52 protein-coding genes (2 of these 52 only partly in view) are annotated in these 57,384 nt (G+C 61.8%); 23 read left to right on the top strand and 29 right to left on the bottom strand.

The window, feature by feature from the left end:
• From LIY36_RS12890 to LIY36_RS12905, 4 genes are all read left to right on the top strand, one after another.
• Positions 1–1,661, top strand: partial view of a glycosyltransferase gene (locus LIY36_RS12890; RefSeq protein ID WP_192299361.1) — the 3' portion only. Its footprint begins 931 nt before the window's first position; the window shows 1,661 of its 2,592 coding nt (coding positions 932–2,592); the start codon falls outside the window, past its left edge; the stop codon is at positions 1,659–1,661.
• Between the two features lie 266 nt (positions 1,662–1,927).
• The gene (gene dapE / locus LIY36_RS12895) at positions 1,928–3,079 is read left to right on the top strand and encodes a succinyl-diaminopimelate desuccinylase (protein WP_058425298.1); all 1,152 of its coding nucleotides are present in this window, start codon (positions 1,928–1,930) and stop codon (positions 3,077–3,079) included.
• The gene (locus tag LIY36_RS12900; protein ID WP_226455883.1) at positions 3,079–3,888 is read left to right on the top strand and encodes a putative RNA methyltransferase; all 810 of its coding nucleotides are present in this window, start codon (positions 3,079–3,081) and stop codon (positions 3,886–3,888) included. Before dapE ends, LIY36_RS12900 begins: the two co-directional genes overlap by 1 nt.
• Before the next feature lie 49 nt (positions 3,889–3,937).
• Entirely contained in the window at positions 3,938–4,315 is a 378-nt protein-coding gene (locus tag LIY36_RS12905; protein ID WP_078731861.1) for a hypothetical protein, read from the top strand.
• Between the two features lie 144 nt (positions 4,316–4,459).
• Here the strand turns inward: LIY36_RS12905 and LIY36_RS12910 are convergent, their stop codons facing one another.
• Positions 4,460–4,669 carry a cold-shock protein gene (locus LIY36_RS12910; RefSeq protein ID WP_226455884.1) on the bottom strand — a complete coding sequence of 70 codons (210 nt, stop codon included), beginning with the start codon at positions 4,667–4,669 and terminating at the stop codon, positions 4,460–4,462.
• 181 nt (positions 4,670–4,850) lie between these two features.
• Between LIY36_RS12910 and plsB the strand changes: the two genes are divergently transcribed.
• From plsB to LIY36_RS12925, 3 genes are read left to right on the top strand one after another with little or no spacing between them, the layout of a single operon-like run.
• Positions 4,851–7,370 (top strand): glycerol-3-phosphate 1-O-acyltransferase PlsB, encoded by a 2,520-nt coding sequence (plsB, locus tag LIY36_RS12915; protein WP_226455885.1) that lies wholly within the window; start codon positions 4,851–4,853, stop codon positions 7,368–7,370.
• Positions 7,371–7,421: 51 nt separating this feature from the next.
• Positions 7,422–7,823: a YbaY family lipoprotein gene (locus tag LIY36_RS12920; RefSeq protein WP_192299365.1), complete on the top strand. Its 402-nt coding sequence runs from the start codon at positions 7,422–7,424 to the stop codon at positions 7,821–7,823.
• A 39-nt stretch (positions 7,824–7,862) separates the two neighbouring features.
• Entirely contained in the window at positions 7,863–8,552 is a 690-nt protein-coding gene (locus LIY36_RS12925) for a DUF4197 domain-containing protein (protein ID WP_226455886.1), read from the top strand.
• Positions 8,553–8,588: 36 nt separating this feature from the next.
• Here the strand turns inward: LIY36_RS12925 and LIY36_RS12930 are convergent, their stop codons facing one another.
• The 3 genes from LIY36_RS12930 to LIY36_RS12940 are packed head-to-tail and all read right to left on the bottom strand — an operon-like array spanning position 8,589 to position 13,357.
• Positions 8,589–9,182: a LysE family translocator gene (locus LIY36_RS12930; protein ID WP_192299367.1), complete on the bottom strand. Its 594-nt coding sequence runs from the start codon at positions 9,180–9,182 to the stop codon at positions 8,589–8,591.
• Between the two features lie 2 nt (positions 9,183–9,184).
• On the bottom strand, positions 9,185–12,250 hold the full coding sequence (locus LIY36_RS12935) for an efflux RND transporter permease subunit (protein WP_226455887.1): 3,066 nt from the start codon (positions 12,248–12,250) through the stop codon (positions 9,185–9,187).
• 6 nt (positions 12,251–12,256) lie between these two features.
• Positions 12,257–13,357: an efflux RND transporter periplasmic adaptor subunit gene (locus LIY36_RS12940; RefSeq protein WP_192299369.1), complete on the bottom strand. Its 1,101-nt coding sequence runs from the start codon at positions 13,355–13,357 to the stop codon at positions 12,257–12,259.
• Between the two features lie 93 nt (positions 13,358–13,450).
• Here LIY36_RS12940 and LIY36_RS12945 point away from each other — a divergent pair, with 93 nt between their 5' ends.
• On the top strand, positions 13,451–14,086 hold the full coding sequence (locus LIY36_RS12945) for a TetR/AcrR family transcriptional regulator (protein WP_192299370.1): 636 nt from the start codon (positions 13,451–13,453) through the stop codon (positions 14,084–14,086).
• A gap of 132 nt (positions 14,087–14,218) precedes the next feature.
• Here the strand turns inward: LIY36_RS12945 and LIY36_RS12950 are convergent, their stop codons facing one another.
• Positions 14,219–15,001, bottom strand: coding sequence for a class I SAM-dependent methyltransferase (locus LIY36_RS12950; protein ID WP_192299371.1), 783 nt, complete (start codon positions 14,999–15,001; stop codon positions 14,219–14,221).
• Positions 15,002–15,097: 96 nt separating this feature from the next.
• On the opposite strand from LIY36_RS12950, the gene LIY36_RS12955 reads away from it, so the two are divergent.
• Positions 15,098–15,718 carry an energy transducer TonB gene (locus LIY36_RS12955; protein WP_226455888.1) on the top strand — a complete coding sequence of 207 codons (621 nt, stop codon included), beginning with the start codon at positions 15,098–15,100 and terminating at the stop codon, positions 15,716–15,718.
• A 1-nt stretch (position 15,719) separates the two neighbouring features.
• On the opposite strand, the gene LIY36_RS12960 is transcribed toward LIY36_RS12955, so the two are convergent.
• From LIY36_RS12960 to ppc, 6 genes are all read right to left on the bottom strand, one after another.
• Positions 15,720–16,547: an isocitrate lyase/PEP mutase family protein gene (locus LIY36_RS12960; protein ID WP_226455889.1), complete on the bottom strand. Its 828-nt coding sequence runs from the start codon at positions 16,545–16,547 to the stop codon at positions 15,720–15,722.
• A gap of 27 nt (positions 16,548–16,574) precedes the next feature.
• Positions 16,575–17,435: a DUF72 domain-containing protein gene (locus LIY36_RS12965; RefSeq protein WP_226455890.1), complete on the bottom strand. Its 861-nt coding sequence runs from the start codon at positions 17,433–17,435 to the stop codon at positions 16,575–16,577.
• Entirely contained in the window at positions 17,435–17,725 is a 291-nt protein-coding gene (locus LIY36_RS12970; protein WP_226455891.1) for a hypothetical protein, read from the bottom strand. Before LIY36_RS12970 ends, LIY36_RS12965 begins: the two co-directional genes overlap by 1 nt.
• Before the next feature lie 250 nt (positions 17,726–17,975).
• The gene (gene tsaB / locus LIY36_RS12975; protein ID WP_192299376.1) at positions 17,976–18,659 is read right to left on the bottom strand and encodes a tRNA (adenosine(37)-N6)-threonylcarbamoyltransferase complex dimerization subunit type 1 TsaB; all 684 of its coding nucleotides are present in this window, start codon (positions 18,657–18,659) and stop codon (positions 17,976–17,978) included.
• Positions 18,660–18,749: 90 nt separating this feature from the next.
• Positions 18,750–19,397: an adenylate kinase gene (gene adk / locus LIY36_RS12980; protein WP_192299377.1), complete on the bottom strand. Its 648-nt coding sequence runs from the start codon at positions 19,395–19,397 to the stop codon at positions 18,750–18,752.
• A gap of 279 nt (positions 19,398–19,676) precedes the next feature.
• Complete coding sequence (gene ppc / locus LIY36_RS12985) at positions 19,677–22,304, bottom strand: phosphoenolpyruvate carboxylase (RefSeq protein WP_192299378.1); 2,628 nt, start codon at positions 22,302–22,304, stop codon at positions 19,677–19,679.
• 185 nt (positions 22,305–22,489) lie between these two features.
• Here ppc and LIY36_RS12990 point away from each other — a divergent pair, with 185 nt between their 5' ends.
• The 3 genes from LIY36_RS12990 (at position 22,490) to LIY36_RS13000 (ending at position 24,371) form a co-directional block, all read left to right on the top strand.
• Positions 22,490–22,834 (top strand): pilin assembly protein, encoded by a 345-nt coding sequence (locus tag LIY36_RS12990; RefSeq protein WP_192299379.1) that lies wholly within the window; start codon positions 22,490–22,492, stop codon positions 22,832–22,834.
• 270 nt (positions 22,835–23,104) lie between these two features.
• Complete coding sequence (locus LIY36_RS12995) at positions 23,105–23,530, top strand: DUF4398 domain-containing protein (protein WP_192299380.1); 426 nt, start codon at positions 23,105–23,107, stop codon at positions 23,528–23,530.
• Positions 23,531–23,585: 55 nt separating this feature from the next.
• Positions 23,586–24,371: an OmpA family protein gene (locus tag LIY36_RS13000; protein ID WP_226455892.1), complete on the top strand. Its 786-nt coding sequence runs from the start codon at positions 23,586–23,588 to the stop codon at positions 24,369–24,371.
• 48 nt (positions 24,372–24,419) lie between these two features.
• Here the strand turns inward: LIY36_RS13000 and LIY36_RS13005 are convergent, their stop codons facing one another.
• The 15 genes from LIY36_RS13005 to LIY36_RS13075 form a co-directional block, all read right to left on the bottom strand.
• Positions 24,420–24,566 carry a hypothetical protein gene (locus LIY36_RS13005; RefSeq protein WP_226455893.1) on the bottom strand — a complete coding sequence of 49 codons (147 nt, stop codon included), beginning with the start codon at positions 24,564–24,566 and terminating at the stop codon, positions 24,420–24,422.
• A gap of 120 nt (positions 24,567–24,686) precedes the next feature.
• Positions 24,687–25,013 (bottom strand): hypothetical protein, encoded by a 327-nt coding sequence (locus LIY36_RS13010; RefSeq protein WP_104995690.1) that lies wholly within the window; start codon positions 25,011–25,013, stop codon positions 24,687–24,689.
• On the bottom strand, positions 25,010–25,915 hold the full coding sequence (locus LIY36_RS13015) for an alpha/beta hydrolase (protein ID WP_226455894.1): 906 nt from the start codon (positions 25,913–25,915) through the stop codon (positions 25,010–25,012). The genes LIY36_RS13010 and LIY36_RS13015 overlap by 4 nt, the downstream gene beginning before the upstream one ends.
• A 186-nt stretch (positions 25,916–26,101) precedes the next feature.
• A complete protein-coding gene (locus LIY36_RS13020; protein ID WP_192297249.1) occupies positions 26,102–27,379 on the bottom strand; it encodes a flavohemoglobin expression-modulating QEGLA motif protein in 1,278 nt (425 codons plus the stop codon).
• A gap of 60 nt (positions 27,380–27,439) precedes the next feature.
• Positions 27,440–28,156: a TetR/AcrR family transcriptional regulator gene (locus LIY36_RS13025; protein ID WP_192297250.1), complete on the bottom strand. Its 717-nt coding sequence runs from the start codon at positions 28,154–28,156 to the stop codon at positions 27,440–27,442.
• A 107-nt stretch (positions 28,157–28,263) separates the two neighbouring features.
• The gene (gene lysS, locus LIY36_RS13030; protein WP_192297251.1) at positions 28,264–29,766 is read right to left on the bottom strand and encodes a lysine--tRNA ligase; all 1,503 of its coding nucleotides are present in this window, start codon (positions 29,764–29,766) and stop codon (positions 28,264–28,266) included.
• Positions 29,767–29,875: 109 nt separating this feature from the next.
• Positions 29,876–30,971 (bottom strand): peptide chain release factor 2 gene (prfB, locus tag LIY36_RS13035; protein WP_192297252.1). Its coding sequence is split into 2 segments (ribosomal slippage): positions 29,876–30,898 and positions 30,900–30,971, totalling 1,095 coding nucleotides; the frame shifts between segments, so codons are not numbered across the junction.
• A 676-nt stretch (positions 30,972–31,647) separates the two neighbouring features.
• Positions 31,648–32,649, bottom strand: a complete 1,002-nt coding sequence (locus tag LIY36_RS13040; protein WP_192297253.1) for a diguanylate cyclase — start codon at positions 32,647–32,649, stop codon at positions 31,648–31,650.
• A gap of 51 nt (positions 32,650–32,700) precedes the next feature.
• Positions 32,701–33,711: a chemotaxis response regulator protein-glutamate methylesterase gene (locus LIY36_RS13045; protein ID WP_226455895.1), complete on the bottom strand. Its 1,011-nt coding sequence runs from the start codon at positions 33,709–33,711 to the stop codon at positions 32,701–32,703.
• Positions 33,708–35,996, bottom strand: a complete 2,289-nt coding sequence (locus LIY36_RS13050; protein ID WP_226455896.1) for a hybrid sensor histidine kinase/response regulator — start codon at positions 35,994–35,996, stop codon at positions 33,708–33,710. Before LIY36_RS13050 ends, LIY36_RS13045 begins: the two co-directional genes overlap by 4 nt.
• Positions 35,993–36,694, bottom strand: coding sequence for a chemotaxis protein CheW (locus tag LIY36_RS13055; protein WP_226455897.1), 702 nt, complete (start codon positions 36,692–36,694; stop codon positions 35,993–35,995). Before LIY36_RS13055 ends, LIY36_RS13050 begins: the two co-directional genes overlap by 4 nt.
• Positions 36,691–37,950 (bottom strand): CheR family methyltransferase, encoded by a 1,260-nt coding sequence (locus LIY36_RS13060; RefSeq protein WP_226455898.1) that lies wholly within the window; start codon positions 37,948–37,950, stop codon positions 36,691–36,693. The genes LIY36_RS13055 and LIY36_RS13060 overlap by 4 nt, the downstream gene beginning before the upstream one ends.
• A complete protein-coding gene (locus LIY36_RS13065; protein ID WP_226455899.1) occupies positions 37,947–38,459 on the bottom strand; it encodes a chemotaxis protein CheW in 513 nt (170 codons plus the stop codon). Before LIY36_RS13065 ends, LIY36_RS13060 begins: the two co-directional genes overlap by 4 nt.
• On the bottom strand, positions 38,459–40,081 hold the full coding sequence (locus tag LIY36_RS13070) for a methyl-accepting chemotaxis protein (RefSeq protein WP_226455900.1): 1,623 nt from the start codon (positions 40,079–40,081) through the stop codon (positions 38,459–38,461). Before LIY36_RS13070 ends, LIY36_RS13065 begins: the two co-directional genes overlap by 1 nt.
• A 280-nt stretch (positions 40,082–40,361) precedes the next feature.
• Positions 40,362–41,069, bottom strand: coding sequence for a tellurite resistance TerB family protein (locus LIY36_RS13075; protein ID WP_226455901.1), 708 nt, complete (start codon positions 41,067–41,069; stop codon positions 40,362–40,364).
• 167 nt (positions 41,070–41,236) lie between these two features.
• On the opposite strand from LIY36_RS13075, the gene LIY36_RS13080 reads away from it, so the two are divergent.
• The 9 genes from LIY36_RS13080 (at position 41,237) to LIY36_RS13120 (ending at position 53,467) form a co-directional block, all read left to right on the top strand.
• Positions 41,237–42,148 carry a LysR family transcriptional regulator gene (locus tag LIY36_RS13080; protein ID WP_071488759.1) on the top strand — a complete coding sequence of 304 codons (912 nt, stop codon included), beginning with the start codon at positions 41,237–41,239 and terminating at the stop codon, positions 42,146–42,148.
• 132 nt (positions 42,149–42,280) lie between these two features.
• Positions 42,281–43,738 carry a gamma-aminobutyraldehyde dehydrogenase gene (locus tag LIY36_RS13085; RefSeq protein ID WP_226455902.1) on the top strand — a complete coding sequence of 486 codons (1,458 nt, stop codon included), beginning with the start codon at positions 42,281–42,283 and terminating at the stop codon, positions 43,736–43,738.
• Between the two features lie 73 nt (positions 43,739–43,811).
• On the top strand, positions 43,812–44,963 hold the full coding sequence (ydcS, locus tag LIY36_RS13090) for a putative ABC transporter substrate-binding protein YdcS (protein ID WP_226455903.1): 1,152 nt from the start codon (positions 43,812–43,814) through the stop codon (positions 44,961–44,963).
• Between the two features lie 220 nt (positions 44,964–45,183).
• The gene (locus tag LIY36_RS13095) at positions 45,184–46,218 is read left to right on the top strand and encodes an ABC transporter ATP-binding protein (protein WP_226455904.1); all 1,035 of its coding nucleotides are present in this window, start codon (positions 45,184–45,186) and stop codon (positions 46,216–46,218) included.
• Position 46,219: 1 nt separating this feature from the next.
• Positions 46,220–47,149, top strand: coding sequence for an ABC transporter permease (locus LIY36_RS13100; RefSeq protein ID WP_192297264.1), 930 nt, complete (start codon positions 46,220–46,222; stop codon positions 47,147–47,149).
• On the top strand, positions 47,139–47,948 hold the full coding sequence (locus tag LIY36_RS13105) for an ABC transporter permease (protein ID WP_016977919.1): 810 nt from the start codon (positions 47,139–47,141) through the stop codon (positions 47,946–47,948). Before LIY36_RS13100 ends, LIY36_RS13105 begins: the two co-directional genes overlap by 11 nt.
• A 77-nt stretch (positions 47,949–48,025) precedes the next feature.
• Positions 48,026–49,450, top strand: a complete 1,425-nt coding sequence (locus LIY36_RS13110; protein WP_226455905.1) for a gamma-aminobutyraldehyde dehydrogenase — start codon at positions 48,026–48,028, stop codon at positions 49,448–49,450.
• Positions 49,451–49,623: 173 nt separating this feature from the next.
• On the top strand, positions 49,624–51,486 hold the full coding sequence (locus LIY36_RS13115; protein WP_226455906.1) for an NAD(P)-binding protein: 1,863 nt from the start codon (positions 49,624–49,626) through the stop codon (positions 51,484–51,486).
• Positions 51,487–51,841: 355 nt separating this feature from the next.
• The gene (locus LIY36_RS13120; RefSeq protein ID WP_192297267.1) at positions 51,842–53,467 is read left to right on the top strand and encodes a glucan biosynthesis protein D; all 1,626 of its coding nucleotides are present in this window, start codon (positions 51,842–51,844) and stop codon (positions 53,465–53,467) included.
• 48 nt (positions 53,468–53,515) lie between these two features.
• On the opposite strand, the gene LIY36_RS13125 is transcribed toward LIY36_RS13120, so the two are convergent.
• Positions 53,516–53,701 carry a hypothetical protein gene (locus LIY36_RS13125; protein ID WP_105520645.1) on the bottom strand — a complete coding sequence of 62 codons (186 nt, stop codon included), beginning with the start codon at positions 53,699–53,701 and terminating at the stop codon, positions 53,516–53,518.
• 257 nt (positions 53,702–53,958) lie between these two features.
• Here LIY36_RS13125 and LIY36_RS13130 point away from each other — a divergent pair, with 257 nt between their 5' ends.
• Both LIY36_RS13130 and LIY36_RS13135 read left to right on the top strand, forming a co-directional pair.
• On the top strand, positions 53,959–54,555 hold the full coding sequence (locus LIY36_RS13130) for a TetR/AcrR family transcriptional regulator (RefSeq protein WP_226455907.1): 597 nt from the start codon (positions 53,959–53,961) through the stop codon (positions 54,553–54,555).
• A gap of 2 nt (positions 54,556–54,557) precedes the next feature.
• Complete coding sequence (locus tag LIY36_RS13135; protein WP_226455908.1) at positions 54,558–55,727, top strand: DUF418 domain-containing protein; 1,170 nt, start codon at positions 54,558–54,560, stop codon at positions 55,725–55,727.
• 42 nt (positions 55,728–55,769) lie between these two features.
• Here LIY36_RS13135 and LIY36_RS13140 read toward each other — a convergent pair whose 3' ends face one another.
• Positions 55,770–56,876, bottom strand: a complete 1,107-nt coding sequence (locus tag LIY36_RS13140) for an NADH:flavin oxidoreductase/NADH oxidase (protein ID WP_226455909.1) — start codon at positions 56,874–56,876, stop codon at positions 55,770–55,772.
• 126 nt (positions 56,877–57,002) lie between these two features.
• Positions 57,003–57,384, bottom strand: partial view of a potassium transporter Kup gene (locus LIY36_RS13145; protein ID WP_192297271.1) — the end only. Its footprint extends 1,520 nt past the window's final position; only the last 382 of its 1,902 coding nucleotides appear in the window; its start codon lies off the right edge, out of view; the stop codon is at positions 57,003–57,005.

The following is a 57,384-nucleotide window of genomic DNA, read 5'->3' on the forward strand; positions in this document are numbered from 1 at the left end:
AGTGGCGCGTACTCGCCATCGGTTCGGTGGTGCTCGCGCTGCTGTCCCTGACCCTGCTGATGATCGACGGCTCGGCGCTGCGCCAGCGGGGTCGGACCTTCCTGACCTTTATCGCGTTCCTGTGCGGTTCGGTGCTGGTGTGGATCGGTTACGACTACAGCCAGCAATACAGCACCTGGTTCAGTGTCACCGTTGGCATTCTCCTGGCCCTTGGCGCGCTGGGCGTGTTTATCGTGTTGCTGACCGAGGCCCACGAACTGGCGGAAGCGGTGTGGACCCACAAGCGCCGGCGTGAATTCCTGCCGGTTGAAGGGGATTCGGACTACCGCCCGAAAGTGTCGATCCACGTGCCCTGCTACAACGAGCCGCCGGAGATGGTCAAACAGACCCTCGACGCCCTGGCCGCCCTCGATTACCCGGACTACGAAGTCCTGATCATCGACAACAACACCAAGGACCCGGCCGTCTGGGAGCCGGTACGCGACTACTGCGAAACCCTCGGCCCGCGCTTCAAGTTCTTCCACGTCGCGCCCCTGGCCGGTTTCAAGGGTGGCGCGTTGAACTACTTGATCCCGCACACCGCCAAGGATGCCGAAGTGATCGCGGTGATCGACTCCGATTACTGCGTATCGCCGAACTGGCTCAAGCACATGGTGCCGCACTTCGCCGACCCGAAAATCGCGGTGGTGCAGTCGCCGCAGGATTACCGCGACCAGAACGAAAGCACCTTCAAGAAGCTCTGCTACGCGGAATACAAGGGCTTCTTCCATATCGGCATGGTCACCCGCAACGACCGTGACGCGATCATCCAGCACGGCACCATGACCATGACCCGTCGCTCGGTGCTCGAAGAACTCGGCTGGGCCGACTGGTGCATTTGTGAAGATGCCGAACTCGGCCTACGGGTGTTCGAGAAAGGCCTGTCGGCAGCGTATTACCACGACAGCTACGGCAAGGGCTTGATGCCGGATACCTTTATCGACTTCAAGAAACAGCGTTTCCGCTGGGCCTATGGTGCAATCCAGATCATCAAGCGCCACACCGCAAGCCTCTTGCGTGGCAAGGGCACCGAGCTGACCCGTGGCCAGCGTTACCACTTCCTCGCGGGCTGGTTGCCGTGGGTGGCGGACGGCATGAACATCTTCTTCACCGTCGGCGCGCTGTTGTGGTCGGCGGCGATGATCATCGTGCCGACGCGGGTCGACCCGCCGCTGCTGATTTTCGCGATTCCGCCGTTGGCGCTGTTCGTGTTCAAGGTGGGCAAGATCATCTTCCTGTACCGCCGTGCCGTAGGCGTGAACCTCAAGGACGCGTTCTGCGCAGCATTGGCCGGCCTGGCGTTGTCCCACACCATCGCCAAGGCGGTGCTGTATGGCTTCTTCACCAGCAGTATTCCGTTCTTTCGTACACCGAAAAACGCGGATAACCACGGCTTCTGGGTAGCGATTTCCGAAGCCCGCGAAGAAATGTTCATCATGCTGCTGTTGTGGGGTGCCGCACTGGGGATCTATCTGGTGCAAGGCCTGCCGAGCAATGACATGCGCTTCTGGGTGGTGATGCTGCTGGTACAGTCGCTGCCGTACGTGGCGGCGCTGATCATGGCGTTCCTGTCGTCGTTGCCGAAACCTTCGGCAGCCGTGGAGCCCGCGCCAGCTGCGTAAAAACTTGCGCAATGCACTAAACGGCGGCCTCTGGCCGCCGTTTTGCTATAAGATAACGGCCGTTTTGCAAGACTTGGCCTGCACCAGTGCTTCATGTGAAAGCAGGTCTATGTGGGAGCGGGCTTGCTCGCGAATGCGGTGTGTCAGCCACACATGAATTGACTGACCCACCGCATTCGCGAGCAAGCCCGCTCCCACATTGGATCTGCGCCAGTTTAAGGTCCTCATACGTCCTGCGCCCATTACACGCTTCCCGGAGTTTTCCCATGACGGCCCATGCCGACCTTTCGCCGACCCTTCAACTTGCCATCGACCTGATCCGTCGCCCCTCTGTGACGCCGATCGACGCCGATTGCCAGAAGCTGATGATGCAGCGCCTGGGCGACGCCGGTTTTGCGCTTGAGCCGATGCGTATTGAAGACGTGGACAACTTCTGGGCCACCCATGGCAAGCACGATGGCCCGGTGCTGTGCTTTGCCGGTCACACCGACGTGGTGCCGACCGGCCCGGTGCAGGCCTGGCAGAACGACCCGTTCGACGCGCTGATCGATGACAACGGCATGCTCTGCGGCCGTGGCGCAGCGGACATGAAAGGCAGCCTGGCCGCGATGCTCGTCGCGTCCGAGCGTTTTGTCGCCGACTACCCGGACCACAAGGGCTCGGTCGCCTTCCTGATCACCAGCGATGAAGAAGGCCCGGCGCACCACGGCACCAAGGCCGTGATCGAACGCCTGGCCGCACGCAAGGAACGCCTGGACTGGTGCATCGTCGGCGAACCGTCGAGCACAACGCTGGTGGGTGACGTGGTCAAGAACGGCCGTCGCGGCTCCCTCGGCGCCACCCTGACCGTGCGCGGCGTACAAGGCCACGTGGCCTACCCACACCTGGCGAAGAACCCGATCCACCTGGCCGCTCCGGCCCTGGCTGAACTGGCCGCCGAGCATTGGGACGACGGCAACACCTTCTTCCCGCCGACCAGCTTCCAGATTTCCAACCTGAATTCCGGCACCGGCGCGACCAACGTGATCCCGGGCGACCTGACGGCGGTGTTCAACTTCCGCTTCTCCACCGAATCCACCGTCGAAGGTCTGCAGCAGCGGGTCGCGCAGATTCTCGACAAGCATGGCCTGGACTGGCACGTGGAGTGGGCGCTGTCGGGCCTGCCGTTCCTCACCGAGCCGGGCGCGCTGCTGGATGCGGTATCCGCGAGCATCAAGGCGATCACCGGGCGTGAGACCCAGGCGTCCACCAGCGGTGGCACCTCCGATGGGCGTTTCATCGCCACCCTCGGTACCCAGGTGGTCGAACTGGGCCCGGTCAACGCGACGATCCACCAGGTCAACGAGCGCATTCTGGCCAGCGACCTCGACGTGCTGACCGAAATCTACTACCAGACCCTGATCAAGTTGCTCGCCTGATGCTGGCCTGCCCCATTTGCAGTGCGCCGCTCAACGCGGTCGACAATGGCGTCGCATGCCCCGCCGGGCACCGTTTCGACCGCGCACGCCAGGGTTACCTGAACCTGTTGCCGGTGCAGCACAAAAACAGCCGCGACCCGGGCGATAACCTCGCCATGGTCGAGGCGCGCCGCGACTTCCTCAACGCCGGCCATTACGCGCCGGTCGCCAGGCGCCTGGCCGAACTGGCCGCTGAGCGCGCCCCGGCGCGCTGGGTGGACATCGGCTGCGGCGAGGGTTACTACACCGCGCAAATCGCCGACGCCCTGCCCCGCGCCGACGGCTATGCGCTGGACATATCCAAGGAAGCGGTCAAGCGTGCGTGCAAACGCAACCCGGCGCTGACCTGGTTGATCGCCAGCATGGCCCGCGTGCCCTTGGCGTCAGGCAGTTGCCAATTCCTCGCCAGCGTATTCAGCCCGCTGGACTGGGAAGAGGCCAAGCGCCTGCTGAGCCCCGGCGGCGGCTTGATGAAAGTCGGCCCGACCAGCGGTCACCTGATGGAACTGCGCGAGCGTCTTTACGACGAGGTGCGTGAGTACACCGACGACAAACACCTGGCCCTGGTGCCGGAAGGCATGAGCCTGGCGCACAGCGAAACCCTCGAGTTCACGCTGAGCCTGGCGCAACCCCAGGACCGCGCCAACCTGCTGGCCATGACACCCCATGGCTGGCGCGCCAGTGCCGAACGCCGCAGCGACGTGATCGAGGCCGCCGAGCCGCTGATCGTCACCGTGTCGATGCGCTACGACTATTTCGTGCTTCAATAACCGACTTTTCCGCGAATGGATTTTTTAAATCCCGCAACGAGGAACATCCATGCGCCAACCCGATATCGAGATTTACCTGAAGGACGCCGACGTCGACTACAAGGCTATCGCCGCCTGGCTGGGCGCCGCCCTGGGCCCGTGCACCGACTGGGTCCAGAAAGGCCAGACCTACAAGTGCAAGGCCGGTAACGTGCCTGTCACCTGGCTGCCGAAGGCTGTAGGCAAATGGAACAGCCTGTACCTGGAAAGCGACCAGACCCCGTGGGACGACGACATCGCCTGCGCCCGCGCTGCATTTGCTGCGCTGAACGTCGAAGTGCGTTGCGCACCGGGTACGTGGGTTGAGGAAGAAGGCGAAGAAAGCGCCGACACCTGGATTCGTATCAGCGCGGACGGTGAAGAACAGATCACCTGGAAAACTGCATAGAAAGCCGAATTGTGAACCCAATCAAATGTGGGAGCGGGCTTGCTCGCGAAAGCGGTGGATCAGTCAACATCTCTTGTGACTGACACACCGCTTTCGCGAGCAAGCCCGCTCCCACATGGGTTCAGCGATGTAACAAAAATCAGGTTACAGGCCCACCACATCCTCCGCCTGCAAGCCCTTCTCGCCGGTCACCACGGCGTATTCCACCTGCTGGCCCTCGGCCAACGAACGATGGCCTTCACCGCGAATGGCGCGGTAGTGCACAAACACATCCTTGCCATCATCCCGCTGAATAAACCCGTAACCCTTTGCATCGTTGAACCACTTCACATTGCCGGTTTCGCGCGTTGTCATCTGTCTTCCTCCCATATGCTTTTTATTGTTGAGTCGGTCGCATTGAACTGCCGAGTATAAGACAGGTTCAAAAACCATCAACTCAAGTTTACTTCGCGGCTTTTTTGCCGATTTTCGGCGAATACGGCACACTACCCGCCCGAGCACCTGCTCGGTTTTTCCCACTTGAAGCAGCACGCCTATGACCCGCTCCCCGTTCCGCCGTCTGGTGTTTGGCACCTTGCGCCGACTGTTGTACCTCTGGGTTCGCTCGGAGACGATCAACCAGTCGTCCCTTACCCTTAACCTCGACCGCAGTCGGCCGGTGTTCTACGTCCTGCAATCGCCCTCCCTCACCGAATTGGCCGTGGTCGATGCCGAGTGCACCAAGGCCGGCCTGCCGCGCCCGGTGCTGCCGGTATCGGTGGGCCCGTTGATGGAGCCGGCGGCGTTCTTCTACCTCACGCCCGAGCCGGACTGGCTCGGCCGCCAGGACAAGCGCGGCGCGCCGCCGACCCTGACCCGACTGGTCAACACCCTCAGCGAGCACGCCGAAGAGAATGCACAAATCATTCCGGTCAGCGTGTTCTGGGGCCAGTCGCCGGAAAGCGAGTCCAGCCCGTGGAAACTGCTGTTCGCCGACAGCTGGGCGGTCACCGGCCGCCTGCGCCGGTTGCTGAGCATCCTGATCCTCGGTCGCAAGACCCGTGTGCAATTCTCCGCGCCTATCAACCTGCGTGAGTTGATCGAGCACAATAAAGGCCACGAACGCACCGTCCGCATGGCCCAACGGATCCTGCGGGTGCACTTTCGCAACCTGAAGACCGCCGTGATCGGCCCCGACCTGTCCCACCGACGCAACCTGGTCAAAGGCCTGGTCAATATGCCGCTGGTGCGCCAAGCCATTGCGGACGAGGCCGAACGCGAAAAAATCGCCCCGGACAAAGCCAAGGCCCTGGCCCTGCGCTACGGCAACGAGATCGCGTCGGACTACACCTACACCGCGATCCGCTTCCTCGAAGTGGTGCTGAGCTGGTTCTGGAACAAGATCTACGACGGCATCAAGGTCAACAACATCGAAGGCGTGCAAAAGGTTGCCCAGGGCTACGAGGTGATCTACGTACCGTGCCACCGCAGCCACATCGACTACCTGCTGCTCTCCTACCTGCTGTTCAAGAATGGCCTGACCCCGCCGCACATCGCCGCCGGGATCAACCTGAACATGCCGGTGATCGGCAGCCTGCTGCGCCGTGGCGGTGCGTTTTTCATGCGCCGCACCTTCAAGGGCAACCCGCTGTACACCTCGGTGTTCAACGAATACCTGCATACCCTGTTCACCAAAGGCTTCCCGGTGGAGTACTTCGTCGAAGGCGGCCGCTCGCGTACCGGGCGCATGCTGCAGCCAAAGACCGGCATGCTGGCAATCACCCTGCGCAGCTTCCTGCGCTCTTCGCGCATGCCCATCGTCTTCGTGCCGGTGTACATCGGCTATGAGCGCGTGCTCGAAGGCCGGACCTATCTCGGTGAGTTGCGCGGCGCGAGCAAGAAGAAAGAGTCGATCTTCGATATTTTCAAAGTGGTCGGCGCGCTCAAGCAGCGCTTTGGCCAAGTCGCGGTCAACTTCGGCGAGCCGATCAAACTGGCGGAGTTCCTCGACGCCGAGCAACCGGACTGGCGCGCCCAGGAGCTGGGCCCGAACTACAAACCGGCATGGCTCAACGAAACCACCAACCGCCTCGGCGAGCGGGTGGCCCGCCACCTCAACGAAGCCGCTGCGGTCAACCCGGTCAACCTGGTGGCCCTGGCGTTGCTCTCAACCACACGCCTGGCCCTGGATGAACAGGCCATGGCACGCCAGTTGGACCTGTACCTGGCGCTGCTGCGCCGCGTGCCCTACTCGCCCCACACCACGTTGCCCGAAGGCGATGGCCTGGCGCTGATCAAGCACGTCAAGGACATGGATCTGCTGTCGGAACAGAGCGACGCCCTCGGTAAGATTGTGTACCTGGGCGAGCAAAACGCTGTCCTGATGACCTACTACCGCAACAACGTGCTGCACATCTTTGCCCTCCCGGCATTGCTCGCCAGTTTTTTCCAGAGCAGCTCGCGGATGAGCCGCGAACAGATCCTGCGCTACACCCACGCGCTGTACCCGTACCTGCAATCGGAGCTGTTTATCCGCTGGTCGCTGGATGAGCTGGACAGCGTGGTCGACCAGTGGCTGGAAGCCTTCGTCGAGCAAGGCCTGCTGCGCTTCGAGAACAACGTGTACCTGCGCCCGGCCCCGAGTTCAACGCACTTCGTGCTGCTGACGCTATTGTCCAAGAGCATCGCCCAGACCCTGCAACGCTTCTACATGGCGATCTCGCTGCTGCTCAACAGCGGCCAGAACAGCATCAGCGCCGAGGAGTTGGAGGACCTGTGCACGGTGATGGCCCAGCGCCTGTCGATCCTGCATGGCCTCAACGCACCGGAGTTCTTCGACAAGAGCCTTTTCCGACATTTTATTCAGACGTTGCTGGAGCAAGATGTGCTGCGCCGCGATGAAGCCGGCAAGCTGAGCTACCACGACCTGCTCGGCGAACTGGCCGAAGGCGCGGCCAAGCGCGTGTTGCCGGCGGAAATTCGCCTGTCGATCCGCCAGGTCGCACTGCATCGCGTCGATGGCGCGGCGCAAACGCCGCTCGAACCTGACGCCCCCACGCCTGAAGAAAGCCGCTAGATTGAATAAGGCGCCGGGCGGTTTCCGGCGCCGTTGACAAGGAGCAACACCATGAAAAAGATCATCCTCCTCGGCCTCACCGCCCTGCTCGGAGCCTGCCAATCCATGACGCCCGCCCCCAAGGCCAGCCTCGATGGCGAAGTGTTCTACCTGCAACGCATCGCCCTGCCGCCCACCGCCATCTTGAGTGTCAGCCTGCAAGACGTGTCCCTGGCCGACGCGCCAGCCGTGACGCTGGCGGAGCAGAAAGGCCCGGTCAAAGGCCAGGTGCCCCTGGCGTTTCACCTGAGCTACGACCCAGCACAGGTCAAGCCTGGCCACAGTTATTCGGTCAGCGCTCGCATCGAAGTGGATGGCAAGCTAATGTTTATCACCACCGAACGGCACTCTGTGCAGCTCAACGGCCAGGACCCGCAACCCCTGCGCTTGCGCGTTGACGCCGCGGCCCACTGATAGCCTCCAGAACACACGCCCCATCAAAAGGAAGCGCCCATGCTCCGCAACTCCCTTCGCTTTACTGCCCTGTGTGCCGGCCTGCTGCTCGGCGCCAACGCCATGGCCCTGGACCTCAGCAGCCTGTCCCAGGGCGACGCCAGCGGCGGCCTGAAGGACGCCCTGACCCAAGGCGCACAGATCGCCGTGAAACAACTGGGTGTACCGGGAGGTTTCAGTAACAATCCGCAAGTGAAGATCGGTTTGCCGGGCAAGTTGGGCAAAGTGGCCGACAAGCTGAAGATGTTCGGCATGGGTGACCAGGTCACGCAGTTGGAAACCAGCATGAACAAAGCTGCGGAGTCCGCCGTGACCCAGGCCCAGCCGATCCTGGTAAATGCCGTGAAAAACATGAGCGTGACCGACGCCAAGGGCATCCTCAGCGGCGGCCAGGACTCGGCCACCCAATACCTGAACAAAAGCAGCCGTGAGCAGATCCGCGCCAAGTTCCTGCCCATCGTGAAAGCGGCGACCGACAAGGTCGGCGTGGCCCAGCAGTACAACGCCCTGGCCGGCAAGGCTGCGGCGTTTGGCGCAGTGGACGCAAAAAGCGCCAACGTCGAAAACTACGTGACCGAGCAGGCGCTGGATGGCTTGTTCAAGATGATCGCGCAACAGGAAGAAACCATTCGCAAGAACCCGGCGGCCGCGGCCACCAGCCTGGCGAAGAAGGTGTTCGGCGCGCTGTAAACGTTGGAAGGATCGCTCCCTGCAACGGGGAGCGATCTAATGCAGGACCGATTCCGCCAACCGCCCCACCATCAATGTGGCAAAGCAGCCAATCGCGATCGAGGTGGCGCGGTTGATCTTCAACGGCGTCAGCCAGGCCTTTTGAATCCCTTCGAAGCGACTGCCCAGCACAATCCACGCCGACCCTACCGGGATCACCACCAACACCAGGGTGAGCATGAACCCGGCATAGCCTGGCAACGTGGCAAAGGCGCCGACCGGCGCGATGAACGACACGATCAACAGGCCTTTGGGATTCATCACCGTCAGCCAGAAGAAATACAGCCCGGAGAAACGGTCGCGGCTCGGGTCGGCCGCGCTGTTCTTGCGTTGCCAGAGTTTGTACGAGACATACAGCAGGTAACACGCCGCCGCCAGTTGCGTGGCCTTCAACGCCCATGGCGAATACGCCGCCAGATACAGCAAGGCCACACCCCACAGCGAAACCTGCAGCAGGTAGGCCAGGCACTCGACAAATGCCAGTTGCCACGAGGCCCGCCAGCCGAACAACAGCCCTGCGCGAAACAGCAGGGTGTTGGTCGGGCCAGGGGCAAGCAATAACAACATCAGGGCTGAAACAGTGGCCAACATGATTACGCGACGTCCTTCCTCACTCGGAACCACGCAGCATACAGGGCCGGCAGGAACAATAGGGTCAACGCCGTCGCCACAATCAACCCACCCATGATCGCCACTGCCATCGGCCCGAAGAACACGCTGCGCGACAGCGGGATCATCGCCAGCACCGCCGCGAGGGCGGTGAGAACAATCGGACGGAAGCGTCGGACGGTAGCTTCGATAATGGCCTGCCATGGCGCCAACCCGGCCTTGATGTCCTGCTCGATCTGGTCCACCAGGATCACCGAGTTGCGCATGATCATGCCCGACAGCGCGATGGTGCCAAGCATGGCCACAAAGCCGAAGGGCTGGCGGAACACCAACAGGAATAGTGTCACGCCGATCAGGCCCAGCGGCGCCGTCAGAAACACCATCGCCGTACGTGAGAAGCTGCGCAGTTGCAGCATCAGCAAGGTCAGCACCACCACGATAAACAGCGGTACGCCGGCTTTGACCGAGTTTTGCCCACGGGCAGAATCCTCGACGGTACCGCCGACTTCCAGCAAGTAGCCATCCGGCAGTTCGGCGCGCACGCCTTCAAGGGTCGGCTGGATCTGCTGGACCAGGGTCGCCGGTTGCTCCTTGCCATAGATGTCGGCGCGGATCGTCACCGTCGGCAGACGATTGCGGTGCCAGATGATGCCCTCTTCGAAGCCGTATTCGAGGGTGGCGATTTGCGACAGCGCCACACTTTTACCGTTGTCGGTCGGCACGGCGAGGCTTGGCAGCAGCGACAACTCGGTGCGCTCGTGGACGGTGCCGCGCAGGAGGATTTCGATCAACTCGTTGTCCTCCCGGTATTGGCTGACGCTGGAACCTGTCAGCGAACTCTGTAGGAATTTCGACAGATTGGCGGTGCTCACACCGAGGGCGCGGGCGCGATCCTGGTCGATATTGAGGTAGACGATCTTGCTCGGCTCTTCCCAATCCAGGTGCACGTTGGCCACGTGGGTATTTTCGCGAACCTTGGCCGCCACTTTCCGCGCCAGGGCGCGGACTTCTTCGATGTGTTCGCCAGTCACGCGGAACTGCACCGGGTAGCCTACAGGCGGGCCGTTTTCCAGGCGCGTGACCCGCGAGCGTAGCTCGGGGAATTGTTCGTTGAGGGTTTCGATCAGCCAGGTGCGCAGGCTTTCACGTTCCTCGATGGTTTTGGCCAACACCACAAACTGGGCGAAACTGGCGGCCGGCAACTGCTGGTCCAGGGGCAGGTAGAAACGCGGCGAACCGGTGCCTATGTAAGCCACGTAGTTGTCGATACCGGCGTGATCCTTGAGCAGCGCTTCCAGACGTTTGACCTGCTCGGCGGTGTTGCTCAGGGAGGTGCCTTCGGCCAGCTTCAGGTCGACCATCAGCTCCAGGCGACCGGAGGCCGGGAAGAACTGTTGCGGCACAAAACGGAACAGCGCCACCGAGCCGATAAACAGCAGCAGGGTCAGTACGATCACGGTTTTACGCCGGCGCACGCACCACTCCACCAAACGTCTTACACGCTGGTAGAAGGGGGTTCCGTAGGGATCAGGACCGTCGGCACCATGTTTGGCCGCATGAATCTTCGCCAGGTCCGGTAGGAGTTTTTCCCCCAGGTACGGCACAAACACCACGGCCGCGACCCAAGAGGCCAGCAAGGCGATGGTCACCACCTGGAAAATCGAACGGGTGTATTCACCAGTGCTCGACTGCGCTGTGGCAATCGGCAGAAAACCCGCGGCGGTGATCAAGGTACCGGTGAGCATCGGGAACGCAGTGCTGGTCCAGGCGAAACTCGCGGCCTTGAGCCGGTCATAGCCCTGCTCCATTTTGATCGCCATCATTTCCACGGCGATGATCGCATCATCCACCAGCAGGCCCAGGGCCAATACCAATGCGCCGAGGGAGATCTTGTGCAGGCCGATCCCGAGGTAATACATACTGGCAAAGGTCATCGCCAGCACCAGCGGAATTGCCAGGGCGACCACCATGCCGGTGCGTACACCGAGGGAGAAGAAGCTGACCAGCAACACGATGGCCAGTGCCTCGGCCAGGACCTGGACGAATTCGCCGACACTGGTTTTCACCGCAGCCGGTTGATCCGACACCTTGCGCAGCTCCATGCCTGCCGGAAGGTTCTTCTGCAGGCGTGCGAATTCGCCTTCAAGCGCCTTGCCCAGCACCAGGATGTCGCCGCCGTCGCGCATGGCCACGGCCAGGCCGATGGCGTCCGCGCCCATATAGCGCATGCGCGGTGCCGGAGGATCGTTGAAACCCCGGTGGATGTCGGCGACATCGCCGATACGGAAGGTGCGGTCACCCACACGAATCGGGAAGTTGCGGATCTCTTCCACCGTCTTGAAATTACCCGACACCCGCAGTTGCACGCGTTCGGTCGGGGTTTCGAAGAAGCCGGCGGTAGAGACCGCGTTCTGTTCTTGCAACGCCTGCTGTACCGCCGCCAACGGCAGGCCGAGGGTCGCCAGCTTGAGGTTGGACAACTCGATCCAGATCTTCTCGTCCTGTAGGCCAAGCAACTCGACCTTGCCCACATCCGGCACGCGTTGCAGTTGAATCTGGATACGGTCGGCGTAGTCCTTGAGCACGGCGTAGTCAAAACCATCGCCGGTCAGGGCGTAGATGTTGCCGAAGGTGGTGCCGAACTCATCATTGAAAAACGGCCCCTGGATGTCCGGTGGTAAGGTCTGGCGGATGTCGCTGATCTTTTTGCGCACCTGATACCACAGCTCGGGGATCTGCGCCGAGTGCATGGAGTCGCGGGCCATAAAGGTGACTTGGGATTCGCCGGGACGCGAGAAGGAGACAATGCGCTCGTAGTCGCCGGTCTCCATCAGTTTTTTCTCGATGCGCTCGGTGACCTGGCGCGAAACTTCCTGAGCCGTAGCGCCGGGCCAGTTGGTCTTGATCACCATGGCCTTGAAGGTGAACGGCGGGTCTTCGCTTTGCCCCAGCTTGGTGTAGGACAAGGTGCCGACCACTGCCAGCAGGATCATCAGGAACAGTACGATCTGGCGATTACGCAACGCCCATTCGGAAAGATTGAAACCCATCGGGGACTACTCCTTGGCCGCCAGATTCACTATCCGGTTGGAGCGATCCACCGGGCGCACTTGCTGGCCCTCATGGAGCACATGCACGCCGGCGGCGATCACCCAATCAGTGGGACTCAAGCCTTCCAGCACCGGCACGGATTTTTCGCCGAACGCACCGATGCGCACCGGGGTGCGTTTAAGCGTGTTGTCTGCCTGTACACGCCACACGTAGGACGCACCGTTCTCCGCACTGAGGGCAGACAACGGCACCGACAGCGGAATCACACCGTCAGCCTGTATGAAAACCCGCGCACTCTGGCCCAGTTCGGCAGGGACTTTGCCGCCGGTAAATGCCACACGCGCGGCAAAGGTGCGCGATTTCGGGTCGGCTGCTGGCGACAGTTCACGGATACGCCCGGCGAAACGCTGATCCGGCTGGCTCCACAATTCGACGGACACCGGCTGGCCGATCTTGAACCGGGCGAAGCCTTGCTCGGGCAGGCTGATCAACACTTCACGCTCGCCATCGGTGGCCAGGGTGAATACGGTCTGGCCGGCGGATACCACCTGGCCCACTTCCACTGCGCGCTTGGCGACCACACCGTCCTGGGGCGCGCGCAACGTGGCGTAACCGGCCTGGTTGCTCGACACGTCGAACTCGGCCTTGATCTGTTTGAGACGTGCTTCGCCGGATCGGTAGAGGTTTTCAGAATTGTCGTACTGGGAACGGCTGACCATCTGACGGTCCATCAGGGTCTTGTAGCGATCACGCTCGGCGCGCACCAGGCTCAGGTTGGCCTCGGCGGCGGCGACCTGGGCGCGGGTGGCTTCCAGTTGCAGGCGCACATCCTGAGGGTCCAGCTCGGCCAGCGGCTGATTGGCCTTGACCCGCTCGCCCTCCTCGACCAGGCGCTTGCTGACTTTGCCGCCGATGCGAAAGGCCAGGTCCGGCTCATAGCGCGCACGGACTTCACCGGGGTAGCTGTCACTCGCCTGCGCCGAAGGCTGCGGCTGCACCACCATGGCCGGGCGGATAACGGTCTGGGCCGCTTCTTCATGGCCGCAAGCGGCCAAGAGGAACGCCAAGCTGGCAGGCAACGCAAGGGGCAGGAAAGTGCTGCGCATGCTGAAGGACCTTTCGCAAATGGAGCTAGGAATAATTATACTGGCCAGTATGTTATTAATACCAAACTCACCAGTCCAGTATTAAAGGTGTAAATGTCCGACAATCCTGCCAACACCAATAGCCCCGGGCGTCCCAAGGACATGGCAAAACGCCAGGCTATCCTCGAAGCAGCGAAAATCCTGTTTTTGAGCAATGGTTACGCCAGTACCAGCATGGATGCTGTCGCCCTTGAGGCCGGCGTGTCGAAACTGACCGTCTACAGCCACTTCACCGACAAAGAGACCTTATTTACCGCCGCCGTGGTCGCCAAGTGCGAGGAACAATTGCCGGTGATGTACTTCGAGTTGCCCGCCGACATGCCTGTGGAAACGGTGCTGTTGAACATTGCGCGGGGCTTCCATCGGCTGATCAACAGCAAGGAATCGGTGAACCTGCATCGCCTGATGATGACCACGGGCAACCAGGACGTAAAACTCTCACAGATCTTCTTCGAGGCGGGGCCAATGCGCATGCTGCAAGGCATGGAGCGCTTGTTGGGCAAGATCGACCAAAGTGGCGCGCTGAGCATCGACAAACCGTTTACGGCGGCCGAGCACTTCTTCTGCCTGCTCAAGGGCACGGCGAATTTTTGCTTGTTGTATGGCTGTGGCGGGCCGTTGAGTGAGGAGGCGGCCGAGGAGCATGTGCGGGAGGTGGTGGGGTTGTTTATGCGGGCTTATCGGGCTTGAAGTTTTGTGGTGGCTGGGCGGTCGCTTTCGCGAGCAAGCCCGCTCCCACATTTGGCCGCATTCCAAAATTGGAACTCGGTCAAATGTGGGAGCTGGCTTGCCTGCGATGAGGCCCTAAGGGCCAATGAACATTCAGCCCTTGAGCGCCTTCTTCGGGTAGATGTCATACCGGCTGGACTTGCCATCCAACGCATGGCTCGGCTTGGGCCCCTCGATACACGGTGCCTTGCGCGGCCGTTTCACCACCACCCTGTGGCTGGCCAACGCCAGTGCCGCTGCGAGCAATGCCGGGGCATCCGGATCATCCCCCACCAACGGCCGGAACAGGCGCATTTCCTTCTTCACCAGGGCAGTTTTCTCACGATGCGGGAACATCGGGTCGAGATAGATCACCTGGGGCGGCTCGCCCTCCCAATTACGCATCACCTCGATGGAGTTGCCCTTGAGCAGCTGCATGCGCGCCACAATCGGTGCCACCTCAAAATCATCCGCGCCGCGCGCCAGGCCGTCTTCAAGCAAGGCGCCGATCAACGGCTGGCGCTCGATCAGGCTCATTTCGCAGCCCAGGCTCGCGAGTACAAACGCGTCCTTGCCCAGGCCCGCGGTAGCGTCCAGCACCCGTGGGCGCACGCCTTGGGCGATGCCCACGGCCTTGGCAATCATCTGCCCGCTGCCACCGCCATACAAACGCCGGTGCGCCGCGCCACCTTCAACAAAATCCACGCGCACCGGCCCCGGTGCATCCGGCCCGAGCTGTTGCAGCTGTAGGCCCTGTTCACCGACTTGCAGGGAAAAATCCGCATCCGCCTGCTGCAAAGGCAGGCCAAGCCGCGTCGCCCATTGCTCGGCAAGGGCCTGGAAACCTTCGGCCAAGGCCTCGACCCTGATGCGGCTGGCCGCTGGTTGTTCGCTCATCGATCGCTACGCTCAAAAATATTAAGGATCGGCAAATACCGGCCGATAAAAACAACAGTCAGGTATTTTGCCAGAGCTGAGCGTCGACCGAGAAAAATGTCAGACATTCTTCCCCTAACCATCGGTGTACTGCCGACCCACAACCACTACGGCCTGCGCAATACCCAAGCGCTGGCCGGGGTGAGTCATGTGTGGCAGGACTTCTTTGCCCGGGCGTTGGCCGAGCAGCTCGGCGACACGCCGGGCGCGCTCGCCGCCCAGGCGCCTGCACCGCTGGACCCGGAAGTTGAACCCAGTGCCGGCGCCGACCTGCTGTCGCAGATCCTCACCCAGCGTGAATGCGACGTGAAAGACACCGAAATCGCCCCGCCTGAGCCGTTGTTCCTGCCGATTGCCGAGTTCGAGACCGAACTGCTGCCGCCGGCTGCGACACCATTGCCCGAAGAAGAAATCGTCGCCCAACAGCGCCAGCAAAACTTCGAAAGCGGCTGGGTTCGCCCAATCGTGCTGAGCGCCGGCCAACCGCTGCCGGAACCCGGCCCGGCGCCCGAGCCCCGCCCGCTGCACCTGCCGATTGCCGAGTTCGAACTGGACCTGCTGCCACCGGCCGCCACGCCGTACCCGACCGAAGAACTGCTGGCGCAACAAAAGGCCCTGGACTTCGATTACCACTGGGCTCGCCCGCTGATCACTCAGAACCTGCGCCTGGCCGCCTGATTCAGCGCTTGAAAAACTCGTTGGCCTGGTTGAACGGCATCTTGCGTTCAGTGAAGGTAAACGTCCCCAACTCATACACTTCCTGCGCTGCGCGATAAAACTCGCCATAGGCTGCCAACGCCATGGCTGAGCCGACGCTGATCCGTCGCACGCCCATCGCACTCAACTGCGCCACGCTGAGGTTCAAGCCGCCGGACATCAACACGTTGACCGGCTTGGGCGCCACCGCCTTGACCACCGCCAATACTTCCTCGGCACTGCGCAGGGCTGGCGCGTAGAGCACGTCGGCACCGGCTTCGGCGTAGGCTTGCAGCCGGCGGATGGTGTCAGGCAAATCCAGACGACCATGCAGGAGGTTTTCCGCACGGGCGGTCAGGGTGAAGGCGAATGGCAGGCTGCGCACGGCAGCAACGGCGGCTTCTACACGCGCCACAGACAGGTCAAAGGCATAGATCGGCTCAGCGGCGATGCCGGTGGCGTCTTCGATGGAGCCGCCGACAATGCCCGTGGCCGCCGCACGCAGGATGGTCTGGGCGCAGCCTTCAGGGGTGTCGCTGAAGCCGTTTTCGAGGTCGGCGGCCACTGGCAATGGGGTGGCTTGGGCAATCAGCGTGGCATTGACCAATGTGTCGTCCAGGGACAACGCCCCTTCCGCATCCGGCCGTCCGAGGCTGAACGCATAGCCTGCGCTGGTGGTGGCCAGGGCTTCAAAGCCCAGGCTGGCGAGCATCACGGCGGAGCCCGCATCCCATGGGTTGGGCATCACGAAGGCACGATCACGCGCGTGCAAGGCCTTGAAGGTTTCGGCGCGAAGGGCTTGGGCATCCATGTCTGACTCCTGGCGATAAAAGGAGCCCTAGAGTAACCCCAGTTGCTCCACTTCAGGCGCTCGATTCAGGGTCGGCAGGGGTGGCAGGCCGGGCAGGCGCGCCATCAATTGTTCGTGAAAGCGCAGGGCCAGTTGTGCGGCCAGGCGGTTGTCCGAGGTGTGCAGGAAGATGTACGGCGTGCGGCCCTCTTCGATCCAGAAGGCGATTTTTTCCACCCACGGGACCAGGAACGGGTCGTTGGCTTGCAGTTCGGGATGACCGATGAAACGTACTTGGGGAAACAGGGTCAACGCCGCCGGACGTGGTGGCACCTTGGGTTTCTTCGACTGGGCATGCAACACCGCCGCCGAAGTCGACGTGCAGCTGAACAGCGCACGCGGGTCCAGGCAGATGCGCTCCACGCCTCGATCACGCAACAAACGGTTGAGCGTGCGCTCGGCGTCGCCCTTGGCGAAGAACTCCGGGTGGCGCACTTCAACGGCCATCGGGCGTTCAAGGCCGTCGATAAACCCGACCAATTCGGCAAGGCGCTGCGGCGCAAAGCCTGCCGACAACTGCAGCCACAGCGGCGAAACACGCTCCCCCAGCGGGCTCATCAGGCCGACAAAACTTTCCGCCGCCGGCAGTTGCTCACGCAAGTCGCCAGCATGGCTGATGTCACCGGGGAACTTCGCCGTGAAGCGAAAATCGGCAGGCATGATCTCGGCCCAGCGCTGTACCGTGGCGGCCGAGGGGCGGGCATAAAACGTGGTGTTGCCTTCAACGGCGTTGAAGACTTGGGAATACAGCGCGAGGTAATCGTTGGAACGTGCGTCGGCCGGGTACAGGTATTCGCGCCAGGCGTTTTCACTCCAGGATGGGCAACCGATGAAGTAAGGCAGGCGCATCAGATGTGGATGTCGAGGCCCAGCACTTCCATATCCCATTCGACAAAACCGGCGGTGGTCAGGTAGCTGGCCAGGGCGGTCGCGACGCTTTTGCTCATGGAGCGCGGGAAGACCATGTCTTGCTGACGGGCGGGAAGGCCGCTGATACGGGCTTGGGAGCTGGATTGCGCATCGGATTGGACTTCGATGAAGTCCGGCGAATCCTCGACGGAGTCGTCCACCGTAGCGTTTGCCTTGCGCGGCTTGCGCTTGATTGGATAGGACGGTGAGGAAAAGCCATCAATACGCATAGGCGCGAACTCGCTATCAGTAATGGCATTTTAGTGGCGCAATCCGTAGCGCGCAAATGCTCTGGTGATAACTAGAACACATAATTTGAAAAAGGTTTAAAACCTCGGGCAAATTCTGACGATTGGCGTTTTTTGTCAGAAAATACCCGCACTTTTGGCGTCAAATAATCCCGCGAGGCCCACACCATCACTGTGGCAAGGGAGCTTGCTCCCGCTGGACTGCGCAGCAGTCCCTGCTCCCTCGCCACAATTACAGGCCGCGCTCAGCCTTGGTCTGCGCAACCTTATCGCGCAGGTACACCGGCGCCGCCTGGTCGGCGGGAATCGCCTCGCCCCGCTCAAAAGCAAAGCGCGCCAAGGTCAGCAGGTCTTCGGCGTGGGGCAACATGGCGGCGTCCTGCCCCACCAGCGTGACCCCAATGCGCTCGCCATAACCCCAACCGGTGCCGGCACCGAACCAGTCACCGCTGGCATCTGGTGGCAATACCGAGGATTCCGGCGGCTGCACGGCTTCCACGCCGACCAGGCGCATTTCGCCAGCGGTCTCGCGATAGCAACCCCAATAGACCTCATCCATGCGCGCGTCGATCGCCGCAGCCACCTGATACGCGCCGTGTTCGCGCAACGCGCGCTGGGCCAGCACGGCCAGGTTGGACACCGGCAACACCGGCCGCTCCAAGGCAAACGCCAAGCCCTGCACCACGCCGATAGCGATCCGCACGCCGGTAAACGCACCTGGCCCGCGGCCAAATGCGATGGCATCGACCGCCGCCAGGGTGGTGCCGGCGTCTTCGAGCAGTTGCTTGATCATCGGCAACAGCTTCTGCGCATGCAGGCGGGGGATCACCTCGTAGTGGCTTGTTACCTTGCCATCGTGCAGCAGGGCAACGGAGCAAGCTTCAGTCGCGGTGTCCAGGGCCAGCAGGGTGCTCATCGGTGTGGGTGTCCAAGTCGAAAAAAAGTGCGCCAGTATAAACAACAACGGCCCGCAAGCGGGCCGTTGTACACAAAGCTGAACGAAGGATCAGCTCAGTGCTTGCAACACCTTGGCGGTGATGGCTTCAACCGAGCCAACGCCAGGGATGTGGCTGTACTTGGGCTTGCCTTGGGCAGCCGACAGCTTCTGGTAGAAATCCACCAAAGGCTTGGTCTGGGAGTGGTAGACCGACAGGCGATGACGCACGGTTTCTTCGGTGTCGTCCTTACGCTGTACCAGCTCTTCGCCGGTCACATCGTCCTTGCCTTCGACTTTTGGCGGGTTGTACAGGGTGTGGTACACGCGGCCCGAGGCTTCGTGAACGCGACGACCGGCAATACGCTGCACGATTTCTTCATCTTCAACCGCGATTTCAACCACGGCATCCAGCTCAACGCCAGCCTTCACCAGGGCTTCAGCCTGGGGAATGGTGCGTGGGAAGCCGTCGAACAGGAAACCGTTCTTGCAGTCTTCCTGGCTGATGCGTTCCTTGACCAGGTTGATGATCAAGTCATCGGAGACCAGGCCACCGCTGTCCATCACGCTCTTGGCGATCAGGCCCAGCTCGGTGCCGGCCTTGACCGCTGCACGCAGCATGTCGCCGGTGGAGATTTGTGGAATGCCGAATTTTTCAGTGATGAACTTTGCCTGAGTACCTTTACCGGCCCCGGGAGCTCCCAGCAGAATGACGCGCATTGATGTGCTCCTCAATTTTTTATAGAGATGTCGCTCGGATTCGCCGCGTGGGGCCAATCGCGTAAAAATAGGATTCGGGCCGCCCAAACGGCCAAAGGCTGATCAAGATACACAGCGGGCGGTCACCATACAAGCCGCCAAAAGTCGCAGGAACCCGCGCAGGGCATGCGTCATAGGTAGGGTGTGCCTGAGTGCAACCCGCCCGCATAAACGCTGACCGCCCGTTTCCGGGCGGCCGTCGTGGTTTATCTGCAAGCCGTTGAGAACGCTTGGAAAACCTCAGCCGGTGTTGCGCAAACCGGCGGCAATACCGGCCACGGACACCAGCAGCGCCTGTTCCAGAGGGCTGTCCTGCGCCGCCTCTTGTTGACGCGAGCGCGCCAGCAACTCGGCCTGCAACAGGTGCAGGGGGTCGAGGTAGGTGTTGCGCAGACGGATGAACTCCAGGGTGTCCGGGCTATGGGCCAGCAGTTGCGACTGGCCAGTCAGGCCAAGCACCACACTGCATGCCTGCGACAATAGGTCGCGTAAGTGCGCCCCCAATGGCAGCAGGTCAGGCTGCACCAGACGCTCATCGTACAGTCGCGCAATGTCGGCATCGGCCTTGGCCAGCACCATTTCCAGCATATCGATGCGGGTGCGGAAGAATGGCCACTGCTCACGCATCTGCCCCAGCAGCTCGCCCTCACCGCGCTCCAGCGCCTTGCTCAGCGCCGCTTCCCAGCCAAGCCAGGCCGGCAGCATCAGGCGGGTCTGGGTCCAGCCGAAGATCCACGGAATCGCGCGCAGGCTTTCGATACCGCCCGCCCGGCGCTTGGCCGGACGGCTGCCCAAGGGCAAACGCCCCAACTCCTGCTCCGGGGTGGACTGGCGGAAGTATTCGACGAATTGCGGATTTTCCCGCACCACGGCGCGGTACGCGCTGACACCGTCTGCCGCCAATTCGTCCATCAAATGGCGCCACGCCGGTTCCGGCGGTGGTGGCGGCAACAGCGTGGCTTCCAACACGGCGGCGAGGTAGAGGTTGAGGTTTTGCTCGGCGATGTCTGGCAGGCCGAACTTGAAGCGGATCATCTCGCCTTGCTCGGTAGTACGGAAGCGCCCCGCCACCGACCCCGGCGGCTGCGACAGGATCGCCGCATGCGCCGGGCCACCACCCCGTCCAACGGTGCCACCGCGACCGTGGAACAACAGCAATTCCACCTGCTGCTCGCGGCAGATGTCGACCAGGCGTTCCTGGGCACGGTACTGCGCCCAGGCGGCGGCGGTGGTGCCGGCATCCTTGGCCGAGTCCGAGTAGCCGATCATCACTTCCTGCGGGCCTTGCAACCGCGCGCGATAGCCGGGCAGCAGCAACAGCCGCTCGATCACCGGGCCGGCGTTGTCCAGGTCAGCCAGGGTTTCGAACAGTGGCACCACACGCATCGGCCGCTGCACGCCCGATTCTTTGAGCAACAGTTGCACGGCGAGCACGTCCGACGCAGCTCCGGCCATGGAGATGACATACGAACCCAACGAAGCAGCAGGCGCGGCGGCAATTTCCTTACAGGTATTCAAGACCTCAGCGGTGTCCGCCGAGGGCTTGAAATAGCCCGGCAACAGTGGCCTACGGTTGCTCAGTTCCTTGCTCAGGAAGCTGATGCGCGCGTCTTCATCCCACTCTTCATAGCGGCCCAAGCCAAGGTAGTCGGTGATTTCGGTCATGGCTGACGAATGCCGACTGGAATCCTGGCGCACATCCAGACGCACCAGGAACAAACCGAAGGTCACCGCACGGCGCAGGCAATCGAGCAGCGGCCCATCGGCGATCACGCCCATGCCGCATTCGTGCAGCGACTGATAGCACAGTTCCAGCGGATCGAGCAGATCGCGGTTGTATTGCAGTACCTCCACGGGGGCCGGGGCGGCGGCGGTCAATGATGCGTGGGCCCATTGCCGGGTCGCGCGCAGACGTTCGCGCAGTTGTTTAAGCAGCGCACGATAGGGCTCGACACTGTCACCCACCTTGGCCTGCAACGCCGGGCTGGCTTGTTGCATCGACAGCTCCGAGGCCAGATGGTCGATATCGCGCAAGTACAAATCCGCCGCCATCCAGCGTGCCAGCAGCAACACTTCGCGAGTCACCGGCGCGGTGACGTTCGGGTTGCCGTCCCGGTCGCCGCCCATCCACGAAGCAAAGCGGATTGGCGCAGCTTCCAGCGGCAAACGCAGGCCAGTGGCGGCGTGCAGGGCCTGGTCGGCCTTGCGCAAGTAATTGGGGATGGCGTGCCACAGCGAATGCTCGATCACCGCAAAGCCCCATTTGGCTTCGTCGACCGGGGTTGGCCGGACACGGCGGATCTCTTCGGTGTGCCAGGCCTCGGCGATCAACCGTTGCAGGCGCTCGCGGATCTGCGTGCGCTCGGCGGTGGTCAGATCACGGTGATCCTGCAGCGCCAGTTGCGCGGCAATCGCATCGTATTTCTGGATCAGGGTGCGGCGCGCCACTTCGGTGGGGTGGGCGGTGAGGACCAACTCGATCTCCAACCGCGCCAGTTGGCGGGCCAGGGATTCATTGCTGTGGCCTTCGCTTTGCAGGCGCGCAAGCAGTTCAGGCAACACGCGGGATTCGAACGGCGCCGGCTGCGACTCATCGCGCCGGTGAATCAGTTGGTATTGCTCGGCGATGTTGGCGAGGTTGAGGAACTGGTTGAAGGCACGGGCCACCGGCAACAGTTCGTCTTCCTGCAACTGGTTGAGGCTGCTGCTCAACTCATCGCCAGCGCCACGTCGATCGGCCTTGGCGCCTTTGCGGATCTGCTCGATCTTGTCGAGAAAAGCATCGCCGTACTGCTCTCGAATGGTGTTGCCCAACAGTTCACCCAGCAGGTGAACATCCTCACGCAAGCGTGCATCGATATCACTCATCAGCCAACCTCCAGCCAGAAATCCGGGACGCGCAGGTCTTGCAGAGTGCCGCCAGCATTCATTTATGACAAGACTTTAAACCTTGCGCGATGCAGCTAGTCTGAAGACTAAGGCGCCTGTGTTTACCCACACGGGCGACTGGTCACTCATCACCGCCCGCCATCCCGGGCTTTATTGAGGTTGCCATGAAAATTCGAGAATTGGCCCAGCATTGGGAAGAGAACGCCAAGGGTCGCTTGACCAAGAACGCGTACGCCGTCCACTTGGATCTGGAAGCCGCCGCCCGGCTGGCGGCCATCGCCGAGATGTACCCCAAGCGCCAGCCTGAAGAACTGCTCGCCGAGTTGATCGGCGCCGCCCTGGAAGAGCTGGAAGCCAGCTTCCCCTACATCAAGGGCCAGCAGGTGATTGCCACCGATGAAGAGGGCGACCCGCTGTATGAAGATGTCGGCCCCACCCCGCGCTTTCTGACCTTGTCGCGACGCTATCTGCATGACTTGTCGGCCGCCGCCGACGAACCGACACACTGATACATCCCTTCAAACCCCTTGTATTCCGGGCCTTGAACAGGCCCGGCGTACCACTGCGCAACGCAGAAGTTCCAATTTTTTGTGCTGACCGATCAGTCAGATATTTTTTTAGGCAAATCGCCATCTTCTCTGAACTATTCAAAAAAGCCTTCGGTCACACCCAGTAAGCCATCATTTGGAACGGTCGTTTCAACAGGCGTCATGTGCCTTATCCGCCGGGCCCGCAATCGACCTTACAAGATGGATTTTAAGTTTTTCAGGAGTTATCCAATGGAGTTGAAGACGATGAAGACCAGCACTGCCAAATCCTCGTTTAACCACCTGCGCGGGCTCAAATTGGCCGCGCTGGCAATCGGCACCAGCTTCGTCCTGGCGGGCTGCGCCGGCAACCCGCCAACCGAGCAATACGCGGTGACCCAGTCTGCGGTGAACAGCGCAGTCAGCGCTGGCGGCACCGAATATGCGGCCGTGGAAATGAAGTCGGCCCAGGACAAGCTCAAGCAAGCCGAAATCGCCATGCACGACAAGAACTACGAAGAGGCCCGTCGCCTGGCCGAACAAGCTGAATGGGACGCTCGCGTGGCTGAGCGCAAATCCCAGGCGGCCAAGGCTGAACAGGCTGTGAAGGATTCCCAGAAAGCTGTTCAGGAGCTGCGTCAGGAAGGCATGCGCCCGGCTGTGATCAAACAGCAATAAGCCGCCGCCCCCGATTGCACTGCACCCGATATCGAATTGAAAGGACGACACGACTATGCGTAAACAATTGATGATCCCTGCCCTGCTGGCGATGAGCGTTGCCCTGGCGGCCTGCTCCACCCCGCCGAACGCGAACCTGGAAAACGCACGGACCAACTTCTCGGCCCTGCAAACCAACCCGCAAGCCACCAAGCTGGCGGCACTGGAAACCAAGGACGCCAGCGAATGGCTGGACAAGGCTGACAAAGCCTACCGTGATAAGGAAGACCAGAAGAAAGTCGACCAACTGGCCTACCTGACCAACCAGCGTGTTGAAGTGGCCAAGGACACCATCGTGTTGCGCGAGTCCGAAGCCAAGCTGAAAAACGCCGGCGACGAACGTGCCCGCGCCCTGCTTGAGGCCCGCGACGCGCAAATCAAGCAACTGCAAGACAGCCTGAACGCCAAGCAGACCGAGCGCGGTACGCTGGTGACCTTTGGTGACGTGCTGTTCGCCACCAACAAGTCCGACCTCAAATCCAGCGGCCTGGTCAACATCACCAAGCTGGCGCAGTTCCTGCGCGACAACCCGGACCGTAAAGTGATCGTCGAAGGCTATACCGATAGCACCGGGTCCGATTCGTATAACCAGAGCCTGTCCGAGCGCCGTGCGGCTTCGGTACAGCGCGCACTGGCACAGCAAGGCGTGGATATTTCGCGCATCGTGACCCAGGGTTACGGCAAGGAATACCCGGTAGCCGACAACGGCAGCGTGTCGGGCCGTGCCATGAACCGCCGTGTTGAAGTGACTATTTCCAACGACAACCAGCCGGTCAAGCCACGGTCTTCCGTCGCCAATTGATTGAAGCTGGATAGAAAAACCCACCTCACGGTGGGTTTTTTTTGAGTATCAGAACTTGATCTGCTGGCCGGTATTCTCATCTCGCAGCTTCACGCTTTGAGTGTCGTATGAATTGTCCGAGAGCTTGGCCAGCAAGGTCTCGATCTTCTGTTCCTGCGCGTCGCGCCGCTCCAGCGCCGCTTGACATCTGGCCATGTCCAGCATGTTGCGTATTGCACCAATGACTATCGCCACATTCTTACCCCGCCCTGTGTAAGTGTCCTCGCCTTCTGTGGCTTCTTACACAATACGGTTCCAGATATTTCCGTGTACGGCCTATTGCTGCAATTGCGGGGTTTCCTGACCCAGGCAACGCACGGCTTGCTTCTTGTTGTTCACCAGCACACCGCTCAAGCCTTTCTGTTCGGTATCAAACATCACCAGCACGCCATCGACGCACTGCGCCACTTGCGCGGCCGGTGTCAGGGAAATCTTGTAATCCTCGCCGGGCACGGTCTTGAGCATGGTGAAGTCGCTGAGCAGCAACGCATCTTCGGGCTTGGCGAAGTGCAGGTAGCCATAGAACCACAGGCAGCCAACGGTGCCGATAATAGTGCCGATGCCGGTGAGGATCAGGGGGATCATGTTGCGTTCTTCGCTCATTGCGGGCTCTCTGATGAATCAACTTTGGGAATCGGATAGTTCGGAATTTCGCCCAGGCGGCGTAGGCCGTTGAAGTGCTGCGGGTCATCCAGATAACGCAGCATCACGGTCTGCCAGGTCTTGTCGGCAAAAGTCTGCACATGACCGCCACGGGTCAACTGCAGCACTCTCGGTGGCGGCGCCGCCTGATACAGACGGATGCCATTGGCCAGGGGCACGATCGGGTCGTCCAGGCTGTGGAACAGCAGCTTCGGCACGCCGGTCAGCCTGGGCATGTCATGGATGGCGCTGTCGCGGTCCGGCACCAGCCAGGACAAGGGCACTTGCAACGGCCATGTTAACCAGGAGGTGCTCAGCGCGAATTGTCCTACATCACGATAACTGGCGGGCACTCCGTCCAGCACCAGCGCCTTGAGCTGCGCCTGACGCTCCGGATGGCCCGCCAGGTAATGCACCGCCAGCGCACCGCCGAGACTTTGGCCGAGGACGATCAACGGTTGGTGCTGGGTTTCGGCGGCGGTGTCGATCCAGCTGAACGCCGCGTCGAGGTCCTGGTAGACCGCCGGCAGTGATGGTTTGCCTTCGGACAGGCCATAACCGCGATAGTCCAGGAGCAGCACCTGGTAGCCCTGTTCCGGCAACCACCAACTGCCACCGAGGTGCCAGGCCAGGTTGCCGCCGTTGCCGTGCAGGTGCAGTACGGTGCCCTTGAGCGCCACACCAGGCTTGGCCGGCAGCCACCAGGCGTGGAGTTTCACCCCATCGGCGGTGGTGAGGGTCACGTCACGGTAGGCCAGGTGGGCTTTTTCCGGGGTGAACGGCAGGCCGGGCTCGGGGTAGAACAGCAGGGAGCTGCAACCGTTCAAGGTCAGTAGCAGGCACAGAATGCCGAGGATTCTCATCCGTTGAAGCCTCGCTATTATTCGATTTTCAGACTCACAGTGATTCAACAGTGGGAGCGGGGTTCTGTGGGAGCGGGCTTGCTCGCGAAGACGGAGTGTCAGCCAACTCATGTGTATCTGAAACACCGCCTTCGCGAGCAAGCCCGCTCCCACACAAGCTCTCTACCACATTGAGATCCGGTTTGGTCAGAGGATGTTGGAGTAATCCGCCTCGATCCGATCCAGGCTCAAGTGATTGAGGAAGTTGGAGAAGCACATCCACGCCGCCAGCGCGTTCATGTCGCGGAACTGCTCCGGCAGGTACTTCGGCGGCACCACCAGGCCTTCATCCACCAGTTGGCGCAAGGTGCGCATGTCTTCCAGGGTGGTCTTGCCGCAGAACAACAGCGGCACTTGCTCCAGCTTGCCTTTACGCACGGCCAGCTGGATATAGTTGTAGACCATGATAAAGCCCTTGAGGTAGGACAAATCCTTGGTAAACGGCAGCCCCGTCGGCACCGAGCCACGGAAGACGCGACTGGCGTTGCCGTAGCTTTCGGCCATTTCAAAGCCCTGCTCACGGAAGAACTCGAATACCTGCAAGAAGTCGGCGCCCTCCTCCACCATGTGGATGGCGCGGGTGCGGTTGGTCAGTTTGCGCAGGCGGCTTGGGTAGGAGGCAAAGGTGATGATCTCCATCAGGATCGCCAGGCCTTCCTGGGTCACGGTGGAGGACGGCGGGCCCTTGGACAGGAAGGTGCAGATCGGCTGGTTCTGGCCGTTGAGGGTGGTGCCCACGTGCACCAGGCCTTCATGCACCTCCAGGGCACGCACGTCGCGGTCGTTGAACATCGCGTCGGCGCGGATCTTGATGTAGTCGGCGCCGGCGGCGGCATCGGCGACGATGCCGTCGGACTCGAACACGCGGATGGTTTCTTCGGCCTCGCCAAACACCTTGTTCAGGCGGGTTTGCAGCAGGGCCACGGCGTCCTTGGCGGTGAGGGTCTTGGCCTCATCCTTCAAGTCGCCACGGCCGTCGATATTGTTCAGGTAATCGGAAAGCATCAGGCCCAGGTCAGCCAGGGTCGGGTCGCCGGCGTGGAAGGCATCGGAAGCGGCGCCGTAGAGCTCCTGGGAAATCAGGCCGAAATCCTCGGTGCCACGCGCTTCGAGCATGCGCACCACCATGCGGTATTCCTTGCACATGCGGCGCATGATCTGCCCCACCGGGCTGAACTGGCCGAGGCGACGGGTGATGTCGCGCTCGATGTTCTGGAATTCCAGCTTGACCGCACTGGAGTCGAACGACAGCGGTCGGTTCTGGTAATAGTCGCGGCTCACGGCAGGCATTTCCTTGCCCTTGGCCTTGAGGAATCCCTGGCGAATGTTGTCGTCCCACTTCACAGCGTCGAGGACGCGAATCGGTGTTTGTGCCAGCACAATGCGATCAGACAAGGTGCGTATCGTCTGCTGGTAATCGTCCACCTGATGCTTCCTCTTTAAACGTTATGTGCCCGCGCGCGGCCCGCGTGTCAGCAGCCTACGTCAGACCGAAGCCAACACCAAATGCATGTAGCGCTTGAGGATCTCAAGCATCTCCTCAGCGGTCAGCGGTTCGGGGCTGCCCAGCAGGCCCTGATACTCCATCCGACCGATTATAGCCGTCAACACCTTGGCATCCTGTTGTGGCTCGCGCGAACCCAGTACCCGGAAAAACTGCTCGGTGCCCTGCAACAGGATCTGCTGGTGGGAACGCACCAGTTCGGCCAGGCGCGGGTTCAACAGAGCCTCCTGGCGAAAGGCCTGCTCGGCCATCAGGTGTTCGCGCCGGTTGGTCAGCTGACGCATCACGTAATCGGCGGTCAACCGCGCAATGTCGTCGGCCAACTGCGAACGCGACTGCGGGCTGCCATCGCCATAAGCGACCATTTCCCGCAGCAGGCCCTCGTTGCGCACCCACAGCTTGCCCATGAACTCGGCGCTGCGTTCGACGTACTGAGCAAAGGTATCGGTGAGCAGATCATCGATGTCCTTGAAGTAATAGGTGGTGGCCGACAATGGCACCCCCGCCTCCGCCGCCACTGCCCGATGGCGAACGGCGCGAACGCCATCACGCACGACGATGCGCATGGCCGCATCGAGAATATCTTGCCGGCGCTGCTCACTGCCCCGGCGGCTGGCCTTGCGGCCCTGATACTGGACGCTTTCCACCACAGCGGCAGCAATGCCGGCGGCGCTTTCTTGAGCGGTTACGCGGTTCACCCAAACACATCCTTGAATAGATCAAAACCTGGCGCTGTTTGCTTGACGCTTAAATACGCCGCATAAAAAAGCCGCCTTATAAAAGGCGGCTTCGGATTTCACTACGCTTACGCTTGTGGCCGCATGTGCGGGAACAAGATCACATCACGGATCGACGGTGAGTTGGTCAACAGCATCACCAGGCGGTCGATACCGATACCTTCACCTGCGGTCGGCGGCATGCCGTATTCCAGGGCGCGGACGAAGTCGGCGTCGTAGTGCATGGCTTCGTCGTCACCGGCGTCCTTGTCGGCCACCTGGGCCATGAAACGCTCGGCCTGGTCTTCCGCGTCGTTCAACTCGGAGTAGGCGTTGGCGATTTCGCGGCCACCGATGAACAGTTCGAAACGGTCGGTGACGTTCGGGTTGTCATCGTTGCGACGGGCCAGCGGCGACACTTCGAACGGGTACTGGGTAATGAAGTGCGGTTGTTCCAGCTTGTGCTCCACCAGTTCTTCGAAAATCATCACCTGCAGTTTGCCCAGGCCTTCGAAGCCCAGCACCTTGGCGCCGGCTTTCTTGGCGATGGCGCGGGCCTTGTCGATGTCGTTCAGGTCGTCAGCGGTCAACTCAGGGTTGTACTTGAGGATCGAATCGAACACCGACAGACGCACGAACGGCTCGCCGAAGTGGAACACCTTGTCGCCGTACGGCACGTCGGTGCTGCCCAGGACCAGCTGTGCCAGCTCGCGGAACAGCTCTTCGGTCAGGTCCATGTTGTCTTCGTAGTCGGCGTAGGCCTGGTAGAACTCCAACATGGTGAATTCTGGGTTGTGACGGGTCGAAACGCCTTCGTTACGGAAGTTGCGGTTGATCTCGAACACCTTTTCAAACCCGCCAACCACCAGGCGCTTGAGGTACAGCTCGGGGGCGATACGCAGGAACATTTCCATGTCCAGCGCGTTGTGGTGCGTCTCGAACGGCTTGGCTGCGGCACCACCGGGGATGGTTTGCAGCATCGGGGTTTCAACTTCGAGGAAGTCACGCTGCATCAGGAAGCTGCGGATGTGCGCGATGACTTGCGAACGTACGCGGAAAGTGTGGCGCACGTCTTCGTTGACGATCAGGTCAACGTAGCGCTGACGGTAGCGCTGCTCGGTGTCGGTCAGGCCGTGGTGCTTGTCCGGCAGCGGGCGCAGGGATTTGGTCAGCAGGCGCACTTCGGTCATTTCGACGTACAGGTCGCCCTTGCCGGAGCGGGCCAGGGTGCCGACGGCGGCAATGATGTCGCCCATGTCCCAGGTTTTCACCGCGGCCAGGGTTTCTTCCGACAGGGTCTTGCGGTTGACGTAGACCTGGATGCGACCGGTCATGTCCTGGATCACCATGAACGAGCCACGGTTGAGCATGATGCGACCGGCAACCTTGACCGGGATTGCAGCTTCTGCCAGTTCTTCCTTGGTCATGTCCGCGTATTTCTTCTGCAGTTCTTCGCAGTAGTGTTCGCGACGGAAGTCGTTCGGGAAGGCATTGCCCTTGGCGCGCTCGGCAGCAAGCTTTTCCTTGCGCAGGGCGATCAGGGAGTTTTCTTCCTGTTGCAGGGCTTGCGGGTCGAGTTGTTGGTCGCTCATGTCTTTAAATATTCCATCAGGTTCGTTGCCCCAGCCTGCGGCTGGGGATCGCGGGCAAGCCCGCTCCCACAGGGATCGAGGGGTGTCAGGCAATCCCGCATTGCATGTGTTACAGGCCTGATTTCAGGCTGGCTTCCAGGTATTCGTCGATGTCGCCGTCGAGCACCTTGTCGCAGTCACTGCGTTCGATGTTAGTGCGCAAATCCTTGATCCGCGATGCATCAAGCACATAGGAGCGGATCTGGTGACCCCAGCCGATGTCCGACTTGGTGTCTTCCAGCGCTTGCGAGGCGGCATTGCGCTTCTGCATTTCCTGCTCGTACAACTTGGCCCGCAGCATTTTCATGGCGGTGTCTTTGTTGGCGTGCTGGGAACGTTCGTTCTGGCAGCTGACCACGGTGTTGGTCGGTACGTGGGTGATACGTACGGCCGAGTCGGTGGTGTTTACGTGCTGGCCACCGGCACCGGAGGAACGGTAGGTGTCGATGCGCAGGTCCGCCGGGTTGATCTCGATTTCGACCTTGTCGTCGATCTCTGGCGAGACGAACACCGCGCAGAACGAGGTATGGCGACGGTTGCCGGAGTCGAACGGGCTCTTGCGTACCAGGCGGTGCACGCCGATCTCGGTGCGCAACCAACCAAAGGCGTATTCACCCTTGATATGCACGGTCGCGCCCTTGATACCGGCGACTTCACCGGCGGACAGTTCCATGATGGTCGCGTCGAAACCGCGCTTGTCGGCCCAGCGCAGGTACATGCGCAGCAGGATGTTGGCCCAGTCCTGGGCCTCGGTACCACCGGAGCCGGCCTGGATGTCCAGGTAGGCGTTGTTGGGGTCCATTTCATGGCTGAACATGCGGCGGAATTCGAGTTTGGCGAGGTTTTCCTCGAGACGGGCCAGCTCGGCGATGACATCGCCCACTGCGCCTTCGTCGTTTTCCTCGACGGCCATGTCCAGCAGGTCACGGCAATCGGCCAGACCGGTGTTCAGTTCGTCGAGGGTGTCGACGATCTGCGCCAGCGCAGCGCGCTCGCGGCCCAGTTCCTGGGCGTATTCAGGTTTGTTCCAGACAGCAGGATCTTCAAGCTCGCGATTGACTTCGGTCAGACGCTCATGCTTTTGATCGTAGTCAAAGATACCCCCGAATAGTTTCGGAGCGCTCGGACAGGTCCTTGATGGTGTTAAGGATCGGGTTGATTTCCATGGCGGGCAGCACTCGTTGGCGAACTTTTGAAAGCCGGCGAGTATAACGGGAAATGGGGGGCAGCGGCAGCCCGCTTGGCGAAAAGGCTCGGGGTTGGTGGTGGTTTGTTGGTGGTGGGCATATCCGTTGCTGCGGTAACGGCCACTTAGGGTTTCGCGCTTACAGCGACTCACTTTTGGAAAGAGCCCAAAAGTAAGCAAAAGGCTCTTGCCCCAACACTCGGCACCTCGCCTAGGCTCGGTGTGCCCGTAATCCGCCATGGATTTGGGGGGCCGCCTAAGATCAAGATCAAAAGCCAGAGCCAGAGCCAGAGCCAGAGCCAGAGCCAGAGCCAGAGCCAGAGCAAACTACAGTTCCATCTGAATACATGGAGATCCAAATGTGGGAGCGGGCTTGCTCGCGAATGCGGTGTGTCAGTCAACTCACTCATTGACTGATCCACCGCATTCGCGAGCAAGCCCGCTCCCACAGTTTTGACCCCGTTCAACCCGCCCATGCCGGTCGGCTCCAAGGCCGCCGCGCTCTGGCTTTTGATCTTGGGTCGCCCCGTCAAACACGCTGGCCGTTTGGTTACTTTTGGGTCCCTCCAAAAGTGACCCGCTGTAAGAGCGGAACCATAAGCAGCCGTTACCGAAGAAACGGATATGTACCCAGCAAAACCCAGCGAAACCCAGCCCTACTCGATACCCACCTGATTGCGCCCATTATGCTTGGCCGTATACAACCCCTTGTCCGCCGCCAATATCAACTGCCGGCAATCACCGCCCTGCTGCGGCGTAACGGTGGACAGGCCAATACTGACGGTCAGGCTCGCACCTTCCGTCGGTGCAATGTGCGGGATCTTCAGCGCCGCAACCGCCATGCGCAGCTTCTCGGCCACCAGGCGCGCGCCACCCGGCGAGGTGTTCGGCAGCACCAGCGCGAACTCTTCGCCGCCATAACGCGCCGGCAGGTCCGAAGGACGACTGCTGGCATCGCGGATGGTCGCGGCGACTTTGCGCAGGGCTTCGTCGCCTTCGACGTGGCCAAAGCTGTCGTTATAGGTCTTGAAGAAGTCCACATCGATCATCAGCAACGACAACTGGGTCTGGTCACGCATGGCGCGGCGCCATTCCAGCTCCAGGTATTCGTCGAAGTGGCGACGGTTGGACAGCCCGGTGAGGCCATCGGAGTTCATCAACCGTTGCAGCACCAGGTTGGTGTCGAGCAACTGCTGCTGGCTGACCCGCAGTGCGCGATACGCCGCATCACGCTGCAGCAGGGTCATGTAGGAGCGCGAGTGATAGCGGATACGCGCCACCAGCTCGATGTTGTCCGGCAACTTGACCAGATAGTCGTTGGCCCCGGCCGAGAACGCCGCGCTCTTGATCAGCGGGTCTTCCTTGGTCGAAAGCACGATGATCGGGATGTTCGCCGTGGCCGGGTGGTTGCGGTAGTCGCGTACCAACGTCAGCCCGTCGAGACCGGGCATGACCAGGTCTTGCAGGATCACTGTCGGCTTGATGCGGATCGCCTGGGCGATGGCCTGGTGCGGGTCGGCGCAAAAATGGAAGTCGATGTTTTCTTCGTGGGCCAGCCCACGCCGTACGGCTTCGCCGATCATGGCCTGGTCGTCGACCAGCAACACCATGGCGGCGTTTTCGTCGGTCTTGATGTCGTCGATCTGTAAATCATTCATGTGCAATCACCTGAATTACTGCCTGCAAGCCAGCACCGCGAGAGGTCATGTTCACTTTGCAAAGACCTCCAGCAGTCGGGGCGCAATTCTATCCAGTGGGCGAATTTCAACAGCAGCATCAATCGCCGCCGCCGCTTTGGGCATGCCATACACCGCACAGCTCTGCTGATCCTGGGCGATGGTCAAATATCCTTGTTCACGCATGAGTTTGAGACCCTGGGCACCGTCCCGGCCCATGCCGGTCAGCAATACACCGACCGCGTCGCCGTTCCAGTGGCTGGCAACGCTCTCGAAGAACACATCGATGGACGGCCGGTAAATCTCGTTCACCGGCTCGGCGGTGTAGGCCAGGGTGCCGTTTTTCAACAGGCGGATATGGTGGTTGGTGCCGGCCAGCAACACCACGCCACTTTGCGGCGGCTCGCCTTCGCGGGCCAGGCGCACCGGCAGGCCCGAGGCGCTGCTCAACCATTCGGCCATGCCGGCGGCGAACACCTGGTCCACATGCTGCACCAGTACGATGGCCGCGGAAAAGTCCCGGGGCAAGCCCTTGAGCAGGATTTCCAGGGCAGCCGGCCCACCCGCTGACGAACCAATCGCCACCAGGCTCTCGCGTTTGCCGGGGCTGCGCGGGGCTGTGGTCTCGGCGCGCACGCGGCTGCCGCGCTGGCCGATCAGCCAGCCGATATTGAGGATCTTGCGCAGCAACGGCGCCGCCGCGTCCTTGGGATTGCCCACGCCGAGCGCCGGCGTATCGACCACATCCAGGGCGCCATGGCCCATGGCTTCGAACACGCGGCTGACGTTGGCCTGGCGGTCCACGGTGACAATCACGATGGCGCATGGGGTCTCGGCCATGATCTGGCGCGTCGCCTCCACGCCGTCCATGACCGGCATGATCAGGTCCATCAGGATCAGGTCCGGGGTTACTTCAGCGCAGCGCTGCACCGCTTCCAGGCCATTGCTGGCCACCCACACCACCTGATGCGCAGGCTCGAAACTCAGGGCACGGCGCAAGGCCTCCACGGCCAGGGGCATGTCATTGACGATCCCAATCCTCATGCCCGCGCCCCTCCAATCAGCTCGACTACGGCGTCGAGCAGGGCGTCGTCATGGAAACTGGCCTTGGCCAAATAATAGTCGGCGCCGGCATCGAGGCCACGCCGTCGGTCTTCTTCGCGATCCTTGTACGACACCACCATCACCGGCAGCGATTGCAGGCGACTATCACGACGCAACAATGTGACCAATTCAATACCGTCCATGCGAGGCATATCAATATCAGTGATCAACAGGTCGAACTCTTCCGAACGCAGGGCATTCCAACCATCCATGCCATCCACCGCCACGGCGACTTCATACCCACGGTTCAACAGCAATTTGCGTTGCAGCTCACGTACGGTGAGCGAGTCGTCCACCACCAGCACACGCTTGCGCGGCGCTTCGGTGGCCTGCTGGCTGCGCCGGGCGATACGCTCCAGGCGGCCGGTATTGAGCAACTTGTCCACCGAGCGCAGCATGTCTTCGACATCGACGATCAGCACCACCGAGCCATCATCGAGCAAGGCGCCGGCGGAAATATCCTGGACCTTGCCCAGGCGATCATCCAGCGGCAACACCACCAGGGTGCGTTCGCCGATAAAGCGCTCCACGGCAATCCCGTACACCGCATCGCGCTCGCGGATCACCACGACCTTCAACGTATCCGCCGGATTCTGCCCCGCAGGGCGCTGCAACAGCTGGCTGGCGGCGACCAGGCCGACATGGCGGCCCTCGTGCCAGAAGTGCTGGCGGCCTTCCAGTTGCACGATGTCCTCGGGCGCCAGGTCGCACATGCGTTCGATATGCGCCAGTGGGAACGCATAGGCTTCCTCGCCGACTTCCACCACCAGGCTGCGCACCACCGACAGGGTCAGCGGTACCTCAAGATGGAAACGACTGCCCTGCCCCGCCGTTTGCTCCAGCTCCACCGCACCGCGCAGTTGGCGCACCATGTGCTGCACCGCATCGAGGCCGACGCCACGCCCGGACACTTCGGTGACCTTGTCGCGCAGGCTGAACCCCGGCAGGAACAGGAACGTCAGCAATTCCTCTTCGCTCAGGCGCAGGGCGGTTTCCAGCGGCGACAAATGCCGATCGACGATGGTGCCGCGCAAGCGCTCCAGGTCGACACCGGCGCCGTCGTCGCTCAGTTCAAGCACCAGCAACCCGGCCTGGTGCGAGGCGCGCAGGCGGATCAAGCCTTCCGCCGGCTTGCCCGCCAGCAGGCGTTGTTCGGGCATTTCGATGCCGTGGTCGACGGCGTTGCGCAATAAATGGGTCAGCGGCGCTTCGAGCTTTTCCAGTACGTCGCGGTCGACCTGGGTCTTTTCACCCTCGATCTCCAGGCGCACTTGCTTGCCCAGGCTGCGGCCGAGGTCGCGGACCATACGCACCTGGCCCGCCAGCACGTCGGCAAACGGGCGCATGCGACAGGCCAGTGCGGTGTCGTAGAGCACCTGGGCGCGCTGCCCGGCCTGCCAGCCGAACTCATCCAGCTCGGCGGTTTTTTCCGCCAGCAGGGCCTGGGCTTCGCTCAGCAGGCGGCGAGTGTCGGCCAGGGCTTCCTGGGCTTCGAGGTTCAGGCCCAGGGTCTTGAGCTGGCCATCCAGGGTGTCCAGGGCGCGCACGCTCTGGCTTTGGATACGCTTGAGGCGCTGCATGCTGGACAGATAAGGCTTGAGCCGCTGGGTTTCCACCAGGGACTTACTCGACAGGTCGAGCAGGCTGTTCAAGCGTTCGGCGGTCACGCGCAATACACGCTCGCCGCCTTCGATCATGCGTCGATTGTGACGCGGCAGCTCAGCGCTCATGGGCGGCGCGGGCTCGGGCTCGACGGGCAGCTCTTCGACAACCGCAGCCGCCAAGGGCTCTGGCGCAGGCGGTGCTGGCGGCGGCGAGGCCTTGACGGGCGCCTGGGACGGATCGATCAAGCGCTCCATCAATGTCACATACGCTTCAATGTCCGCCGGGCCCACGGTGTTGCCCGGAGTGGCGATGCGCATCAGCAGGTCGGTGCCTTGCAGCAAGGCGTCGATGTGTTCGGGTTGCAGGTACAGGCGGCTTTCCTGGGCGCTGACCAGGCAGTCTTCCATCACGTGGGACACGCTGACCCCGGCGTCCACCCCGACAATCCGCGCCGCGCCCTTGAGCGAATGGGCGGCGCGCATGCAGGCTTCGAGCTGGTCGGCCTGGGTCGGGTTGCGTTCCAGGGCCAGCAGGCCCGCGCTCAATACCTGGGTCTGGGCATCGGCTTCCAGGCTGAACAGTTCCAGCAGCGACGCGTCGCGCATCTGGTCGGGGGTCATGTGAGGCTCCGGGTCACGGCAGACAACAATTGCGCCTCGTCCAGCCACCGCAGGCTACGGCCTTTCCACTGCAACACACCCTGGGTGTAACGCGCGCTGGCCTGGGTGCCGGAGGCCGACGCCGCCTTCAAAGTGCGCTCATCGATGGCATGAATGCCGTCGACTTCATCCACCGGCACCACCACCGGGCCGTCCTGCGCGGCGATGATCAACATGCGCGGCATGATCCGCCCGCCGCTCGCGCCATTACCGGTGGCATCCAGGCCGAGCAGTTCCACCAGCGACAGGCACGCCACCAGCGCACCGCGCACATTCGCCACGCCGAGCAGCGCACGCGAGCGTTGGTGCGGCAGGGAGTGGATCGGTTGCAACGGGGCGACTTCCACCAGGCAGCGGGTGGCGATGCCCAGCCATTCCTCGCCGAGGCGGAACATCAGCAGCGAGCGGGTGACCACCTCTTCGCCGACTTCGACGGCCGCCCGTGGGCGATGATCGTCCTGCTGCAACGCGTAACGGTCGAGCAAGCGCGTGGCCGCCGCGGAATACACCGCGCAGTTGCGGCAATGGATATGGTCCACCAGCAGCGGGCAGGATTTGTCGCCATGGATACCGATACGGTTCCAGCAATCGTCGATGGCTTGGGTGTCGGCCAGGGTCAGATCCAGGCCGGCGGTATCGAGCGCTTCGGTGTTACTCATCGTTTGGACTCACTCTCAGCTCGCTCGCTACGCGCGGCACGCGCCTGCAAACGGCGCGCCCCCGCACTGTCGCCCTGGGACTCAAGCAACGCGGCCAGGTGCATCAGCGCCTGCGGGTGCTGCGGTTCCAGGTACAAGGCCTTGCGGTAAAACCCCTGGGCTTGCAGGGCACTGCCGGCCACATCGCTGAGCAGGCCCAGCCAGTAGAACACCTGGGCGGCCGGCGGGTGATTGCTCAAATAGCGCTCGCACGCGGCGCGGGCCTCGGCGCTTTTGCCTTCGTTGGCCAGGGTGGCGATCTGGCTGAGCAAATCGCCCGCATCGGACGGCGACGTCTTGATCGGCACCACCTGGGCACTGACCGTGCTGAACGGGCGCGGCTTGACCGGCTGCGAAGCTGCCGTGCGCAGCGGTGGCGGCGCTGGAATCGGCGCGAACACCGGTTCGGGCTTGAGCGGTTCGGCATGTCGACTGAACGCAAAGGACTGCGGCACACCAATCGACTTCATGCCGTGACGCCCCAGCAGGCTACCTTCGGCGGGGCCGATGAACAGCACCCCGTCGACGTGGGTCAGCTCCTTGAGCACATCGAAGACTTGCTTCTGGGTCGGCTGGTCGAAGTAGATCAGCAGGTTGCGGCAGAACACAAAATCGTAGCTCGCCTCATTCGCCAGCAGCGTCGGGTCGAGCAGGTTGCCGACTTGCAGGCGCACCTGCTCACGCACGCGCTCGCGGATATGAAAGCCGTCGGCGGACTCGTTGAAGTGCCGGTCACGAAAGCCTATATCGGCACCCCGAAACGAATTCTTGCCATACACCCCGCGTCGCGCGCGCTCCACCGACAGCGGGCTGACGTCCAGGCCGAGCACCTTGAACTGGTGCGGTGCAAGGCCGGCATCAAGCAAGGCCATGGCAATCGAATAGGGTTCTTCGCCGGTGGAACACGGCAGGCTGAGGATACGCAAGGCGCGCATCTGCTTGATCTCGGCCAGGCGCGCCTTGGCCAGGCGGGCCAGGGTGGCAAAGGATTCGGGGTAACGGAAAAACCAGGTTTCGGGGACGATCACCGCTTCGATCAGCGCCTGCTGCTCATCATGGGAGCGTTGCAGGTGCTGCCAGTAATCATCCGCCGTCTGCGCCTGCACAGCCTGGCTGCGTTGGCGCACGGCGCGCTCGATGATCGCTTCGCCGACGGACGCGACGTCCAGGCCGATGCGTTCCTTGAGGAAGTTGAACACCCTTTGGTCGCTGCTCATAGGCTCGACTCGGCAGAGAACAGCAAGGCGCGCACGTCGTCGGTCAGCAGGTCGTCGACGCCAATCCACTGCATCAGGCCCTGGGGATCTTCCCGCACCGGCCCGAGGTACGGCGCCTGGTGATTGTCCAGGCCATAGGGCTGGAACTCAGCGGGATCGCAGCGCAAGGTGCCGGTGGCTTGCTCCAGGATCAACCCCAGCCAGCGCGGCGCAACCTCGGGCACGGGCTGGTAATTGACCAGCACCAGCCGCGTGCTGGTACGGGCCTGGGCCGCGCAGCCAAAGGTCAACGCACTCAGGTCGATCACCGGCACCAACGCACCACGATGGGCAAAGATCCCGGCAACCCACGCCGGCGCATGGGCGATGGGTTTGAGCGGCAGACGCGGCAGCACCTCGGCCACTTCCGTGGCCTTGAGGGCGTAGCGTTCGCTGCCGATGTGGAACACCAGGAACAACGCCTTTTTCGCTGCCGGGACGGCGCCGCGTTTAGCCGCGAGGTCGCTCATCAGACTTTGAAACGCGACACGCCGCTGCGCAGACCCACCGCAACCTGGCTCAGTTCATCAATGGCAAAGCTGGCCTGGCGCAGGGACTCGACGGTCTGGCTGCTGGCATCTCCCAACTGCACCAGCGCGTGGTTGATCTGCTCGGCGCCGGTGGCCTGGGCCTGCATGCCTTCGTTGACCATCAACACCCGCGGCGCCAAGGCCTGTACCTGGTGGATGATCTGCGACAGCTGCTCGCCGACTTGCTGCACTTCAAACATGCCGCGACGCACTTCTTCGGAGAATTTGTCCATGCCCATCACCCCGGCGGACACCGCCGACTGGATCTCGCGCACCATCTGCTCGATGTCGTAGGTGGCCACGGCGGTCTGGTCGGCCAGGCGCCGCACTTCGGTGGCGACCACGGCAAACCCGCGCCCGTATTCACCGGCCTTCTCGGCCTCGATGGCAGCGTTGAGGGATAGCAGGTTGGTCTGGTCGGCGACCTTGACGATGGTCACCACCACTTGGTTGATGTTGCCGGCCTTCTCATTGAGGATCGCCAGCTTGGCGTTGACCAGATCGGCGGCGCCCATGACCGAGTGCATGGTTTCTTCCATGCGCGCCAGGCCTTGCTGGCCGGAACCGGCGGCCACCGAAGCCTGGTCGGCGGCGGTGGAAACTTCGGTCATGGTGCGGACCAGGTCCTTGGAAGTGGCCGCGATCTCACGGGAAGTGGCGCCGATCTCGGTGGTGGTCGCCGCGGTTTCAGTGGCGGTGGCCTGTTGCTGCTTGGACGTGGCGGCAATCTCGGTGACCGAGGTCGTGACCTGTACCGACGAGCGTTGGGCCTGGGAAACCAGGGCCGTGAGTTCGGTCATCATGTCGTTGAAGCCGGTTTCGACGGCGTTGAATTCGTCCTTGCGCTCCAGGTTCAGGCGCTTGCTCAGGTCGCCGTCGCGCATGGTGCCGAGGATTTCGACGATGCGCTGCATCGGCGCCATGATCGCGCGCATCAGCAACAGACCGCACAGGCCGGCGGCCAGGATCGCCACGACGAGGGACAGGAACATGCTGATTTTCGCCGCCGATACCGCGTCATCGATGGCATTGGTCGCACGGTCGGCGACGTCTTTGTTTTGGGTGATGATGTCGTTGAGCTTCATGCGGCCTGCGGTCCAGGTCGGCGTGAGCTGGGCATCGAACTCTTTGCGGGCGCCCACCTGGTCACCGCGCTGCAGGCTGTCGAGCACTGTGGCCAGGCTCTTGTTATAGGCCTGGTGCAGGGCTTCGAATCTGTCGAACTCGACCCGATCTTCAGTGGTGGCGATGGTTTTTTCGTAATTGCGCAGTTCCTGCAAGACGCGCCCTTCATAGGACTTGAACTCGGCCCGGTCGGCGTCGCTCAGCTGCTTGTCGGCGCGCAGGCCAAGCAATTCCAGGGTTTGCAGGTAACTGTCGACCCAGGCGCTGCGGATCATCGAACTGAGATAGACCCCCGGCACCGCGTCGTCACGCACCGCGACTTCGCTGGTTTCGATCTTGAGCAACCGTGAATAAGAGACCACAACCATTAACAGCATGATGGCGATAATGACCGCAAAACTTGCCAAGATCCGTTGGCGCAGGGTCCAGTTCTTCACAGTAATTCCTCGAAGGGCCATTCAAATGGAGGGGAGTATAGCTGAGCAGAAGCCCTCATTAATCAACGGGTTTTGCTGGAATGCTCACATAATCCAAAAACTACCCGGGCAATCAATAACGGCGGGGGCCGCCCTCCCTCGGAACAAAGCCTGACGCGGAAAAAAATGTGGGAGCGGGCTTGCTCGCGAAGGCGGTGGATCAGTCAGCACATTCAGTGACTGAAACAGCGCATTCGCGAGCAAGCCCGCTCCCACAGTTTAATCGGTGTTTTGCAGGGAGTTATTGGCTCAGGCGCACCTGTTTTTCCAGCTCGGCCTTCAAGCCAGGCTCTAGCTTGAGCTGACGGGCCAATTCATCCAGATAGGCCTTTTCCATAAAGTTTTCCTCGTCCACCAGCATCACGCTGGCGATATACATCTCGGCAGCCATCTCAGGGGTGCCTGCGGCACGGGCCACGTCGGCCGGGTCCAGGGGTTTGTTGAGCTCGGCGTGCAGCCAGCCCTGCAGCTCGCGGTCGTTGTCCAGCTTGGTGAACTCGCCTTCGATCAGCGCGCGCTCGCGCTCATCGACGTGGCCATCGGCCTTGGCCGCCGCCACCAGTGCCTTGAGGATGGCCTGGCTGTGCTGCTCGATCTGGGCCGGGGGCAGGCGGTCGACGGTCTGTGGCTCGCCCTTTGGCGCATTGGCCTGTTGCGCCTGCCAGTTGCCATAGGCTTTGTAGGCAATCACACCCAATGCAGCCAGGCCGCCGTAGGTCAGGGCCTTGCCGCCGAACTTGCGCGCCTTTTTATTGCCCAGCAACAGGCCCATGGCGCCCGCCGCCAGGGCGCCGCCGCCCGCACCGCCCAACAGGCTGCCCAGACCTGCGCCGCCGAGCAGGCCGCCCAATGCGCCCTTTTCGTCTGATTTACGCTGCCCACCGGCCTTGTTTTGCAGCATGTCCTGGCCAGACTTGAGCAGTTGATCGAGCAATCCACGGGTATTCATTCGTAGCCTCCAGACACTGGGTTCGTAGGACCAATAGGCCACCAGCGTAAAACTAAGTGCCAAAAACCCCCGATCTAGAGTGCTTCCAGATGTAACGCGGCTACCCTTCGCTAAAACCGATATACACTCGGGTAAATCTATAAAAACACCCCACTGGTAATTCCAGCATGATGACCTTGCGTCAAATCCGGCACTTTATCGCCGTGGCCGAGACCGGCTCGATCTCGGCCGCCGCACAGACCGCGTTTATTTCCCAATCGACCCTGACCCTCGCTATCCAGCAACTGGAGCAGGAAATCGGCGTCAACCTGTTCAATCGCCACGCCAAGGGCATGACCCTGACTCACCAGGGCCATCAATTCCTGCGCCAGGCCCACCTGATCCTCGCAACCGTCGATAACGCCAAGCGCAGCCTGCAACAGAGTACCGACCAGGTGGCCGGGCAGTTGATCATCGGCGTGACCAGCCTGGTGGCCGGCTATTACCTGGCGGACCTGCTCACACGTTTCCAGCGTGCCTACCCCAACGTGGAAATCCGCGTGATGGAGGACGAGCGCCCATATATCGAACATTTGCTGGTCAGCGGTGAAATCGACGTGGGCGTGCTGATCCTCTCCAACCTCGAAGACCGCCACGCCCTGCAGACCGAAGTGCTGACCCACTCGCCGCACCGCCTATGGCTGCCGGCGCAGCACCCCCTGCTGGAACACGACAGCATCAACCTCGCCGACGTAGCGCGCGAACCGCTGATCCAACTGAACGTCGACGAAATGGGCCACAACGCCCAGCGCCTGTGGACCAGCGCCGGCCTGCAGCCGCGGGTAACCCTGCGCACGGCCTCCACCGAGGCCGTGCGCAGCCTGGTGGCCGCGGGCCTGGGCGTGTCGATCCAGCCGGACATGACCTACCGCCCCTGGTCACTGGAGGGCGACATCATCGAAGCGCGGCCGATTGCCGACCTCAGCCAGACCCTCGATGTGGGCCTGGCCTGGCGCCGTGGCACCGCACGCCCGGCGCTGGTGGACCCGTTCCTGACGGTCGCCCGCGAACAGCCGCACCCACGCAAGCCATCTATTTAATCGAATGCTGCATTCAGTATTTAGTATTTGTTGACCTCGTGCCTGACCTCTAGTCTCTGTACATCCATAAGAGAAAGGTCAGGCCCTCGTAAGAGAACGCCCATGGCCACACAAGAAAAGAGATCGCGAAAAATGTCCGGCGCGCCCACCCCGCTGCTCACTGCGTTGCTGATCGACGGCGAACTGGTCCAGGGCCAGGGCTTTGTCGAACCGATCCTCAACCCGGCCACCGGCGAAGTGCTCACCCAGATCGCCGAGGCCAGCACCGAGCAGGTCGAAAGCGCGATCCTCGCGGCCCACCGCGCCTTTGCCGGTTGGTCGCGCACCACGCCGCAACAACGTTCGAACATTTTGCTCGGCATTGCCGATGCCATCGAGAAACAAGCCGACTACCTGGCCCGCCTGGAATCCCTGAACTGCGGCAAGCCCTTGCACCTGGCGCGCCAGGATGACTTGAGCGCCACCATCGATGTGTTCCGCTTCTTTGCCGGTGCCGTGCGTTGCCAGACCGGCCAGCTCAGCGGCGAGTACCTGCCGGGCTACACCAGCATGGTGCGCCGCGACCCGATCGGCGTTGTCGCGTCGATTGCACCGTGGAACTACCCGCTGATGATGGCCGCGTGGAAAATCGCCCCGGCCCTGGCCGCCGGCAATACCCTGGTGTTCAAGCCGTCGGAACACACGCCGCTGTCGATCCTGGCCCTGGCCCCAGCCCTCGGCCAATGGCTGCCACGCGGGGTGATCAACATTGTGTGTGGCGGTGGTGAAGGCGTCGGGAGCCATTTGGTCAGCCACGCCAAAGTCCGCATGGTCTCGCTGACCGGCGACATCGTCACCGGGCAGAAAATCCTGCAAGCCGCGTCAAAAACCCTGAAACGCACGCACCTGGAATTGGGTGGCAAGGCCCCGGTGATCGTATGCAACGACGCCGACCTGCAAGCCGTGGTCGAGGGCGTGCGCGCCTATGGTTACTACAATGCCGGCCAGGACTGCACCGCCGCCTGCCGCATCTACGCCCAGGCCGGGATCCACGACAAACTGGTCGCCGAACTGGGCGCCGCGGTCAGCAGCCTGCGCTTCGCCGGCAAGCGCGACGCCGACAACGAACTCGGCCCGCTGATCAGCACACGCCAGCGCGATCGCGTGGCCAGTTTTGTCGAGCGCGCCCTGGGTCAACCGCACATCGAGCGTGTAACCGGTGCCGCCGTGCATTCCGGCGCGGGTTTCTATTACCAGCCGACCTTGCTTGCCGGCTGTAAACAAAGTGATGAAATCGTGCAGCGTGAAGTGTTCGGCCCGGTGGTCACCGTGACCCGCTTCGAAGAACTGGAACAGGCGGTGGACTGGGCCAACGACTCCGAATACGGCCTGGCCTCCTCGGTCTGGACCCAGAACCTGGACAAGGCCATGCAGGTGGCGGCGCGCCTGCAATACGGCTGCACCTGGATCAACAGCCATTTCATGCTGGTCAGCGAAATGCCCCACGGCGGCTTGAAGCGTTCGGGGTATGGCAAGGATCTGTCCAGCGATTCGCTACAGGACTACAGCGTGGTGCGCCACATCATGGCGCGCCACGGCCAGCATCTTTAAAACAACAACTAAGCTCATGCGTCACCGGCTGCAAAAAACTGCCCCGACCATAATTAAAGAAGAGGGAACCCCCATGTCCGCGCACAAGACCGCACTGCTCAGTGCCCTGGCCACCGCGCTGCTGGCCAGCGCCAGCCTGCAGGCCGCCGAACCGCTCAAGGCCGTAGGCGCTGGTGAAGGCCAGCTGGATATAGTCGCCTGGCCCGGCTATATCGAGCGTGGCGAAAGCGACAAGGCCTACGACTGGGTCACAGGCTTCGAGAAGGAAACCGGCTGCAAGGTCAACGTGAAAACCGCTGCCACTTCTGACGAAATGGTCAGCCTGATGGCCAAGGGCGGCTACGACCTGGTCACCGCCTCGGGCGATGCGTCGCTGCGTCTGATCGTTGGCAAGCGCGTTCAGCCGATCAACACCGCGTTGATTCCCAATTGGAAGAACATCGACCCGCGCCTCAAGGATGCGCCGTGGTATGTGGTCGGCCAGCAAACCTTTGGCACCCCGTACCAGTGGGGCCCGAACGTGTTGATGTACAACACAAACGTATTCAAGACCGCGCCCACCAGTTGGAACGTGTTGTTCGACGCGCAGAACCTGCCGGACGGCAAGCCGAACAAGGGGCGCGTGCAGGCCTATGACGGCCCGATCTACATCGCCGACGCGGCGCTGTACCTCAAGTCGACCAAGCCCGAACTGGGCATCCAGAACCCCTACGAGCTGACCGAACCCCAGTACAAGGCCGTGCTCGACCTGTTGCGCGCCCAGCAACCGTTGATCCACCGCTACTGGCACGACACCACCGTGCAAATGAGTGACTTCAAGAACGAAGGCGTGGTGGCCTCCAGCGCCTGGCCGTACCAGGTCAACGGCCTGCAAAACGAGAAACAGCCGATTGCCTCGACCATCCCCAAGGAAGGCGCCACCGGCTGGGCCGACACCACCATGTTGCACAGCGAGGCCAAGCACCCGAACTGCGCCTACAAGTGGATGGATTGGTCGTTGCAACCGAAGGTGCAGGGTGATGTGGCGGCCTGGTTCGGCTCGCTGCCGGCTGTACCTGCAGCGTGTAAGGAAAGTGAACTGCTCGGCGCCGAAGGCTGCAAGACCAATGGCTTCGATCAGTTCGACAAGATCGCCTTCTGGAAAACTCCGCAGGCTGAAGGCGGCAAGTTCGTGCCGTATAGCCGCTGGACCCAGGACTACATTGCGATCATGGGCGGCCGCTAAGCCCTCCAGATAACACAGGACCCATGTGGAACGGGCTTGTGTGGGAGCGGGCTTGCTCGCGAATGCGGTGTGTCAGCCAACCCATCCATAACTGACCCACCGCATTCGCGAGTAAGCCCGCTCCCACATTTGGACCGAGCCAGATTCAGTACCGCATTGATATTTCAGAAGTCCAGGCCGGGCCGCTGCGACGACCCGTGTCTTTTTGGAGCACCGCACCATGACACTTGCAGTCCAATTCACCCACGTTTCCCGTCAGTTCGGCGAAGTGAAGGCCGTTGACCGGGTTTCCATCGACATCCAGGACGGCGAGTTCTTTTCCATGCTCGGCCCTTCCGGCTCGGGCAAGACCACCTGCCTGCGCCTGATCGCCGGGTTCGAGCAACCGAGCGCAGGCTCGATCCGCATCCATGGCGAGGAGGCCGCCGGCTTGCCGCCGTATCAGCGCGACGTGAACACCGTGTTCCAGGATTACGCGCTGTTCCCCCATATGAATGTGCGCGACAACGTGGCCTATGGTCTCAAGGTCAAGGGCGTGGGCAAGACCGAGCGCCTGAACCGTGCCGAGGAAGCCTTGGGCATGGTCGCCCTCGGCGGTTATGGCGAGCGCAAGCCGGTGCAACTGTCCGGCGGCCAGCGCCAACGCGTGGCCCTGGCCCGTGCACTGGTCAATCGCCCACGGGTATTGCTGCTCGATGAACCACTGGGCGCCCTCGACCTCAAGCTGCGCGAGCAGATGCAAAGCGAGCTGAAGAAACTGCAACGCCAGCTCGGCATCACCTTTATCTTCGTGACCCACGACCAGACCGAAGCGCTGTCGATGTCCGACCGTGTGGCGGTGTTCAACAAAGGCCGCATCGAACAGGTCGACACCCCACGCAACCTCTACATGAAGCCGGCCACGGCGTTTGTCGCGGAGTTCGTCGGCACCTCCAATGTGATTCGCGGCGAACTGGCCCAACGCATCAGCGGCAACGCCCAACCCTTTTCGATCCGCCCGGAACACGTACGTTTTGCCGAAGGCCCGCTGGGTGCCGGTGAGGTGGAGATCAGCGGTTTGCTGCATGACATCCAGTATCAGGGCAGCGCCACCCGCTACGAGCTGAAACTCGAAAACGGCCAAGCCTTGAATATCAGCCAGGCCAACAACCAGTGGCTGGACATCAGCAGCGGCCATCAGGTCGGCCAGTCGATCACCGCGCGCTGGGCCCGTGAAGCCATGACGCCGCTGACCGAAACCGCAGGCGAGGTGTGAGATGAACCTGGCCCTGTCCCAACCGCCGATGCGCAGGTTTTCCAACCTGCTGTACCGCAAGCCCAATTTGTACCTGGCGATGCTGCTGATACCGCCGCTGATCTGGTTCGGCGCGATCTACCTCGGCTCGCTGCTGACCCTGCTCTGGCAAGGTTTCTACACCTTCGACGACTTCACCATGGCGGTCACGCCCGACCTGACCCTGGCCAACTTCGCCGCACTGTTCCAGCCATCGAACTTCGACATCATCCTGCGCACCTTGAGCATGGCGATCGTGGTGTCGATCGCCAGTGCCATCGTCGCCTTCCCGATTGCCTACTACATGGCGCGCTACACCACCGGCAAGACCAAGGCGTTTTTCTACATCGCGGTGATGATGCCGATGTGGGCCAGCTACATCGTCAAGGCGTATGCCTGGACCTTGCTGCTGGCCAAGGGCGGCGTGGCGCAGTGGTTCGTGCAGCACCTGGGGCTGGAGCCGCTGTTGCAGTTCGTGCTGGGCATTCCCGGCGTGGGTGGCAGCACTTTGAGCACCTCGCACCTGGGGCGCTTCATGGTGTTTGTCTACATCTGGCTGCCGTTCATGATCCTGCCGATCCAGGCCTCGCTGGAGCGCCTGCCGCCATCATTGCTGCAAGCCTCCGCCGACCTGGGCGCCAAGCCGCGCCAGACCTTTATGCAAGTGATTCTGCCGCTGTCGGTGCCGGGGATTGCCGCCGGTTCGATCTTCACGTTCTCGCTGACCCTCGGCGACTTCATCGTGCCGCAACTGGTGGGCCCGCCGGGCTACTTCGTCGGCGGCATGGTCTACGCCCAGCAAGGTGCCATTGGCAACATGCCCATGGCCGCGGCGTTCACCCTGGTGCCGATCGTGTTGATTGCGGTGTACCTGTCCATCGTCAAACGCCTGGGGGCCTTCGATGCACTCTGAAAAATCTTCCATCGGTCTGAAGATCGCCGCTTGGGGTGGCCTGGTTTTTCTCCATTTCCCGATCCTGATCATCTTCCTCTACGCCTTCAACACCGAAGAAGCGGCGTTCAGCTTTCCGCCCCAGGGTTTCACCCTGAAGTGGTTCAGCGTGGCCTTTGCCCGGCCGGACGTGCTGGAGGCGATCAAGCTGTCGCTGCAGATTGCCGCCATCGCCACCCTGATCGCCATGGTGCTCGGCACGCTGGCTTCAGCGGCGTTGTATCGCCGGGAGTTCTTCGGCAAGCAAGGCGTGTCGCTGATGCTGATCCTGCCGATTGCGCTGCCGGGGATCATCACCGGTATCGCCCTGCTGGCGACGTTCAAGACCCTGGGCATCGAGCCTGGGATGTTCACCATCATTGTCGGCCACGCGACCTTCTGCGTGGTGATCGTCTACAACAACGTCATCGCCCGCTTGCGCCGCACGTCCCACAGCCTGATCGAAGCGTCGATGGACCTCGGCGCCGACGGCTGGCAGACCTTCCGCTACATCATCATGCCCAACCTCGGCTCGGCGCTGCTGGCCGGCGGCATGCTCGCGTTTGCGCTGTCGTTTGACGAAATCATCGTCACCACCTTCACCGCCGGCCACGAACGCACCTTGCCGTTGTGGTTGCTCAACCAGTTGAGCCGGCCACGGGATGTGCCGGTGACCAACGTGGTGGCGATGCTGGTGATGCTGGTGACGATGTTCCCGATTCTGGGTGCCTATTACCTGACGCGCGGTGGTGAAAGCGTGGCGGGGAGTGGCGGTAAATAACTGACTGGAGGAATGCGCCCCCACATTTAGGGCCGGTTCTTTCAGGGAAATATGAATAGTTTTTGGAGGACAGAAGCATGCAAACCAAACTCTTGATCAACGGCCAACTGGTCGCAGGCGAAGGCCCGACCCAGGCCATCTTCAACCCGGCACTCGGCCGTGTGCTGGTGGAAATCAACGAAGCCAGTGAAGCCCAGGTCGACGCTGCCGTGCGTGCGGCCGATGCGGCTTTCGAAAGTTGGTCGCAAACTGCACCGAAGGATCGCTCGCTGCTGCTGCTGAAACTGGCGGACGCCATCGAAGCCCATGGCGAAGAACTGGCCAAGCTGGAATCGGACAACTGCGGCAAACCCTACAGCGCCACGCTGAACGATGAGATCCCGGCGATTGCCGACGTGTTCCGCTTCTTTGCCGGCGCCAGCCGTTGCATGAGCGGTTCGGCCGGTGGCGAATACCTGCCCGGCCACACCTCGATGATCCGCCGCGACCCGGTGGGCGTGATCGCCTCCATCGCACCGTGGAACTACCCGTTGATGATGGTCGCCTGGAAAATCGCCCCGGCCCTCGCCGCGGGTAATACCGTGGTGCTCAAGCCATCGGAACAAACCCCGCTGACCGCGTTGCGCATGGTCGAACTGGCCGCTGAAATTTTCCCTGCGGGCGTACTCAACCTGGTGTTTGGTCGTGGGCCAACGGTGGGAAGCCCGCTGGTGAGCCACCCGAAAGTACGCATGGTGTCACTGACCGGCTCCATCGCCACCGGCGCAAATATCATCGCCAGCACCGCCGACAGCGTGAAGCGCATGCACATGGAACTGGGCGGCAAGGCGCCGGTGATCATCTTCAACGATGCGGACATCGACGCCGCCGTGGAAGGCATTCGCACCTTCGGTTTCTACAACGCCGGACAGGATTGCACCGCCGCCTGCCGGATCTATGCGCAAGCGGACATCTACGACGCGTTTGTCGAGAAACTCGGCGCGGCGGTCGCCAGCATCAAGTACGGCTTGCAGGATGATCCGGCCACCGAACTGGGCCCGCTGATCACCGCGCAACACCGTGACCGCGTGGCCGGGTTTGTCGAGCGCGCGGTGGCGCAGCCGCATATCCGCCTGGTCACGGGCGGTAAAGCCGTGGAAGGCAACGGCTACTTCTTCGAACCGACCGTCTTGGCCGATGCCCAGCAAGATGACGAGATCGTGCGCCGCGAGGTGTTCGGGCCGGTGGTCTCGGTGACCAAATTCACCGACGAAGCCCAGGTGCTGGGCTGGGCCAACGATTCGGACTACGGCTTGGCCTCATCCGTATGGACCGCCGATGTAGGACGCGCCCACCGTTTGGCCGCACGTTTGCAGTACGGCTGCACCTGGGTGAATACCCACTTTATGCTGGTCAGCGAAATGCCCCATGGCGGTCAGAAACTGTCGGGCTATGGCAAGGACATGTCCATGTACGGGCTAGAGGACTACACCACTGTGCGGCATGTGATGTTCAAGCACTGACGCTTTTTCTCCTGTGGACGCCGGCTAGTGTGGGAGCGGGCTTGCTCGCGAAGGCGGTGTGTCAGCCAATATATGCCTAGCTGACCCACCGCTTTCGCGAGCAAGCCCGCTCCCACAAAAAGCCGAGCTCACCCAAGATCCCTCTCATAACAATAAAAACTCAGGTTATCCCCATGGACATCACCCGCCGCGACTTCCTCAACGGCGTCGCCATCACCCTTGCCGCCGGCATGACCCCGCTGCAAATCCTGCAAGCCGCGCCCGATGGCCGCTACTACCCACCCGCCCTCACCGGCCTGCGTGGTAGCCATGTCGGCTCGTTCGAAGTGGCGCACCAGATGGGCTGGGAAAAGAAGGCCTTCGACACCGACAAGCTGCCGATCACCGAGCGCTATGACCTGGTGGTGGTCGGCGGCGGCTTGAGCGGTTTGGCGGCGGCGTGGTTCTACCGCGAGAAGCACCCCAAGGCGAAGATCCTGATCCTGGAAAACCACGACGACTTCGGCGGCCATGCCAAGCGCAATGAGTTCCAGGCAGGCGGACGCATGATCATCGGTTACGGCGGCAGCGAGGCGTTCCAGTCGCCCAACCACCTGTACAGCAAAGAAGTGAACGGGTTGTTGAAAAAACTCGGGGTGAATATCAAGCGCTTCGAAACGGCGTTTGACCGTCAGTTCTACCCCGACCTGGGCCTGTCGCGCGGGGTGTTTTTCGACAAGGAAAACTTCGGCGAAGACAAACTGGTGACCGGCGACCCAACGCCGATGGTGGCCGACGATATTGCGCCGGACCGCTTGAATGCGCGCTCCATCGGCGATTTCATCAACGACTTCCCCCTGCCCCAGGCAGATCGCCAGGCGCTGATCGAATTACACACCGCCCCCAAGGATTACCTGCCAGGCAAGAGTGGCAAAGAAAAGGCCGACTACCTGGCCGCCACCAGTTACCGCGATTTCCTGCTCAAGAACGTCGGTTTGTCGCAAGCGGCAGTGAAATATTTCCAGAGCCGCACCAATGACTTCATGGCCCTGAGCATTGATGCCGTGGCGGCTGCTGATGCCTACAACGTGGGGTTCCCGGGTTTTGCCGGGATGAACCTGGCGCCGATCAGCGAAGAAGCGGCGGCAGAAATGGAAGAGCCCTACATCTACCACTTCCCCGATGGCAACGCGTCGGTGGCGCGCCTGCTGGTGCGCAGCCTGATCCCGGGCGTGGCGCCAGGGCACACCATGGACGATATCGTGCTGGCGCCGTTTGACTACGCCAGGCTCGACCAGCCAACATCCGCCGTGCGGCTGCGCCTGAACAGCACGGCAGTCAGCGTGCGCAACGTCGGTGATGGCGTGCATATCGGCTACAGCCGTGGCGGACAACTCGCACAGGTGCGGGGCAAGCGCTGCATCCTGGCCTGCTACAACATGATGATTCCGTACCTGCTCAAAGACCTGCCGGCCGCACAAGCCCATGCCCTGAGCCAGAACGTGAAATACCCGCTGGTGTACACCAAGGTGGTGATCCGCAACTGGCAGTCGTTCCAGAAGCTGGGGGTGCACGAGATTTACGCGGCGACCCAGCCTTACAGCCGGATCAAGCTGGACTACCCGGTGAGCATGGGCGGCTACGACCACCCGCGCGACCCGACGCAGCCGATCGGCCTGCACATGGTGTACGTGCCCACCAGCCCCAACAGCGGCATGAACGCCCGCGACCAGGCCCGCGCCGGTCGCGGCCGGTTGTACGGGCAGACGTTCGAACAACTGGAGGCGCAGTTGCGTGACCAGTTGCAACGCATGCTCGGCTCGGGTGGGTTCAACCACGAGACCGACATTCTGGCGATCACTGTCAATCGTTGGTCACATGGTTATGCGAGCTTCTCCAACAGCTTGTTCGATGACGCCGATGAGAGCGAAGCGTGGATGAAGCTGGCACGCAAGCCGGTGGGGCATGTGAGCATCGCCAACTCGGATGCGGCGTGGAGTGCGTATGCCCATGCGGCGATTGATGAGGCTTACAGAGCGGTGGGTGAAGTGAGCTGAAATGTGACCTGACGGCCAACGCAGAACCCAATGTGGGAGCGGGCTTGCTCGCGAAAGTGGTGTGTCAGTCAACACATGTGTGTCTGATGTACCGTCTTCGCGAGCAAGCCCGCTCCCACATTGGATCTTCATCATTCTTGAGTTGAGTGATCATCCAAGCCCCCGGAAATGTCTTGTCGCACTTGCAATGCCATCACCCCGCTATCAATCAATTTTCCTACACCTGCGAACCGCTTAAGCTATCCGGCGTCTGTTTATTGTCCGTTGCGTTTGGCCGAAGGCATGTCCGAACCGTAATTTCTGATCCGCTACGTGCCAGGAACGGCGCGGGATTTGCTCACGACAGGTTGTCTCTATGCACCGCAGGAATTTGCTCAAAGCGTCCATGGCCATTGCGGCTTACACCGGTTTGTCGGCCAGCGGCCTGCTGGCCGCCCAGGCCTGGGCCGGGAACCGTGCCGCCGATGGCAAGGCCGTGGCGTTCGATTTCGATACGCTCAAGACCCAGGCCAAGCAGCTCGCTGGAACCGCCTATAAAGACACCAAGCAGGTGCTGCCGCCGACCCTGGCGAGCATGACCCCGCAGAATTTCAACGCCATCGGCTACGACGGCAAGCATTCGCTGTGGAAGGAATTGAACGGCCAGTTGGACGTGCAGTTTTTCCACGTCGGCATGGGTTTCAAGACGCCGGTGCGCATGCACAGCGTCGACCCCAAGACCCGTGAGGCGCGCGAGGTGCATTTCCGCCCTTCGCTGTTCAACTACGAAAAAACCACGGTCGACACCAAGCAATTGACCGGCGACCTGGGTTTCTCAGGCTTCAAGCTGTTCAAGGCCCCGGAGCTGGATCGCCATGACGTGCTGTCCTTCCTCGGCGCCAGCTACTTCCGCGCGGTGGATTCCACCGGCCAGTACGGCCTTTCCGCACGCGGCCTGGCGATCGATACCTACGCGAAAAAGCGCGAAGAGTTCCCCGACTTCACCCAGTTCTGGTTCGAAACCCCGGACAAGGACGCCACCCGCTTCGTGGTCTACGCCCTGCTCGACTCACCAAGCGCCACCGGCGCCTACCGCTTCGACATCGACTGCCAGGCCAACCAGGTGGTTATGGCCATCGATGCCCACATCAATGCACGTACCACCATCGAACAACTGGGCATCGCACCGATGACCAGCATGTTCAGCTGTGGCACCCATGAGCGCCGCATGTGCGACACCATCCACCCGCAGATCCACGATTCGGATCGCCTGGCGATGTGGCGCGGCAATGGCGAGTGGATCTGCCGCCCGCTGAACAACCCGGCCAAACTGCAATTCAACGCGTTCGCCGACAAAGACCCGAAAGGCTTCGGCCTGGTGCAGACCGACCATGAGTTCGCCAGCTACCAGGACACCGTGGACTGGTACAGCAAGCGGCCGAGCCTGTGGGTCGAACCGACCACCGCGTGGGGCGAAGGCTCTATCGACCTGTTGGAAATTCCTACCACCGGCGAAACCCTGGATAACATCGTGGCCTTCTGGACCCCGAAAAAGCCCGTGGCCGCCGGCGACTCCCTCAACTACGGCTACAAGCTGTACTGGAGCGCCCTGCCCCCGGTGAGTACGCCGTTGGCCCAGGTCGACGCGACCCGTTCCGGCATGGGTGGCTTCACCGAGGGCTGGGCACCGGGCGAGCATTACCCGCCGGTGTGGGCGCGCCGTTTTGCCGTGGACTTCAAGGGCGGCGGCCTCGATCGCCTGCCACCGGGCACCGGGATCGAGCCGGTAGTGACCTGCTCCCACGGTGAGGTGAAGGATTTCAGCGTACTGGTGCTGGATAACATCAAGGGCTACCGCATCCTGTTCGACTGGTACCCGACCAGCGACAGTGTGGACCCGGTGGAACTGCGCCTGTTCATCCGCACCCAGGACCGCACCCTGAGTGAAACCTGGCTGTACCAGTACTTCCCACCGGCGCCGGAGCAGCGCAAGTACACCTGATCAACTGAGCTGTGGCGAGAGAGCCTGCTCCCTCGCCACACGTTGGATCTAAAAGCGCGACACACTTTTCATTGCCCCAATCAGATACCGCATCGCCACTTGATCGTTCTCGGTCAGGGCGCGGTACTGCGCCAGCAATTCGGCCTCATCCGAGCTCAACCTTCGACCCCGCAACGACACTCTGCGGGTCAGAAAAAACGCAACCGCACCCGCAACCCCATAGGACTTGGCCATGGACTACTACTCCTGATTTCAATCAACTGTTCCTGATGCCCATCACCTGCCTCCCGTGAAGCGCAATGCCTCAGTGAGCGAACCGACTGACTCCCTGGGCCAGAAATCAGACGTACCCTAAGCGTAGAAACGATCTCGCCAAGCGTGCGACTTTTTTAGAGTAATCACTTAAATAATTGGTTTTGAGCAAAAAGCTTGCAGATTTTTCCTACTCGCCATTTAATTGAGTGACCACTCAATTAATCAATGAGGCGAGCATGCGTACCGTCGATCCGCAACAACGTGAAAACAAACGCATGGCCCTGCTCGATGCCGCTTCGCGCTGTTTTGCCGAAGCCGGCTTTGTCGCCACGCGCACGGCCGACATCTGCACCGCCGCCGGGATGAGCGCCGGCAACCTGTTCCACTATTTCGCAAGTAAACACGAGCTGCTGTTGGCACTGGTGGCCCGCGAAGGCGAGCAGATCAAACAAGGCATGGCGCCCTTGGCTGCCGCCGCAGATCCGATGGCCGCACTGCTGGCGTTTGTGGACTACACCTGTGAATTGGCCTGCGACCGCCATTACGCGGGCCTGGCCTTGGAAATCTCGGCATTGGGCCACCGCGATGAGGCCGTCGCACACTTGATGAAGGCCAACGACCGCTACCTGCGCGAAGGCTTGGAGGCGCTGATCAAGGCCGCCGAGAACGCCGGGCAACTGCATACCTCGTTGACCGCGCCGGAGGCGGCCAGTTGGGTGGTTACCCTGATCGATGGCATGTTTGCCCGGGTGGCGGCCGATGCGGACTTCCACCCAGACCAACAGACTGACGTGCTGCGCGGCTTGGTGGTGCACCTGCTGCAAGGCCGTTGAACATGACGCCGACACGCCTGATACACGTCGACGCGTTGCGCGGTTTTGCGCTGCTGGGCATCCTGGTGGTGAACATTTGTGCATTTGCCGACCCTTACTACGCCTCGCCCCTCAGCAATCCCGACTACGCGAGTACGGCCGATCACTGGGTGCGCCTGGGGATTTCACTGCTGTTCGAAACCAAGTTCTACCTGCTGTTTTCCTTTCTGTTCGGCTACAGCTTTACCTTGCAGATGGCCGCCGCCGAACGCGCCGAGGCGGCGTTTGTACCGCGTATGGTGCGCCGGCAACTGGCGTTGCTGGCCCTGGGCGTCGCCCACGGCGCCCTGCTCTACTATGGTGAAATTCTGTCCACCTACGCATTGCTTGGCCTGGTGCTGCTGGCGGCGCGCAATCTGTCGCCGGCCACGGCATGTCGCTGGGGCGTCGGCCTGGTAACGGTTGCCTGTTCGGCATGGATGGCGCTCGGCGTGCTGCAAGCGCTGGCCGGCGACTTCAGCGCGACCTCGAGCAGTGAGGCCTCGACCAAACTCGCGGCATTCAGCGGCAGTGCCCTGGAGACCTTGCGCTTTCACAGTGCTCACCTGTGGCAGACCGTGCAGGCGTTATGGCTGCTGCAAGGGCCGAGCGCCCTGGCGATGTTCTTCTTCGGTTATGCCGCTGGGCGCAACCAGTTACTGGTCACACCTTATCGCTGGGAACCGCACCTGCGGCGCCTGCTGCTCATCACACTTGCCGTGGGCCTGCCGGGTGCGCTGATCTATGCCGTGAGCGCCGCCTATGCACCCGGCGGCGGCCTCGAAACCTTCGCCTTTGGCCTCGGCCAACTCACCGCACCGCTGTTGAGCGCGGCCTATGCGATGTCGATGCTGGCACTGTTCAGCACTGCCGCCGGCGCCCGCTTATGCCAGTGGTTGGCGCCCATGGGCAAGATGGCCCTGAGTAACTACCTGCTGCAATCGGCGCTGTTGGGGGTGCTGTTCAGCGGTTATGGCGCAGGCTTGATCAACCGGCTCGAACCGCTGCTGATGCTGCCCATGGTGCTGGGGATCTTTGCCTTGCAACGGTGGTGCAGCGCACGCTGGCTGCGCAGTCATCCCTACGGGCCGTTGGAATGGTTGCTGCGGGCGGCCACCTTGTGGGCGTGGCCAAGCTGGCGGCGCAGCCTGTAAAAAACCCACCTGTTGCGGTGGGTTTCGACTCGACACAAGGGGTCAGTCGCGCAGGTCCGACTCATGGATCGGCTGGTCCCGATGCGTCGCCCGTTGGTACTGCGCCGGCCAGATCGCCTTGCGCCCACCCAGGTCATCGTCGGCATGCAGCGGCCAGTACGGGTCGCGCAGCAACTCACGGGCGAGGAAGATGATGTCGGCCTGACAGGTGCGCAGGATGTGCTCAGCCTGGGCCGGTTCGGTGATCATGCCAACGGTGCCGGTGGCGATCCCCGATTCCTTGCGCACCCGCTCGGCGAAGCGCGTCTGGTAGCCGGGGCCGGTAGGAATCTCGGCATTGGCGGCGGTACCACCGGACGAGACGTCGATCAAATCCACGCCGAGGTCCTTGAGGCGGCGCGCCAATTCCACGGTTTCGTCAGGGTTCCAGCCGTCTTCGACCCAGTCGGTGGCCGATACTCGCACAAACAGCGGCAGTTCTTGCGGCCAGACGTCGCGCACCGCTTGGGTTACCTGCAAGACCAGGCGGATGCGGTTTTCAAACGATCCGCCGTACAGATCCTGTCGCTGGTTGCTGATCGGCGAGAGAAATTGATGCAGCAGGTAACCATGGGCGGCATGGATTTCCACCACTTCAAAACCTGCGGTCAAGGCACGCTTGGCGGCGGCGACAAAGTCGGCGATCACCTGCTGGATCTGCGCTTCATCGAGTTGCCTGGGTTGGGTGTGCTGAGGGTCGAAGGCAATCGGCGATGGCCCCACCGGCACCCAGCCGCCGTCCTCCGGCTTGACGCTGCCATGCTTGCCGATCCACGGCCGATGGGTGCTGGCCTTGCGCCCGGCGTGGGCCAGTTGAATCCCGGCCACCGCGCCCTGGGCCGCGATAAAACGGGTGATGCGTTGCAATGGTTCGATCTGTGCGTCATTCCACAGGCCCAGGTCCTGGGCGGTGATACGGCCGTCGGCGGTCACGGCGGTGGCTTCGGTGAAGATCAGGCCGGCGCCACCCACGGCACGACTGCCGAGGTGCACCAGGTGCCAGTCATTGGCCAAGCCGTCATCGGACGAATACTGGCACATCGGCGACACCGCGATGCGGTTGAGCAGGGTCAATTGGCGTAGGGTATAGGGTTCGAGCAGCTGACTCATGGCGCACCTCTTCTGGGTTCTATGGGCACTGTTCAACAGTGTTTAGAGCCTAGTCGACAACGGTGGTTTGCACAGGGTTCAGAACATCAAGCGGGGGCCGATTGCCGGCCCCCGTGCTGCAAAAACCTACATTTCGACCTGGGTGCCCAGCTCGATCACGCGGTTTACCGGGAGTTTGAAGAAGCGCAGGTTGCCGTTGGCATTCTTCAACATGAAGGCGAACAGACTTTCGCGCCAGCGCGCCATGCCTTCGATCTTCGACGCGATCACGGTCTCGCGGCTGAGGAAGTAGGTGGTGCGCATCGGGCTGAAGTCCAGGTTATCCAGGTGGCACAGTTTCAGCGCCTCAGGCACATCCGGCTCATCGGTAAAACCGAAATGCAGGATCACGCGGAAGAAGCCGTCGCCAAACGAATCCACCTCGAAGCGCCGCTCCACCGGCACCCGGGGAATATCTTCATACACCACTGTCAGCAGCACCACTTGCTCATGCAGCACCTGGTTATGC

It is taken from the genome of Pseudomonas sp. AF03-9, from assembly GCF_020515815.1.
Lineage (GTDB): Bacteria > Pseudomonadota > Gammaproteobacteria > Pseudomonadales > Pseudomonadaceae > Aquipseudomonas.

Bases quoted from the DNA above. Each gene is read 5' to 3' on its own strand.
- LIY36_RS13005 (WP_226455893.1), bottom strand. From the start codon at position 24,566: ATGGCCAGATGTCAAGCGGCGCTGGAGCGGCGCGACGCGCAGGAACAG.
- LIY36_RS13060 (WP_226455898.1), bottom strand. From the start codon at position 37,950: ATGAGCAGCGACCAAAGGGTGTTCAACTTCCTCAAGGAACGCATCGGC.
- LIY36_RS13100 (WP_192297264.1), top strand. From the start codon at position 46,220: ATGAACCTGGCCCTGTCCCAACCGCCGATGCGCAGGTTTTCCAACCTG.
- LIY36_RS13125 (WP_105520645.1), bottom strand. From the start codon at position 53,701: ATGGCCAAGTCCTATGGGGTTGCGGGTGCGGTTGCGTTTTTTCTGACC.
- LIY36_RS13065 (WP_226455899.1), bottom strand. From the start codon at position 38,459: ATGAGCGACCTCGCGGCTAAACGCGGCGCCGTCCCGGCAGCGAAAAAG.
- adk (WP_192299377.1), bottom strand. From the start codon at position 19,397: ATGCGCGTCATTCTGCTGGGAGCTCCCGGGGCCGGTAAAGGTACTCAG.
- LIY36_RS12955 (WP_226455888.1), top strand. From the start codon at position 15,098: ATGTCAGACATTCTTCCCCTAACCATCGGTGTACTGCCGACCCACAAC.
- LIY36_RS12940 (WP_192299369.1), bottom strand. From the start codon at position 13,357: ATGCGCAGCACTTTCCTGCCCCTTGCGTTGCCTGCCAGCTTGGCGTTC.
- tsaB (WP_192299376.1), bottom strand. From the start codon at position 18,659: ATGAGCACCCTGCTGGCCCTGGACACCGCGACTGAAGCTTGCTCCGTT.
- LIY36_RS12905 (WP_078731861.1), top strand. From the start codon at position 3,938: ATGCGCCAACCCGATATCGAGATTTACCTGAAGGACGCCGACGTCGAC.
- LIY36_RS13015 (WP_226455894.1), bottom strand. From the start codon at position 25,915: ATGAGAATCCTCGGCATTCTGTGCCTGCTACTGACCTTGAACGGTTGC.
- LIY36_RS13130 (WP_226455907.1), top strand. From the start codon at position 53,959: ATGCGTACCGTCGATCCGCAACAACGTGAAAACAAACGCATGGCCCTG.
- LIY36_RS13135 (WP_226455908.1), top strand. From the start codon at position 54,558: ATGACGCCGACACGCCTGATACACGTCGACGCGTTGCGCGGTTTTGCG.
- LIY36_RS13075 (WP_226455901.1), bottom strand. From the start codon at position 41,069: ATGAATACCCGTGGATTGCTCGATCAACTGCTCAAGTCTGGCCAGGAC.
- LIY36_RS13050 (WP_226455896.1), bottom strand. From the start codon at position 35,996: ATGACCCCCGACCAGATGCGCGACGCGTCGCTGCTGGAACTGTTCAGC.
- LIY36_RS13140 (WP_226455909.1), bottom strand. From the start codon at position 56,876: ATGAGTCAGCTGCTCGAACCCTATACCCTACGCCAATTGACCCTGCTC.
- ppc (WP_192299378.1), bottom strand. From the start codon at position 22,304: ATGAGTGATATCGATGCACGCTTGCGTGAGGATGTTCACCTGCTGGGT.
- LIY36_RS13110 (WP_226455905.1), top strand. From the start codon at position 48,026: ATGCAAACCAAACTCTTGATCAACGGCCAACTGGTCGCAGGCGAAGGC.
- LIY36_RS13120 (WP_192297267.1), top strand. From the start codon at position 51,842: ATGCACCGCAGGAATTTGCTCAAAGCGTCCATGGCCATTGCGGCTTAC.
- LIY36_RS13080 (WP_071488759.1), top strand. From the start codon at position 41,237: ATGATGACCTTGCGTCAAATCCGGCACTTTATCGCCGTGGCCGAGACC.
- LIY36_RS13040 (WP_192297253.1), bottom strand. From the start codon at position 32,649: ATGAATGATTTACAGATCGACGACATCAAGACCGACGAAAACGCCGCC.
- LIY36_RS12950 (WP_192299371.1), bottom strand. From the start codon at position 15,001: ATGAGCGAACAACCAGCGGCCAGCCGCATCAGGGTCGAGGCCTTGGCC.
- LIY36_RS12920 (WP_192299365.1), top strand. From the start codon at position 7,422: ATGAAAAAGATCATCCTCCTCGGCCTCACCGCCCTGCTCGGAGCCTGC.
- LIY36_RS12945 (WP_192299370.1), top strand. From the start codon at position 13,451: ATGTCCGACAATCCTGCCAACACCAATAGCCCCGGGCGTCCCAAGGAC.
- LIY36_RS13010 (WP_104995690.1), bottom strand. From the start codon at position 25,013: ATGAGCGAAGAACGCAACATGATCCCCCTGATCCTCACCGGCATCGGC.
- LIY36_RS12970 (WP_226455891.1), bottom strand. From the start codon at position 17,725: ATGCGTATTGATGGCTTTTCCTCACCGTCCTATCCAATCAAGCGCAAG.
- LIY36_RS12910 (WP_226455884.1), bottom strand. From the start codon at position 4,669: ATGACAACGCGCGAAACCGGCAATGTGAAGTGGTTCAACGATGCAAAG.
- LIY36_RS12960 (WP_226455889.1), bottom strand. From the start codon at position 16,547: ATGGATGCCCAAGCCCTTCGCGCCGAAACCTTCAAGGCCTTGCACGCG.
- LIY36_RS13000 (WP_226455892.1), top strand. From the start codon at position 23,586: ATGCGTAAACAATTGATGATCCCTGCCCTGCTGGCGATGAGCGTTGCC.
- plsB (WP_226455885.1), top strand. From the start codon at position 4,851: ATGACCCGCTCCCCGTTCCGCCGTCTGGTGTTTGGCACCTTGCGCCGA.
- LIY36_RS13105 (WP_016977919.1), top strand. From the start codon at position 47,139: ATGCACTCTGAAAAATCTTCCATCGGTCTGAAGATCGCCGCTTGGGGT.
- LIY36_RS12995 (WP_192299380.1), top strand. From the start codon at position 23,105: ATGGAGTTGAAGACGATGAAGACCAGCACTGCCAAATCCTCGTTTAAC.
- LIY36_RS13115 (WP_226455906.1), top strand. From the start codon at position 49,624: ATGGACATCACCCGCCGCGACTTCCTCAACGGCGTCGCCATCACCCTT.
- LIY36_RS12930 (WP_192299367.1), bottom strand. From the start codon at position 9,182: ATGTTGGCCACTGTTTCAGCCCTGATGTTGTTATTGCTTGCCCCTGGC.
- LIY36_RS12965 (WP_226455890.1), bottom strand. From the start codon at position 17,435: ATGCGCCTGCCTTACTTCATCGGTTGCCCATCCTGGAGTGAAAACGCC.
- LIY36_RS13085 (WP_226455902.1), top strand. From the start codon at position 42,281: ATGTCCGGCGCGCCCACCCCGCTGCTCACTGCGTTGCTGATCGACGGC.
- lysS (WP_192297251.1), bottom strand. From the start codon at position 29,766: ATGAGCGACCAACAACTCGACCCGCAAGCCCTGCAACAGGAAGAAAAC.
- LIY36_RS12900 (WP_226455883.1), top strand. From the start codon at position 3,079: ATGCTGGCCTGCCCCATTTGCAGTGCGCCGCTCAACGCGGTCGACAAT.
- LIY36_RS12990 (WP_192299379.1), top strand. From the start codon at position 22,490: ATGAAAATTCGAGAATTGGCCCAGCATTGGGAAGAGAACGCCAAGGGT.
- ydcS (WP_226455903.1), top strand. From the start codon at position 43,812: ATGTCCGCGCACAAGACCGCACTGCTCAGTGCCCTGGCCACCGCGCTG.
- dapE (WP_058425298.1), top strand. From the start codon at position 1,928: ATGACGGCCCATGCCGACCTTTCGCCGACCCTTCAACTTGCCATCGAC.
- LIY36_RS13095 (WP_226455904.1), top strand. From the start codon at position 45,184: ATGACACTTGCAGTCCAATTCACCCACGTTTCCCGTCAGTTCGGCGAA.
- LIY36_RS12935 (WP_226455887.1), bottom strand. From the start codon at position 12,250: ATGGGTTTCAATCTTTCCGAATGGGCGTTGCGTAATCGCCAGATCGTA.
- LIY36_RS13045 (WP_226455895.1), bottom strand. From the start codon at position 33,711: ATGAGGATTGGGATCGTCAATGACATGCCCCTGGCCGTGGAGGCCTTG.
- LIY36_RS13055 (WP_226455897.1), bottom strand. From the start codon at position 36,694: ATGAGTAACACCGAAGCGCTCGATACCGCCGGCCTGGATCTGACCCTG.
- LIY36_RS12925 (WP_226455886.1), top strand. From the start codon at position 7,863: ATGCTCCGCAACTCCCTTCGCTTTACTGCCCTGTGTGCCGGCCTGCTG.